Origin of the sequence: Chitinivorax tropicus (assembly GCF_014202905.1) — a bacterium.
Classification (GTDB): Bacteria; Pseudomonadota; Gammaproteobacteria; order Burkholderiales; family SCOH01; genus Chitinivorax; species Chitinivorax tropicus.
Window position 1 is genome coordinate 1 of record NZ_JACHHY010000006.1, and the last position, 57,671, is coordinate 57,671.

Annotated in this window: 47 protein-coding genes and 1 pseudogene (1 of these 48 running past the window's edge); 20 read left to right on the top strand and 28 right to left on the bottom strand. The window is 56.4% G+C overall.

The window, feature by feature from the left end; all coding sequences use genetic code 11:
• From HNQ59_RS05870 to HNQ59_RS05880, 3 genes and pseudogenes are all read right to left on the bottom strand, one after another.
• A pseudogene (locus tag HNQ59_RS05870) lies at positions 1-219 on the bottom strand (IS630 family transposase); the annotation flags it as partial.
• Positions 220-353: 134 nt separating this feature from the next.
• On the bottom strand, positions 354-2,171 hold the full coding sequence (locus HNQ59_RS05875; protein WP_184036456.1) for an aminopeptidase P family protein: 1,818 nt from the start codon (positions 2,169-2,171) through the stop codon (positions 354-356).
• A 120-nt stretch (positions 2,172-2,291) separates the two neighbouring features.
• On the bottom strand, positions 2,292-5,252 hold the full coding sequence (locus HNQ59_RS05880; RefSeq protein WP_184036457.1) for a sensor domain-containing protein: 2,961 nt from the start codon (positions 5,250-5,252) through the stop codon (positions 2,292-2,294).
• Positions 5,253-5,428: 176 nt separating this feature from the next.
• Between HNQ59_RS05880 and HNQ59_RS05885 the strand changes: the two genes are divergently transcribed.
• The 3 genes from HNQ59_RS05885 (at position 5,429) to HNQ59_RS05895 (ending at position 6,864) form a co-directional block, all read left to right on the top strand.
• Positions 5,429-5,743 carry a c-type cytochrome gene (locus HNQ59_RS05885; protein WP_184036458.1) on the top strand — a complete coding sequence of 105 codons (315 nt, stop codon included), beginning with the start codon at positions 5,429-5,431 and terminating at the stop codon, positions 5,741-5,743.
• Between the two features lie 219 nt (positions 5,744-5,962).
• Entirely contained in the window at positions 5,963-6,376 is a 414-nt protein-coding gene (gene dksA / locus HNQ59_RS05890) for an RNA polymerase-binding protein DksA (protein WP_184036459.1), read from the top strand.
• A gap of 47 nt (positions 6,377-6,423) precedes the next feature.
• On the top strand, positions 6,424-6,864 hold the full coding sequence (locus HNQ59_RS05895; protein ID WP_184036461.1) for a Fur family transcriptional regulator: 441 nt from the start codon (positions 6,424-6,426) through the stop codon (positions 6,862-6,864).
• Between the two features lie 51 nt (positions 6,865-6,915).
• On the opposite strand, the gene HNQ59_RS05900 is transcribed toward HNQ59_RS05895, so the two are convergent.
• The 3 genes from HNQ59_RS05900 to HNQ59_RS05910 form a co-directional block, all read right to left on the bottom strand.
• Positions 6,916-7,641 (bottom strand): DUF4241 domain-containing protein, encoded by a 726-nt coding sequence (locus HNQ59_RS05900; RefSeq protein ID WP_184036462.1) that lies wholly within the window; start codon positions 7,639-7,641, stop codon positions 6,916-6,918.
• A 211-nt stretch (positions 7,642-7,852) separates the two neighbouring features.
• On the bottom strand, positions 7,853-9,715 hold the full coding sequence (locus tag HNQ59_RS05905; RefSeq protein WP_184036464.1) for a 3'-5' exonuclease: 1,863 nt from the start codon (positions 9,713-9,715) through the stop codon (positions 7,853-7,855).
• A 129-nt stretch (positions 9,716-9,844) separates the two neighbouring features.
• On the bottom strand, positions 9,845-12,991 hold the full coding sequence (locus tag HNQ59_RS05910; RefSeq protein WP_184036466.1) for a S41 family peptidase: 3,147 nt from the start codon (positions 12,989-12,991) through the stop codon (positions 9,845-9,847).
• Positions 12,992-13,207: 216 nt separating this feature from the next.
• Here HNQ59_RS05910 and HNQ59_RS05915 point away from each other — a divergent pair, with 216 nt between their 5' ends.
• The 3 genes from HNQ59_RS05915 to HNQ59_RS05925 all read left to right on the top strand — a co-directional run bounded on the left by HNQ59_RS05915 (position 13,208) and on the right by HNQ59_RS05925 (position 16,107).
• Entirely contained in the window at positions 13,208-14,260 is a 1,053-nt protein-coding gene (locus tag HNQ59_RS05915) for an alpha/beta hydrolase-fold protein (RefSeq protein ID WP_184036468.1), read from the top strand.
• Complete coding sequence (locus HNQ59_RS05920) at positions 14,253-15,146, top strand: AraC family transcriptional regulator (RefSeq protein WP_184036469.1); 894 nt, start codon at positions 14,253-14,255, stop codon at positions 15,144-15,146. Before HNQ59_RS05915 ends, HNQ59_RS05920 begins: the two co-directional genes overlap by 8 nt.
• A gap of 160 nt (positions 15,147-15,306) precedes the next feature.
• Positions 15,307-16,107, top strand: a complete 801-nt coding sequence (locus HNQ59_RS05925) for a substrate-binding periplasmic protein (RefSeq protein WP_184036472.1) — start codon at positions 15,307-15,309, stop codon at positions 16,105-16,107.
• 239 nt (positions 16,108-16,346) lie between these two features.
• On the opposite strand, the gene HNQ59_RS05930 is transcribed toward HNQ59_RS05925, so the two are convergent.
• A complete protein-coding gene (locus tag HNQ59_RS05930) occupies positions 16,347-16,757 on the bottom strand; it encodes a nuclear transport factor 2 family protein (protein WP_184036474.1) in 411 nt (136 codons plus the stop codon).
• A gap of 112 nt (positions 16,758-16,869) precedes the next feature.
• Here HNQ59_RS05930 and HNQ59_RS05935 point away from each other — a divergent pair, with 112 nt between their 5' ends.
• From HNQ59_RS05935 to HNQ59_RS05950, 4 genes are all read left to right on the top strand, one after another.
• Positions 16,870-17,718: a LysR family transcriptional regulator gene (locus tag HNQ59_RS05935; protein WP_184036476.1), complete on the top strand. Its 849-nt coding sequence runs from the start codon at positions 16,870-16,872 to the stop codon at positions 17,716-17,718.
• Between the two features lie 108 nt (positions 17,719-17,826).
• The gene (locus HNQ59_RS05940; RefSeq protein ID WP_184036478.1) at positions 17,827-18,711 is read left to right on the top strand and encodes a DMT family transporter; all 885 of its coding nucleotides are present in this window, start codon (positions 17,827-17,829) and stop codon (positions 18,709-18,711) included.
• Positions 18,708-20,138: a DNA-3-methyladenine glycosylase 2 gene (gene alkA, locus HNQ59_RS05945; protein ID WP_184036479.1), complete on the top strand. Its 1,431-nt coding sequence runs from the start codon at positions 18,708-18,710 to the stop codon at positions 20,136-20,138. Before HNQ59_RS05940 ends, alkA begins: the two co-directional genes overlap by 4 nt.
• A gap of 45 nt (positions 20,139-20,183) precedes the next feature.
• Positions 20,184-20,666, top strand: coding sequence for a methylated-DNA--[protein]-cysteine S-methyltransferase (locus HNQ59_RS05950; RefSeq protein ID WP_184036481.1), 483 nt, complete (start codon positions 20,184-20,186; stop codon positions 20,664-20,666).
• Here the strand turns inward: HNQ59_RS05950 and HNQ59_RS05955 are convergent.
• The 8 genes from HNQ59_RS05955 to HNQ59_RS05990 all read right to left on the bottom strand — a co-directional run bounded on the left by HNQ59_RS05955 (position 20,656) and on the right by HNQ59_RS05990 (position 31,438).
• Positions 20,656-22,533, bottom strand: coding sequence for a methyl-accepting chemotaxis protein (locus tag HNQ59_RS05955; protein WP_184036484.1), 1,878 nt, complete (start codon positions 22,531-22,533; stop codon positions 20,656-20,658). The genes HNQ59_RS05950 and HNQ59_RS05955 overlap by 11 nt on opposite strands.
• A gap of 183 nt (positions 22,534-22,716) precedes the next feature.
• On the bottom strand, positions 22,717-23,943 hold the full coding sequence (locus HNQ59_RS05960) for an MFS transporter (protein WP_184036486.1): 1,227 nt from the start codon (positions 23,941-23,943) through the stop codon (positions 22,717-22,719).
• Complete coding sequence (locus HNQ59_RS05965; RefSeq protein WP_184036489.1) at positions 23,940-24,782, bottom strand: Rossmann-like domain-containing protein; 843 nt, start codon at positions 24,780-24,782, stop codon at positions 23,940-23,942. Before HNQ59_RS05965 ends, HNQ59_RS05960 begins: the two co-directional genes overlap by 4 nt.
• 27 nt (positions 24,783-24,809) lie before the next feature.
• Positions 24,810-26,081 (bottom strand): ATP-grasp domain-containing protein, encoded by a 1,272-nt coding sequence (locus HNQ59_RS05970; RefSeq protein ID WP_184036492.1) that lies wholly within the window; start codon positions 26,079-26,081, stop codon positions 24,810-24,812.
• Positions 26,082-26,097: 16 nt separating this feature from the next.
• Positions 26,098-27,114, bottom strand: coding sequence for a pyridoxal-phosphate dependent enzyme (locus tag HNQ59_RS05975; RefSeq protein WP_184036495.1), 1,017 nt, complete (start codon positions 27,112-27,114; stop codon positions 26,098-26,100).
• 2 nt (positions 27,115-27,116) lie between these two features.
• On the bottom strand, positions 27,117-27,974 hold the full coding sequence (locus tag HNQ59_RS05980; RefSeq protein WP_184036498.1) for a GHMP family kinase ATP-binding protein: 858 nt from the start codon (positions 27,972-27,974) through the stop codon (positions 27,117-27,119).
• A gap of 13 nt (positions 27,975-27,987) precedes the next feature.
• Entirely contained in the window at positions 27,988-29,220 is a 1,233-nt protein-coding gene (locus HNQ59_RS05985) for a DUF418 domain-containing protein (RefSeq protein WP_184036501.1), read from the bottom strand.
• Positions 29,221-29,242: 22 nt separating this feature from the next.
• Entirely contained in the window at positions 29,243-31,438 is a 2,196-nt protein-coding gene (locus tag HNQ59_RS05990) for a TonB-dependent receptor (RefSeq protein WP_246490872.1), read from the bottom strand.
• 561 nt (positions 31,439-31,999) lie between these two features.
• Here HNQ59_RS05990 and HNQ59_RS05995 point away from each other — a divergent pair.
• The 5 genes from HNQ59_RS05995 to parC all read left to right on the top strand — a co-directional run bounded on the left by HNQ59_RS05995 (position 32,000) and on the right by parC (position 38,465).
• Positions 32,000-32,404 carry a Fur family transcriptional regulator gene (locus tag HNQ59_RS05995; protein ID WP_184036504.1) on the top strand — a complete coding sequence of 135 codons (405 nt, stop codon included), beginning with the start codon at positions 32,000-32,002 and terminating at the stop codon, positions 32,402-32,404.
• Positions 32,405-32,659: 255 nt separating this feature from the next.
• A complete protein-coding gene (locus tag HNQ59_RS06000; RefSeq protein WP_184036507.1) occupies positions 32,660-34,291 on the top strand; it encodes a methyl-accepting chemotaxis protein in 1,632 nt (543 codons plus the stop codon).
• Positions 34,292-34,691: 400 nt separating this feature from the next.
• Entirely contained in the window at positions 34,692-35,552 is an 861-nt protein-coding gene (locus tag HNQ59_RS06005) for an AraC family transcriptional regulator (RefSeq protein ID WP_184036508.1), read from the top strand.
• Positions 35,553-35,893: 341 nt separating this feature from the next.
• Positions 35,894-36,073 (top strand): hypothetical protein, encoded by a 180-nt coding sequence (locus HNQ59_RS06010; RefSeq protein WP_184036510.1) that lies wholly within the window; start codon positions 35,894-35,896, stop codon positions 36,071-36,073.
• 55 nt (positions 36,074-36,128) lie between these two features.
• Positions 36,129-38,465, top strand: coding sequence for a DNA topoisomerase IV subunit A (gene parC, locus HNQ59_RS06015; RefSeq protein ID WP_184036795.1), 2,337 nt, complete (start codon positions 36,129-36,131; stop codon positions 38,463-38,465).
• 72 nt (positions 38,466-38,537) lie between these two features.
• Here the strand turns inward: parC and msrP are convergent, their stop codons facing one another.
• The 4 genes from msrP to hemA form a co-directional block, all read right to left on the bottom strand.
• On the bottom strand, positions 38,538-39,464 hold the full coding sequence (msrP, locus tag HNQ59_RS06020) for a protein-methionine-sulfoxide reductase catalytic subunit MsrP (protein ID WP_184036512.1): 927 nt from the start codon (positions 39,462-39,464) through the stop codon (positions 38,538-38,540).
• Between the two features lie 332 nt (positions 39,465-39,796).
• Complete coding sequence (locus tag HNQ59_RS06025) at positions 39,797-40,015, bottom strand: hypothetical protein (protein WP_184036515.1); 219 nt, start codon at positions 40,013-40,015, stop codon at positions 39,797-39,799.
• 112 nt (positions 40,016-40,127) lie between these two features.
• Positions 40,128-41,207, bottom strand: coding sequence for a peptide chain release factor 1 (prfA, locus tag HNQ59_RS06030; protein ID WP_184036518.1), 1,080 nt, complete (start codon positions 41,205-41,207; stop codon positions 40,128-40,130).
• Positions 41,208-41,536: 329 nt separating this feature from the next.
• On the bottom strand, positions 41,537-42,784 hold the full coding sequence (gene hemA, locus HNQ59_RS06035) for a glutamyl-tRNA reductase (RefSeq protein WP_184036520.1): 1,248 nt from the start codon (positions 42,782-42,784) through the stop codon (positions 41,537-41,539).
• Positions 42,785-43,111: 327 nt separating this feature from the next.
• Between hemA and HNQ59_RS06040 the strand changes: the two genes are divergently transcribed.
• Positions 43,112-43,768, top strand: coding sequence for a response regulator (locus HNQ59_RS06040; protein ID WP_184036522.1), 657 nt, complete (start codon positions 43,112-43,114; stop codon positions 43,766-43,768).
• A 94-nt stretch (positions 43,769-43,862) separates the two neighbouring features.
• On the opposite strand, the gene HNQ59_RS06045 is transcribed toward HNQ59_RS06040, so the two are convergent.
• From HNQ59_RS06045 to HNQ59_RS06075, 8 genes are all read right to left on the bottom strand, one after another.
• A complete protein-coding gene (locus HNQ59_RS06045; protein ID WP_184036524.1) occupies positions 43,863-45,725 on the bottom strand; it encodes a hybrid sensor histidine kinase/response regulator in 1,863 nt (620 codons plus the stop codon).
• Between the two features lie 321 nt (positions 45,726-46,046).
• Positions 46,047-46,193, bottom strand: coding sequence for a hypothetical protein (locus HNQ59_RS19490; RefSeq protein ID WP_221320191.1), 147 nt, complete (start codon positions 46,191-46,193; stop codon positions 46,047-46,049).
• 79 nt (positions 46,194-46,272) lie between these two features.
• Positions 46,273-47,364, bottom strand: a complete 1,092-nt coding sequence (locus tag HNQ59_RS06050; RefSeq protein WP_184036526.1) for a septal ring lytic transglycosylase RlpA family protein — start codon at positions 47,362-47,364, stop codon at positions 46,273-46,275.
• 282 nt (positions 47,365-47,646) lie between these two features.
• On the bottom strand, positions 47,647-48,768 hold the full coding sequence (gene rodA / locus HNQ59_RS06055; protein WP_184036528.1) for a rod shape-determining protein RodA: 1,122 nt from the start codon (positions 48,766-48,768) through the stop codon (positions 47,647-47,649).
• Between the two features lie 4 nt (positions 48,769-48,772).
• Positions 48,773-50,665 (bottom strand): penicillin-binding protein 2, encoded by a 1,893-nt coding sequence (gene mrdA, locus HNQ59_RS06060; protein WP_184036530.1) that lies wholly within the window; start codon positions 50,663-50,665, stop codon positions 48,773-48,775.
• Entirely contained in the window at positions 50,643-51,176 is a 534-nt protein-coding gene (gene mreD / locus HNQ59_RS06065; RefSeq protein ID WP_184036532.1) for a rod shape-determining protein MreD, read from the bottom strand. Before mreD ends, mrdA begins: the two co-directional genes overlap by 23 nt.
• Positions 51,177-52,079 (bottom strand): rod shape-determining protein MreC, encoded by a 903-nt coding sequence (gene mreC / locus HNQ59_RS06070; RefSeq protein ID WP_184036534.1) that lies wholly within the window; start codon positions 52,077-52,079, stop codon positions 51,177-51,179.
• Positions 52,080-52,178: 99 nt separating this feature from the next.
• On the bottom strand, positions 52,179-53,222 hold the full coding sequence (locus HNQ59_RS06075) for a rod shape-determining protein (protein WP_137936180.1): 1,044 nt from the start codon (positions 53,220-53,222) through the stop codon (positions 52,179-52,181).
• Between the two features lie 306 nt (positions 53,223-53,528).
• Here HNQ59_RS06075 and gatC point away from each other — a divergent pair, with 306 nt between their 5' ends.
• From gatC to gatB, 4 genes are all read left to right on the top strand, one after another.
• Positions 53,529-53,816 carry an Asp-tRNA(Asn)/Glu-tRNA(Gln) amidotransferase subunit GatC gene (gatC, locus tag HNQ59_RS06080; protein ID WP_184036536.1) on the top strand — a complete coding sequence of 96 codons (288 nt, stop codon included), beginning with the start codon at positions 53,529-53,531 and terminating at the stop codon, positions 53,814-53,816.
• A gap of 156 nt (positions 53,817-53,972) precedes the next feature.
• The gene (gatA, locus tag HNQ59_RS06085) at positions 53,973-55,424 is read left to right on the top strand and encodes an Asp-tRNA(Asn)/Glu-tRNA(Gln) amidotransferase subunit GatA (RefSeq protein ID WP_184036537.1); all 1,452 of its coding nucleotides are present in this window, start codon (positions 53,973-53,975) and stop codon (positions 55,422-55,424) included.
• 12 nt (positions 55,425-55,436) lie between these two features.
• Positions 55,437-56,060: a homoserine/homoserine lactone efflux protein gene (gene rhtB, locus HNQ59_RS06090; RefSeq protein WP_184036539.1), complete on the top strand. Its 624-nt coding sequence runs from the start codon at positions 55,437-55,439 to the stop codon at positions 56,058-56,060.
• A gap of 27 nt (positions 56,061-56,087) precedes the next feature.
• Positions 56,088-57,518 (top strand): Asp-tRNA(Asn)/Glu-tRNA(Gln) amidotransferase subunit GatB, encoded by a 1,431-nt coding sequence (gene gatB / locus HNQ59_RS06095; protein ID WP_425491362.1) that lies wholly within the window; start codon positions 56,088-56,090, stop codon positions 57,516-57,518.
• A 72-nt stretch (positions 57,519-57,590) separates the two neighbouring features.
• On the opposite strand, the gene HNQ59_RS06100 is transcribed toward gatB, so the two are convergent.
• A protein-coding gene (locus HNQ59_RS06100) for an Mpo1 family 2-hydroxy fatty acid dioxygenase (RefSeq protein ID WP_425491357.1) crosses the window boundary here: on the bottom strand, positions 57,591-57,671 show its 3' portion. It continues 405 nt past the right edge of the window; the window shows 81 of its 486 coding nt (coding positions 406-486); its start codon lies off the right edge, out of view — the gene reads right to left on this strand; the stop codon is at positions 57,591-57,593.

Sequence of the window (57,671 nt, forward strand, 5' to 3'; positions counted from 1 at the left end):
ATCCGCATTGTATGCCTCGTCAATAATCATCCAGCGCATCTTGCCCTGATGGGTGGCGGTGGCAATCATCGACAACTTTTGCCGCGTACCACCCACGGCATAGGCGACGGGTAGTTTGCCTGCGGGTGCGTCGTTGCGTCCGCGTACATCGGTATTGACCAGCGCTGTGTCCCCCCAGTGGATTTCCCCGCCTTCCGCCTTGGCTTGTGCCTCAATCGTCTGAGGGCTGAATCAATAGGCTTCACATGGGCAGCAGGTCTTTCACGGCCCATGCGGGAGTATGGCATGGCCCGTCGTTGAATGAAAAAAGCGCTTCCGTTGGGAAGCGCTTTTTCGTGGAGCAGCAGCCCGCGTCAGCGGATGACAGGCTCGGTGGATCGCTGCAACCAGCTCAGGGCATCACCTGACACCAGTGGCGACAGGCGGCGGCGGACTTCCGCATGATAGTCGTTCAACCACGCCAATTCATCATCCCGCAATATGCTCAGATCCAGGCAGCGGGTGTCGATCGGGCACAGCGTCAGGGTTTCAAAACGTAGGTATTCACCAAACTCACCTTGATCGCCGTCTACATTCAGCACCAGGTTTTCGATGCGGGCGCCCCACTTGCCAGGACGGTAGATACCCGGCTCGATCGAGGTGATCATGCCGGGCTCCATGGCGGTGTGTGGCTCTGGCATGCCATAGCAGGAAATCACCTGCGGGCCTTCATGGACATTCATGAAATAGCCCACGCCATGCCCAGTACCATGTCCGTAGTTGATACCAGCGGCCCAGATGGGTGCCCGGGCGATTGCATCGAGCATCGGTGACTTCAAGCCACGCGGGAACTGCACCTGTGACAGCGCCAGCGTGCCTTTCAGCACCAAGGTGAAGTCACGTTTTTGCTCTGCAGAGGGCTCGCCAATGGCCACCACGCGAGTGATGTCGGTGGTGCCGTTCAGGTATTGTCCACCCGAGTCGATCAGCAACAGACCCGATCCTTCGATGACCGCATGGCTGGCCTCGGTTGCGCGGTAATGGGGCATGGCGCCGTTGGCGTTGAACCCGGCAATGGTGCCGAAGCTCGGGCAGACAAAGCCTGGGCGGCGTGCTCGGGCGGCGGTGATCTGTTCATCGATGGTCACTTCGGTGATGCGCTCGTTGCCCAGGGCTTGTTCCAGCCAGCTGAAGAATTCACACAATGCCGCACCGTCCAGCTCCATGGCTTGGCGGACATGGGCGGCTTCTGCCGCCGATTTACGGGACTTGGCAAAGGTACTGGGGTTGACGGCCTCGATGACAGTGGTGGTGCTGGGCACGGCTTGCAACAACCCTAATGTGACACGGCGCGGGTCGATCAGGATGGTGGTACCAGCAGGTAATGCGGCCAGGGCAGAGGGCGCTTCGTCATAGGGCTTCACAAGCACGCCATCACGCGCCAGCGTCGATGCCAACTCTGCAGAGACCTTGCCAGCAGCAACGAACAGGCTGACATCATCTGGCCCGATCAGCGCATGGGCAACGAACACGGGGTTATAGCTGACATCGGCACCACGCAGATTCAACAGCCAGCCGATGTCATCCAGCGTCGAGATGAAATGCCATTGCGCCCCTTTTTCCTGCATGGCTTGACGGATCGTCGCCAGGCGCTCTGTGCGTGACACGGTGGCGTAGGGTGGCAAATGCTCATAGATCGGCGTGGCAGGAAGGCTTGGGCGACCTGGCCAGATGCTGTCGAGCAGATCGATCTGACTGTTGAGGCGCGCGCCTTTGGCCGTAAGCGCTTGCTCCAGCGTGCGTGCAGCAGCCAAACCCAACACCGCACCATCGACGCCGACACAGCCACTCGCCGGAACGTTGGCCGCAAGCCAGTCCACATGGTTGCTGGCAGCGGCAGATTGGATCTTCATCAGCCCAATACCAGTGCCCACCAGCTCTGCCTCTGCCTGTACCCAATAGCGACTGTCCACCCATAAACCGGCAAATGATTGGGTGACAATCAGGGTTGCAACCGAGCCAGTAAAGCCCGACAGCCACTGACGGCCTTGCCAGCGTTCAGGCAGGTACTCCGAAATGTGCGGGTCGGACGATGGCACGAGATAAGCATCCAGCTGGTGCTGTTGCATGGCGTGGCGTAATTTCGTGATTCGATCACGAATGTGGGTGGCGGTGGGCATTGCGGTGTCCATATTCAGGCATCCTGGCGATAATGACGACAAGCGAAGCCTAATTGCATTGCAAGTGGAGAGATAGGCACAGAACCCCACGAGCCTGACAATTCAGGACAAATCGTGTCAGCAGGACATAAATCAGCTTGTTGCTTCGCGTAGGTGCTGCCGCCACCAATGCTCAAATTCGTCGGCGGAAAGAGGCGGGCAGTAGTAATAACCTTGTGCGGCATCACAACCACACGCCAGCAGGAACTGCCACTGTTCGGCTGTTTCCACGCCCTCAGCGACGACGATCAGCTTCAGGCTTTTCCCAAGGTTGATCATGGCCTTGACCACTGCCTCTGCATCCGTGTTGGTGCCAATATCGTGGATCAGACTGATATCGACTTTCAACTTGTAGAAAGGTACCCGTTGTAGCATGCCCAGGTTGGAATAACCGGTGCCGAAGTCATCGATCACAATATCGCCACCGGTCTGACCCAAGGCGCCCAGCACGCCACCACGTCGCTCGCCATCGACCATGATGGTGTTTTCAGCCAGCTCGAATTGTAGCGAATGGGCACCAAGGCCCATTTCCTGCATGATCGCATTGATATTACGGATGAAGTCGAATCGGCGCAGCTGGCGTGGTGAAATGTTGATGGCGATGGGGGTGTTGGGGAGGCCACTTTTTTCCCAGATTTTTTGCTGCAGACAGGCTTGGCGCAACACCCAATCCCCCAGCTCACCCATGATGCCAATATCTTCGGCAACGGGCAGAAATTCCGCCGGATGCAGTAGCCCCCGGACAGGATGGCGCCAACGTAACAGCGCCTCCACACTGGAAACCTGACCGGTATGCATGGAGATCTGGGGTTGGTAGCACAGCTCGAACTGCGACTGATCCAGCGCGGCGCGTAACACTTGTTCGGTGGCCAATCGCTCTGCCGCGCGAATGCTCATCTCATAGGTAAAGAACTGGTAGTTGTTCCGCCCTTGCTCTTTGGCGAAATACAACGCTGCATCGGCAGTACGAGCCAGTGAGCTGCTGTCCATGGCGTCATCTGGGTACATGCTGATGCCAATGCTGGTCTGGACGGTGAGGGTATGGCTGTCCAACTGCATTGGCTCGGTCAAAGTCTTGATGATTTTTTCAGCCACATTGGCAATGTCAGATGGCCCACTGATGTTGGTCAGCAGGATTACAAACTCGTCACCGCCCTGGCGGCTGACGGTGTCGGATTCACGTACACAACTGATCAAACGGCTGGCAACCTGCTTGAGCAGCAGATCACCAATGGCATGCCCCAGTGTGTCATTGACGTGTTTGAAGTGGTCCAGATCAAGGTATAACAAGGCCAATTTATCACCACTACGGCTGGCATTGGCAATGGCCAGATCCAGCCGATCCCGCATGAGCATACGGTTTGGTAAGCCTGTCAGATAATCATGGTTGGCCTGATAGGACAATTCCCTCGCCATCAGCCGGGTTTTACTGACATCCCGGAAGGCCACCACCCAGCCTTCCAGCTCCTGATGAGTGTCGATGATCGGGCTGGTATTGTATTCAATTGGTATACGGAACCCATGACGGGAGGCCAGCTGCGGGCTTTCTCTTCGCCCCCAGTCACCTGCGGGGGGCGGGCAGGTGATAAGAGGCTCCCCGTTTTCTTCATCGATCACCGTGAATACCTGATCCAGATACAACCCGACGGCGTCTTTGCTATACCAGCCCGTCATCCGTTCCGCTTGTGGGTTGAGCGATATCACCTGCAGGTGTTGATCCACCGAGATCACACCGTCGGCAATGGATTTCAGGGTGGCCAATGCACTGTCCAACTGCTGCTGTGCCTGTTTGCGCTCAATGGCCAGTAATACCAAGGGTGCTTGGTGATCGACCAATGTCAGCGCCTCGGGCGAGGGGTGGCATGGTTCGCTGGTGTAGACCGCAAAGGTAGCCAACACCTTACCGTCCCGATTGATCACCGGCGTAGACCAGCAAGCATGCAGCCCGACACCCAACACGATTGTCCGTATCGGCTCCCAGCGCGGGTCTTCAGCGATATTGGGCGAGATGGTCCGTTGTTTCAGCCAGAAAGCCGCCCCACAGGCTCCAAGCTGCTCCTCAATGGGCGCACCGGTGGCCAAGCGGCGATACACCTCGGGTAGGCTGGGGCCGATGCAACTCTTGAAAGTCAGATTGAGCTCGTCAATCAACATCACCGAACAGAATTCACCAGGCCTGCGCTGTTCATATTGTCGGCAGATATGGCCCAGAATCTCCGGCAAGGGGCGATGCTGAACTAGCATCTCCAGTACCTCGCGCTCAGATGCCTCCAGTATCTCGCTCAGTTTACTGCGGGTGATGTCCTCGATCGATGCAACAAACCCATGCATGCGACTATCAACAATCATGGCCCGGCTGATCAACCGAACCCACACGATTTCATGTCCCGGCAAATACATACGGAATTGGCTGATACAGGGGAGCTGTTGCTTGACGGACATGCGCCATTCCAGCGCAACACGGGCCCGATCTTCCGGATGGACACTCTGCAACCAATTCTCACCGGTCAGTTCGTGACTCAAACGCCCCGCCAACACCTCAAAAGTTGGGTTTGCGTGTTGGAGCAGGCCGTGTTTGTCAGCCAGGAAAATACCCGTACTGGAGCTGTTGTAGATAGCTTCGATTTGAGCTGATTTTTCACGTAACGCCAATTCATTCAGCTTCCGCTCCGTGATATCGGCCATGGTCAGGAAGACATGGATATCCTGCTCAGGTGTGGCTAGTTTGGTAACGCACACCATCATCCATAATATCTCCCCTGATCGCTTATGCAGGCGGACATCCGAATGCGGAATATGTGCACTTCTGCCCGTGTCGAGCATGCTGAGGACAATCGGGAGATCAATCGGGGCAACCAAGGCTGGGAACGGTTGTCCAATCAGTTCTTCAGGGTCGAATTCCAGCAGCTTGGCCATCCTGGGATTGACATACCTGATGATGCCATCTTTGTTGATAGCCCACAGCCCGTTGTGCAAGTGTTCAGCCAGCGTATTGAGATCAATGGCCGGCGGGCCTGCCGAAATGGCAGCGGACATAATAGGCAACGAAGACATTGGGAAGATTTTCCCTGACGACATTTTCCTTCAGTATAGTCTGAAATCTCAGTGGTTTACCCCGAACAAGGCAGGACACCGCGCCAAATGGCGTAAAACTAGCATTTGCAATGTCGGAAAGCTTGGCTAAGATGATGCACGGAATAGCATCCCCACGCCCCGAAAAGGAGTACCCAATGAAAGCAGTAATCATGATTTTGGCTGCGGTGACAGGAGTGGCTGCCAGCCAAACCATGGCCGCTGATGCGAAATTGTTGGCGCAAAAGTACAACTGCTTGTCCTGTCATGCGCCTGATAAGAAAGTGGTCGGGCCATCCTACAAAGACGTTGCCGCCAAGTACAAAACGGACAAAACAGCGGAGGCCAAGCTGATTGCCAAAGTCAAGGCGGGCGGGAATGGCGTGTGGGGACAAGTTCCGATGCCTCCAAATCCAACCGTACCGGATGCGGATCTGAAAACTTTGGTGCAATGGATTTTGGCCACCAAGTGATGCATGCGTGGCCGTGTCGTGAAAAGCGGCCAAAGTATAGCAGGGCAGGTAAGCTGACTTTCAATTCATGACTGTATGTGAATTTACTGTTGCAAAAACTGTCATATACTTATTGCATCATGCTGGATTCATCGGCTAATCTTTGCGACCGCCGAACCCCGGCGGCGATACCGATATCAACCGGCGTCGCCACTGAGAAACTTACGGATGCGTATGACCATGGCTAAGATGCTGACAGAACAAGATGTACTCAGTGACACAAGCGGCGAGTACATGACGCCCGAGCACCTCGATTTCTTCAAGCGCAAGCTGTTGCAGATGAAGGAAGAGTTGATCAACAACGCTACCCAGACCAGCCAGCATTTGCAGGAACAGGAAGCCACGCCAGACCCGGCAGACCGCGCCACTCTGGAAGAGGAATACGCGTTGGAGCTGCGCACACGGGATCGTGAGCGCAAGCTGTTGCAGAAGATTGAGCAGGCAATCAATCGTATTGACAATGGTGAATATGGTTATTGCGAAGACACCGGTGAGCCGATCGGCCTGGGCCGTTTGATTGCCCGTCCCACAGCAACTTTGTCGATCGAGGCGCAAGAGCGCCGCGAGCGGCTGAAGAAGCAATACGCTGACTAACCCAATGGGTGGTGCCTGCGCCGATGGCACCATCGGCGCACCGTAGCATGTCCTCCAGTTACCGATTCTCAAGTGATCAGGATGCAAAAGCAGAGCTTCTGATCCGTAAAACCGGCCATCGTCTCACTGAATCCCGCAGACGTGTGCTGGGCTTACTCCTGCGCGGCGAACGCGCCTTGTCCCATACCGAGATCGAAGAAGCGCTGGCCAATGACGAGCCGATTGATCGCGTCACTTTATATCGCGTACTCGATTGGTTGGTTGAGCGGCAACTGGCTCACAAGATCGCTGGCGATGATCGGGTATGGCGTTTCCGTGTGGGGGCGGATGACGTGTCCCATCATCACGCCCATTTCAAGTGTGGCCGCTGCCATCGGGTCTTCTGCCTTGAAGACGTCTCACCTGCGGTCAAGGTACAGCTGCCGGATGGCTATTTGACCGAAGAGGTCGAAGTCACGGTCAAAGGTGTATGTGCAGACTGTAAATGAGGGTATCGAGATCGTTTCAACCGATCCCGATGTTCCTCTGCCCCTCTCCACTCAATCCCACTCTGGCATGGGCGCCAGTGGCAGCACGGCCAGATCGATATGTACACCGGTGAGCGTGCCATCCGCCGCATAGGTGCCAACCACGGCATAGCTGCCGTCTCCCCAGCCTGCATAACTGAGCATGACATTCTCACCATCTTGTGCATCCGGCAAGAGGACATTTGCCAAGCCCTCACGTAATTCACCTGGATCAGCCAGACGAGCTTGCCAGGCATCGTCCTCGCCGCTGTCGAACAGCTCGAATTCCCAGTCCACTTCTTTGGGCGATGGCATCAGTCGCTCAATTGCATCTGCATCAGTGAACGCAACCGTGTTTTCATCCACCGACACCCCAATGAATTCATGATCTCCCAAGGCAGGAGCTTCCATATCTGGCGGAAGGGGGGATAGGAAGCGCCAACCAATCGAAGGCAGATCAGACAAGACAACTGATAGATAAGCCTCACGCGGCTGCGACCCATCTAACGCCTCACTGGTGTCGGCAATGGTGGCAATGACAGGATAGCAGCCCGGCGCTACCCTCACCTGAGGGTTACCAGACATGGCCAAGGTGGCAAATGGATCACATATCACCAAACGGCCACTTTTCAGCCATAGCTGGCCACACTCAACGGTAAACAAGCGATATCGCAACACTTGCCCATCGGCGAACTGCCACTCAGCCACCTCATTACTCAAGGCTTTCCAACGATCATCGTGGATGGGGAGATACTGCATGGGTTGATTCCTTCACTGTCATGGCACGGTTGGCGCCATCGTATCCCACGCTGCTTCCTGCTGGCTACCTATTCGTCGTAGCCCTGAAACCGTCTCCGCAGCACCTGTTGGGCAAGGCGTACCCAACCTAGGCAGATGGCGCCCGCCAGGGACGATGCGAGGAGTCAGATGGTGGTCGGCTGATGCATTGGGGAAGCAGTAGCCTGGGCGGTCAAGTGGAAGATGTTACAGGGACTGGCTCTGCTGCCGATGGCGACCCATGTAACAATGCCTCCAGCCGCTTGGTAAAGCTGGATTCCTGCGTGTAGGTCATTGCCAATTCATCAGTGGATCGGGTCATGGCAACGTACAGCAATTGTGCTTCATCCTGCTCGGTGCATTCACTGGGCTTTTGGTAGCCCAGGCCGGGCATGAATACCAGGGGGAATTCCAGCCCTTTGGCACTGTGGTAGGTCAGCAGTGACACGCCCTCGTGCTGCGGTTCTCCCTTGTTTTTGTCGATAACTGGTATGCCTGCTTGATCCAGGGCCGTTTTGAATGTGGCAAGCTGGTTGTTGTATCTGGCCAGAATGGCAATATGGCTGGGCTTGTTGCCCTTACTCAGCGCATCGGTGACACGTTGCACCAGATAGTCCGTTTCGCGCACCCAGGCCGGGAAGCGGATCAGCGTTGGACGCATGCCACTACGCCCGGCAGAAAGTGGTGAGAGCCGTGGGATACCGTCATCATCGGCTTCATTTGGTGTCAGGATATCCTGTGCAAAGCGTTTGGCCAGATCAAGCACCTCATTGGTGTTGCGATAATTCATCCGCAAAATCGTTGTGCGCCCTTGTGCCTGAATACCGATACTTTTCCACGAAAAACGTTTGCTGGCGCGATGATAGATAGATTGCGCGTCATCATAGAGCAGCAACAGATTGTCATCGTTCTTATCCAGCATTTGAACAATCAATTTGAACCACGCCGGCTCAAAATCATGTCCCTCATCGATCAGAATCGCGCTGTATTGCTCACGCGGGATCTGGTTCTGATCGACCGCCTGGATGATGGTTTCCACCAGCGAGTCAAAATACTGTTTCTGCCCGACATCAGGTGAATCGACATGGTAGGTTCGTAATTGCTCGGCACACCAGGCATGAAAATTCTGGACAGTGACACGATCGGTAATTTGGCGTTGTCGCACAAATTGCCGCAGCCGATGAGCAAGCGGTTTGTTGAAGCACAACAGCAGAACTGGCTTGGCCAAGCCCATCTTGGCGAGGTGCTCGGCACGATAGCTCAAGATCATGGTTTTACCTGACCCCGCCACACCATGAATGATCCGATGCCCACTGCCCAGGCTCCGCGCCAACTGCTCTTGTTGGATGTCCATTACCTTCATCAGGTCTGGCAATGCGGTCTGACCTGATACGGACTTGTCCTCGAACAGGTCTTGTTGAATCGGGATGCGGATTTCCGGAAACAGATGCCAACGGATGCGATCGACCTGTGGCAGTGTCAATGGTGTAGCGCTGAAATGGCTGAACATCGCCCACAATTTGGCCTGAAAGCCTTCCGAATCAAGCTCAGCGCCCAGATCATCGGCACACAGTACCCGATCAGGTGGCAATACCAATTCCACTTGTGGATCGGCATACAGCTGCGCACGGGTCATACGGGTGAAAATGGCGCCGTATCCCCAAGGGGTGACCAGCTTGCCTGCTTTGGCATGGCTGGCCGGATGCACGAGCTGCTGATCCTGCTGTAGCCGGTTGGCGATGGCGCAGGCGTAAACGCGAGCCTGCTCCAGTGGGTTGGAGTCTTTTACCGAACGACCATTGATTTCCAGCGTTACCTGATATTTATCAACTGATCTCAGCGTAGAGGGTTTCCAGTCTTTCACCTCCAAGACCAGCACACCACGCCGGGCATTGAGCACGATGAAATCAGGGTGGAAGCCGCGATCACCAACGGGTACGTCGTACCATAGCCAATAATCTGCTTCGAGTTTCGATTCCAGAATCTCCGCGACTTTTTTCTCGCCTGAGTTCATCCGTTTCGGGCAAACAGACAGTGCCGGGATCAATGTTGCCATTTACATCATTCAGCATGAAATATTTGCTTCATGTTACTGCTGCTGATTTAAATCGCCTACTTGAATGGTATTTAATTAATTGCGTATTTAATTGAATATCTTCTCTTGGATTTGTATATGAGGGTGCAATCAACGGCTGTTTCCAATCTGGGTGGGTTGCCCTAACAAGCTGGACATGGCTGCGTCCAATTGCAGATCTCTTGCGTCGTCACCTGGCAGGTTGATGGCAGGCATGTCGACAGGTCGCGGGCCAGTTTCCAGATCATCACCTGTGGCGGTCGAGAGCACCCGGCCAAACGGTAATCTGAGAATAGAGCCATCTACCAGTAATTTGAATGAGGTGAAAATGACCCACCCGGCGCCTGGCTCACCAATGACTTTACCGAGCTGTTGTTGGCGATAGCCCTCGGTGAATACCTCGCCGTCGGATAAGGTCCATTTGTTGGTGACCAGCGCTGTCGGTTTTTCCAACGTGTATTGGCCCACCGCTACCCGACCGCTCGCGGTTGGGAGCTGGCGGGCGGTGAAGCTGAAATGGCTGCGCCGTGACAGGGTATCCAGCATCCAGCTATCGACCATGCCGCCAAAATTGTTCCGCACGTCGATGATCACCCCTTGTTTGCCTTGTACGGCGCGATCAAGGTCGAGATGAAATTGGTCCAGCGACGTTTCGCGCATATCGATCACATGCACATAACCCAGCTTGCCCTTGCTGGCCAGATCAACATATGCGCGGCGACCCGCAACCCAGTCGCGATAACGGAGGGTTGCCTCCTCTGGGTAAGGAATGGGCTTGAGAAACACCTTGCGCGGCGTGCCCCCACCTGATTGCACTGTCAGTTGAGTCAGTTTGCCCAGTCTGCCATCCAGCTTGGCATCGAGGTTGTCCGCGCCGATGGGTTGACCATCCAGCTCAAGCAGGGTGTCGCCAGCCAGAAGCCCAGCCTGGGCGGCAGGGCTGTCGGGGATCACTCGGCGGATTTTGAGTACGCCTTCGGCTTCATAGTATTGCGTATCGAAATCAACCCCAAGCCGGCCCAGGGTGGTCTGTGTCTCGCTACGTGGGGCGCTCAGGCCGGTATGTGAGCTGTTCAGCTCGCCGATCATCAACAGCATGACCCGCCGCAGCTCGTCTTTGGTCTGGGCTTGATCCGCCCAGGGTTTGAAACGCTCGCGCAAGGCTGCCCAGTCTTGTTTGTGCATGGCCGGATCGTAGAAGAAGTCATTCAGCAATCGCCAAGCCTCAGTGAAGACGGCTTGCCGCTCCTGTGCGAAATCCGGCGCCATGTTGATCTGAACTGGAATCTGCTCGGGTGTGCCGCCAGACATCGCGATCCGATAGGGTTTGCCACCCTCAAGATAGTATGCCGTGGCACCATCGGAACTCAGTTGCAGCGAGTGCTTGGTAGCGGTGGTGCTGGTGAGCTGGGTTGCGGTTTCGCCCATCCGCCAACGCCAGATATTGGGCAGCCCAGCTGCCAGCCCAACCAAAGCAAAGGTTTTGCCATCTGCGGACAACGCGCCGTATTGGGTGTCCAGTGTGATGGGCAGCAACGACTGATGGGTGCGGGCGTGCTTGGCATCTGGCTGCCAGGGCCCAGTTTGTGGCTCACCGTCGCTTCCCAGTGGGGGCTTGGGTGCCAAGTCGATGGCGACCCAGCGCCCACCCTGTTCGGCATGCTGGAAAGCACGCCACCACAGGGTTCGCCCTTCGCCTTGCCAGATCAGGCTGGGCTGGCCATAGCCCTGATCCTCGGGCCGAAACCACAGCTTCTTGCCGACACCGGGGCTGGCGAGCTGGCTGACGACCATTGATTCGCCACCTTGGCGTGCGATCAGCTTCACTTGCGCATACAGTCGATCACCCAAATCCACCCAGGCCAACCAGCGGCCATCCGGCGACCATGCCAGTGGGGAATCAGCCCAGATGGGGGGCCGACCTGTCGTTACCTGGGTCAGTGGTTTGAGCTGGCTCGACGGCAGGTCGAGGCCGTACAGCATCTGGCCATTGCGGATGAAGGCCAATGTCTTGCCATCGGGCGAATACGCTGGAAAGGTATCGGATGTATCTGCCTGTGTCAGTTGTCGCTCACGATGCGTGGTGAGGTCATATTGCCAGATCTCACCTACCCCTCTCCGCATGGAGACATAGGCAAGGCGCTGCCCATCTGGCGACCATGCCAGCTGAGACTGCGAGGCGCCTGTTTGTGTCAAGCGGCGGGCTGCACCGCCGTGGGCGGGCGCAAGCCAGACTTCTCCGCGTGCAATCAAGGCCAGTTGTCGGCCATCTGGCGACAACCGAAGTTCCTCGATTTTATCTGCCAACTTGATCTGATCGGCAGGCGGGGGGGCTGGCTGAGTTGCCAACGTGAAAGACAGGGGCTGGCTTGTGCCAGAGGGCACATCCAGCAACCAGATCTGGAATTCGCGTTCGAAAGCGATCTTGCTGCCATTGGCGGAGGCTGATGGCCACAGAACACGGCCCGTCTGAAACTGTGTCAGCCGATGGGCGGGTTGATCCAGGCCATGATAGTAAAGATTCTCGATGCCTTGCTCCCGCCCTACATAGAACAACCCCTTGCTATCCGCCGACCACTGCGGCCAGGCGGCGTGCCCACCCGCGCTCGACAATGATCGAATGGCGCCGGGTGTGCTCAAGGGCGCCAGCCACAGCTCCTCTTGATCGATGTGCGCGCCGCCTCGCCGCCACCATTGATCAAAGCCCCGTGCATTAAAGGCCAGCCACCGACCATCTGGCGAGGGCACGCCACGTTTTTCTTCGACATAGCGACCTTGCATGACTGGCATCGGTTGCCCGCCTGTGGTCGCTATCCGGTAGATATCATTCATGCGCTGGATATCATGCGATGTGCTATGAAAATACAACCACTTGCTATCAGCAGACCAGCCGCTGGGTTGTTCCGGTCGATCATCATAGGTCAGCCTGGTAATGGCTTTGCTGGCCAGCTCGATCAGATAGACATCGCCGTTGCCAGTGCGGCTGGAGCTGAAGGCCACATACCGACCATCTGGTGAAAACACTGGATTGCTGTCAGTGGCGGCGTGGGTCACCAGCGGCGTTGCCACACCGCCGGTAGTGCGTGCCAGCCAAATGTCCCCGCCAGATACAAACGCCACTTGGCTGCCATCTGGCGATAGGGTGGGCTCATAGGCCAAGGGTTGCGACACCGCCAGCGCCGGTGCGGCCCAACCAGAAAGCACCATGGCGGTGATCATGCTCAAGTATTGGAACAAATTGGCACCAGGCGTCGACATAGAGGCAGATCCAGTGGAGTGAGGCAGCCGAGTGTATCAGCCACCTTGTGTATTCCTCAATGAGCCCAGGTGCCAGGAGCCACGTGGTGATGCACTTGGTCTGCCAGCGCTGCGAGTCTGTCGGTGGCTGTGTTGAAATCATGTCAGCCACGTCTATTAGCCGATAAAATGCTGCATAGACCCCTTTCGAACTGTGATCACTGAGTTGTATTGAACATGAATCCGAGCCTCATCGGCCTGCAATCCGTTCTCAAGACGCAGCTGGAGCTGGCGGGCGGCCTGCATGCAGTCACCTTTCAATTGCATGCACCGCAAGCCTGTGAAGTTTTGTTGATTGGCGAGATGACCGACTGGCAGGCGCATCCCATCCCCATGGTGCGTGATGCCTTGGGCAATTGGGCGACCACATTGAATTTGCGTGCAGGTCAATGGATATACAAATTCTGGGTGGATGGGCAATACCTGCATGACCCCAACAACCCACTGATGGCCAGCGACGGCTGGGGTGGGTTTCACTCATATCTGTTGTTGGGGGATGGAGATTGGGCTGATCATGATGTGCCCCATGGTGAGCTGATCAAACTTACCATGCAGTCGAATGTGCTGGGACAACAAGCAGAGGTCACCCTCTATCTGCCGCCCGCGTATCAGCCCAGCCAAGCCTACCCGCTGTTATATCTGATGCACGGCCACCGCACCCGGGGTAACCAATGGCCCAGTAACGGGCTGATCCAACATTTCATGGATAATCTGCTGGCGCAGCAAGTCATCTCCCCCTTTGTGATCGCCATGCCTACCGTTGACGGTGCCTTGCCGCTCGATACGCTGGAGTCCTTTCTGGTAGATGAGTTGTATGAACGGCTGACCCGTTGGTTTGCCATCCGGCCTGGGCCGTCCAACACGGCCATCGCAGGCATGACCCCCCACGCACTGGGGGCATTCAATCTGGCCTGGCATCGCCCTGATCGCTTTGGCTTCGTGGCACCGGTCAGTGCATTCTTTCTGGATGAGACGTTGGCCGCACTCGCAACGCATCCCTTTACCACAACCTTCGGCATCAAGCTGTATTGCGGCACAGAGGATTACGTCTACCCACTCAATGAGCGTTTTGCACAGATCCTGAAGCAAAACCAGATTTCATTCGATTACATGCGGGTGGCGGGCGGACACACCTGGCGATATTGGAACTCCATCACCCGGGATTTGTTACAGACCATCTCGGGCTTTTATCTGCAAAGCACATCACCCCTGACCGACCCACATGCGTAACAATGCCATCCCACTGACCCTTCAGCGCATCCAAGGTGTCATCGACTACATTGAAGACCACCTTCAGGCGGAATTTGGTATTCGCGACCTGGCCGATCTGGCGGGGATGTCACACTGGCATTTTCAGCGTGTATTCCGTGCGACAGTCGGGGAAACAGTCAAGAACTACATCCGGCGCCGACGCTTGAGCTGGGCCGCAGACAGGTTGCTCGCAGGTCAGGATAGCGTGCTGGACATTGCCTTGGATGCGGGTTTTGATTCAAACGAAGCATTCACTCGTGCCTTTCGGGCGCAGTTTGATGTCAGCCCACGAGCGTTCCGCAGCAATCGCCTGGCACCAGGCTTTCCTCAGATCAAACCGCAGATCACCCAAGCCTATCTGGAGCACCTGCACCGTAACGTCGGGCTGGAGCCGCATATCGAAGCCATGAAGGAAATCCGCTTGATTGGAATCAAAGCCGATCTGCGCGTGCCACATGAGGCTTTTGATCTGGCCGAATTGGGGCGGCCACTCTGGCAGGCTTTCCTGGCAAGGTTGCCAGAGATCGACCATCGCACTGACCAACGGGCGGCCTTGCTGTGTGACATCGTCAGCTCCAGCGAAACCGAAATTCGCGCATTCATCATGCCCTGTGTGGAAGTCAGCGGCTTCAGCCATGTTCCAGAGGGCATGGTGACACTGGTCAGACCCCCCTTGAAAACCGCGTCCTTCAGCCACGCTGGTCATGGCACTGCCTGGGAGTACACCATGCACTACATCTTTGGGGCGTGGCTGCCTTGCTCTGGCTATGTGCTCAATGATGCCCCTGCATTCTTCCGATTCCTGCCCGACCAATCGCCCTTCGATCAAGAAACCAATCTGGAATATTGCATCGCCATCAAATAGGTGCAGCCAGGTAGCGCCCCAAGCTCTCCTTGTGGAAAGGAGCGGGCTGATACCTTGAAACGGCGGTAGCAAACACTAGAATTCCAATTGACATACCTGTTGTAAGGCCGACTCCGCACGCATTGAGAGCAGCAGGGTATGCCGATCACCGGAGAAGGGTATGATTTTGCGTTCGAATCGAGAGTGTGCATTTCTACCCTGGCTCTGTAGTTTGACAATAGGCCTGTCAAGCACGCTCTACGCCCACACGCCACCCCCGCTGGTGCTTTGTTTTGAGGATATTCCACAAAAGCCCTGGACCCACCCCGATGGCTCGGGGCTGAATCTCGACTTGCTGCGGATGGTGCAACGGCGATTGAACGAACAACTCATCTTCGTCCCCAAGCCCTGGAAAAGATGCCTGCAAGAGTTGAAGGCTGGCAAGATCGATGGCGTCATCGGTGGGCAGGATGCGCCGGATCGCAGGACTTTCGCAGTCTTTCCGACCCTGCCAAAAGGGCAAATTGACAGTAAATACCGGCTGTTTGGGGATCGTTTCTACATCTATGTCGCCAGAGGTAGCCTAGTCGACTGGGATGGTGTTCAGGTATCCAATCTCAGCAAACCCGTTGCCATTCAATCTGCCTATGCCATCCACCACAAATTGGATAGATTGGGCGTTCACTATATCGAAGCCGGGAAAACGGCTGCGGATGGCTTCCGCTTGATGGAAGCAGGAGTAGTGGATGCCGTGATTGCACAAGGGGATGAAGGCACCGCGCTGCTGGAACGTGAACACCGCTTCAAAGATCAATTCATTCAATTACCCAACCCGTTTGATACCGTGGCTTTTTACCTCTTCTTCTCACAGGCCACCTATAACAAATCCCCGACTCGTATCCGATCGATCTGGCAGGAAATAGAAAAAGTGCGGGAATCGGGTGAGTATAAAAAAATGGAAGCAAAGGCATTTGAGAAGTGAGAATGCTTTCAGGCGAGAAAGTACATTGGGGTGGTCACTTTTCGACAAGGTGTCAAATGCCTTTCGGGCTGCGGCTGGCGACGGCAGGCGCCTGAATGTGTCGTCAATGGTTCAGGGTGTCAGCAACAGTCTGTTGCTTTGGGGGCTTGAATGGCTTGCTGCCTTTGCCAACCGAGCTTCGTCAAATGCCATCCATAAACCGTCACCTGCCGTGCTTGGGTGAATGCCCTCGCCTGGTTTCAGTGAGTGTCGTTCATCAATGCAGCCTCAAGTGCAGCGGTGTCTTCGTAAAAATGGTAGTAGGTCAGCAGTCCTTCATCGATGCGGGCGATCAGTGCCCAGTCGCTCTCGAAAGCCTTGTCAGTCTGAACGCTGATGTGTTTCAGATAGCCAGAAAAAGCAACATGGCGTCCGTCCGTGAACCGCGTGGTGATCACAAATTGCTCAGGTTTGAGCAGGGCGCCCAATAGTGTGAAGAGCTGTCGCATACCAGTAGGGCCGGTGAGTTTGCCATACAGGGGGATGGTGTCGCTGGGGGCGGGGCGGGAAGGGATGATCTGGGCATCTGGGTGAACCAGGGCCAGTGCGGCATCGCGTTCACCATTGAACGCCATGGAAAGAAACTGGTCGAGAAATTGAATGGGGGACATGGGCTGGTTTCCGACTATCAAAGGGGATGGCTGGTAGCTTAATTTGTGTATATCCACACGGATACGGGCAAATGTGCAGCTAGAATGTGCAGATTTGCACGGATTCGTTTTGATGACCTGGGATGATGTGCGGTACTTCCTGGCAGTGGCCAGGGCGGGCAGCCTGTCGGCAGCGGCAAGGGCGATGCAGGTGGAGCACACGACGGTGGCACGGCGTATCGAGTCACTGGAGCGGGCGCTCAACCTGCGCTTATTTGATCGGCTATCCAAGGGATGGCGCTTGACGGCGGTGGCCGAGGATTTGATGCCATTGGCGCTGCGCCTGGAAGAAGAGGCCATGGCCATGCAGCGTGCGGCCATGGGGGTATCACACCTGGCAGGCCGGGTGACTCTGAGTGCACCACCCATTCTGTTGGGTAGTGTGATTGCCCCGGGGTTGGCGGGCTTTCGTCGTCAATACCCGGCCATCCAACTCCAGCTGTCAGCGGATACGCAGATTGCTCCGCTTGCACAGGGCGTGGCCGATCTGGCGATCCGCGTGGGGCAACCCACGGAGCCGGGTCTGGTCAGCCGCCGGGTGGGGCGCATCGGTTATGGTATGTATGCGACCGGTGCCTATTTCACCAAGCCGATTCAAGAACAGCAGGTCATCGGGTGGGGGGAGTCATTCGCTCAGTCCATCTTGGTGCAATGGCTCGATGCCTGGCGTGGGGAACGTGGAATCGCCATGCAGTCGAATGACCTGTGGGTGATGGCGCAGGCAGCCCTGGCGGGTTGGGGGGCGGTTTTATTGCCACATTGCCTGGCTGAGACGATGCCCGCGTTGACGCGGTGCCCGGAGAGCCCAGCTGATTGGGTGAGAGATGTCTACCTGGTCATGCATCCTGACCTTAAAAGGGCACCCCGTGTCCGAGCCCTGGCAGATGCCTTGATCACGTTGTTCGCTGATGAAGCATCGTGAGCACTGCCGCGCCTGTTGATCAAATTTGATGTCCGAAAACGGCGAGATTGGCTTAGTCGACTGCGTTACTATGAAGCTTCTCCTTTCATATTGAATTCGGATGCCATCATGTCGCTTCGCAATCAATTCGAGCTACTCCTGCTGGCGGCAATCTGGGGCGCATCGTTCCTGTTCTTACGGGTTGTGGCACCGGTATTGAACCCGCTGGTGCTGATCGAGTTAAGAGTGGCCATCGCGTCGATGTTTCTATTGCCATTGCTGATCTGGCGAGGGCAGCTGTCCAGCCTGTTGACATGTTGGCGGCCCTTGGCGGTGGTCGGTTTACTCAATTCAGCGCTGCCGTTTGTGCTGTTTGCTTATGCTGCATCATCGTTGACAGCGGGGTTTGCCTCGGTGGTGAATGCCACAACACCGATGTTTGGCGCGTTGGTGGCATGGGTCTGGCTGCAGGACCGGCTGAGCGGCACAAGAGTATTGGGGCTGCTGATTGGTTTTACCGGCGTCATCCTGCTGGTCTGGAGCAAGATCTCGTTTCAGCTGGGGGGTACTGCCAGCGCTGTGTTGGCAGCGCTGGCGGCGACCAGCGCCTATGGTGTTGCGGTCAACTACACCAAGCGGTATCTGACTGGTGTGCCACCGTTGGTCATTGCGACGGGCAGTCAGCTGTGGGCCAGCATCCTGCTAATGCCCTTCGCCGTGTGGCTCTGGCCGTCCACAACGGTGCCTGATGCCATCTGGCTCAGCGTGTTGGCCCTGGGCGTCGTCTGTACTGGCGTGGCATACATCTTGTTCTTTAGGTTGATTGCGGCTATTGGGCCAGCCAGGGCGACTGCTGTGACGTTCCTGATCCCGGTGTTCGGCATTCTGTGGGGTGTTATTTGGCTGAATGAAACCGTGACCAGTGAGATGTTGCTGGGTGGCTTGGTGATTTTGCTGGGCACGGCTTTGACCACGGGTGTGCTGGCTTGGCCCCGAAAGGAGCAGCGCGCATGAAACTGGATGACGCCATCTGTTATGCGGCCATGCTGTCACACGACACACGTTTCGATGGGCGTTTCTTTGTGGGGGTGTTATCCACCGGTGTGTATTGCCGCCCAGTGTGCCGGGTGAAGACCCCAAAACAGGAAAATTGCACATTCCATCTGAGCGCCGCTGCAGCCGAGGCACAGGGTTTCCGCCCCTGCTTGCGCTGTAGGCCAGAACTTGCACCCGGCAATGCCATGATCGACGCGCAAAGCCGTCTGGCCCAAGCCGCTGCCGGGTTGATCGAGGACGGCCTGTTGCAGGACCTGACCTTGGCGGAGATGGCTGCCCGATTGGGGGTGACCAGCCGCCATCTACGCCGGGTATTTGTCACAGAATTTGGCGTGAGCCCTGTCGCCTATATGCAGACTCAGCGCCTACTGCTGGCCAAACGTCTGCTCACCGATACCCGATTGTCGGTTGCAGAGGTGGCCTTTGCCGCTGGTTTTGGCAGTGTCCGCCGACTGAACACCACATTCATCGAGCGATATCGCATGCAGCCCACTGCGCTACGTAAACCGCGTGCGGCATCCACATTGCCCACTACCCTGGAATTCCAATTGGCCTATCACCCGCCCTATGCTTGGTCTGCCATGCTGGCTTTCCTGGCCGGACGGGCAATCGAAGGGGTTGAACAGGTTGAAGCGGATCGGTACCACCGGGCGGTGAGGATATCGCACGGAGGAAAGGATCACCTGGGCTGGCTGACTGTTCAACAGGTGGTTGATCGTGATGCGTTACAGGTAACGCTTGCAGCCGAGTTGGCAGAGGTGGTGCCGTTGGTGCTGGGGCGGGTCAGGCGGTTGTTCGATCTGGGGGCGCATCCTGATGATATCGCCCGTCGCTTGGGGGGATTGGCGGAGAGCCAGCCTGGGTTGCGGGTTCCTGGTGCATTCGATGGCTTTGAGATGTCGGTTCGGGCGATCCTGGGCCAGCAGATCACCGTCAAAGCTGCCCGCACCCTGGCCGGCAGAATCGTGCAGCGATTCGGGCAGGCGGTCACCTCGCCATTTCCTGATATTCAACGCAGCTTCCCAGAGCCCGCTACCCTGGCTTACTGCTCGCCCGAGCAGCTGGCCGAGCTGGGCATCATCCGTTCGCGTGTGCGAGCGATCCAGGCACTGGCCCAAGCGTTGATCGAACAGCGGCTGGTGCTGGCACCAGGGGCGGATGTCGAGCCGCAACTGGCCGTCTTGCGTGCTCTGCCAGGAATCGGGGAATGGACAACTCAATACCTGGCCATGCGGGCGTTGTCCTGGCCTGATGCCTTTCCCCACACCGACTATGGTGTGCGCAAAGCCCTCAATGAAACCGATGATCGCAAAGTTCTCGCCTTGGCCGAAGCCTGGCGGCCTTGGCGGGCTTATGCGGTGATGCACCTGTGGCGCCAGCTGTAGATGCTGCCTTGCCTGCCGCAACGGGGAACAAGAAAGGAGCACACGATGCACTACGCCTTTATATCCAGCCCATTGGGCGACATGTTGGCTACGGCCAATGCACAAGGGCTGACAGGGCTTTATTTTGTTGACCAGCGCTATTACCCAGGGGTTCAGGCGACCTGGCTATCTCAGCCTGACCACCTACTGTTTCAGGCATTGGCGGCGCAGCTGGTTGATTATTTTGCCGGCGTAACGGCACCATTCGATCTGCCCCTGGCGCCCATCGGCACACCGTTTCAGCAACAGGTCTGGCGACAGCTCCTGGCGATTCCGGCTGGGCATACCTGGCGATATGGCGAAATCGCCTGTCAATTGGGATGCCCGCAGGGCGCCAGAGCGGTGGGGGCGGCGGTGGGGCGCAACCCGATTTCGATTGTGATCCCCTGCCATCGTGTGATCGGCAGCAATGGCAGCCTCACCGGCTATGCGGGTGGGCTGCCACGGAAACAGCATCTGCTGTTGCTGGAGGGTGCGCTTACAGCTTGAAGCCACCCATCATGGTTTTCAGCTGACGTGCCAGATCATTCAAATCACTCAGTGTACCCCGGGCATGTTGCAGCGCTGCATCCGAATCATGAATGCGGGTAGTCATCCGCTCGGCACTTTGGGCCATGATATTGGTGGCTTGCTTCTGCTCATTGGTCGAGAGGGCAATCTCGCTCATCCGCTCGACCACATTCGCCATGTTGTTTTGGATATCCAAGATGATGACACTGGCTTTTTCGCACATGCCCACCCCGAGATTGACGGATTCAACCGTGCCGGACATCCGCTTGGTAGCGTGATTGCTCTCATCTCGCATGGCATTGATCATGGTGCCGATTTCCACCGTGGCATTCGCGGTCCGTTCCGCCAGCTTGCGGACTTCGTCGGCCACGACGGAAAACCCCCGTCCTTGCTCGCCCGCCCGGGCGGCCTCGATGGCTGCATTCAGGGCCAGCAGATTGGTCTGATCCGCGATGTCTTTGATCACACTCACAATACCCGCGATCTGTTGCGACCGTTGCTCCAGCGCGCCTAGCACCTGCGCAAGCTGTTCCACCTCTTGTGCCGAGTGTCTGACTTCAGTGGCCACCCGTTGCATGGTGTCGCCACTTTGCTTGGACAGCTGGCCGGTTGTGCGCACCAGCTCCTCGACACTGGTGGCATTGTCGGCAATGTGGGAGATGCTGATGGTGATCTCCTCGATCGTGGCGGCATTGGCGCTGGAGATATCCGAGAGATGCTGAGAATCAGTGGCGACCTGGCGAACCGTGCTGTTGAGATCAGTTACACCACTGGTCAGATTGTCCGCTTCGTTACGAACTTGTCGAAACATGATGCGAAGCTGTTCCAGAAAGCGATTGAAGGCATCGGCGGTCTGGGCGATTTCGTCCTGACCACGCATCAGAATGCTGCGGGTCAGGTCACCGCCCCCAGAGGCGATGTCGCGCATGGCATCGCGCACGCGGAACAGATCGGCCAGCATGCTTTTCAACATCATGGCGGCGATTGGCATGACGATGGCGATGAGCAGCATCGCCCCACCGATGCTGGTCATCAACAATTGCTTGAGCGGGGACAGCGCTTCTGTGCGGTCAATCGTCAGGCCAAGGTACCAATCCGTTCCCTGGATTGGTGTCAGCCGCAGGAAGTCCTGACGATCGCTGATGGTCAGCTCCGCCAGCTCTTTATTGTTGGCTATGCGGGCCAGGGTGTCGGGTGTCATGCCAGTGATGATGTCGGTAATCGGCTTGAGTACACGCGCTTTGTCAGGGTGAATGATCAGCTTGCCATCCTTGCCGACCAGAAAGGCATAGCTTCCCGCTCGCGGTTTGATGGACAGTACCCCTGCGATGATCTGGTCGAGTGTCACATCAGTGGCGACGACTGCACTGACCTCTGCACCAGTTTTGACGGGCTTGGCGAATGAGATCAGCAGCTTGCCTGTGCTGGCCGACGTGTAAGGGTCGGTGATGATGCTGTCGCCAACCGCCGAGGCTTTCTTGTACCAGGGTCGCACGGTGGGGTCGTAGTCGGGTTTGCGTGGGCGGTCTTCAGAAAAAACAGCGTGTTTGTCGGCATAGCCGATATACACCAAATCGAAGTCACCCGCAGCATCCAGCAATTTGAGATAGGGCAACGGATCTGCTTCGCTGGCGATGGCAGTGAGTGAGGCCGTGGCCTGCACTTTTTCTCTGACCCAGTTGCCCAGCGCTGAGCCATAGCCCCCCATGGCGGTGTCCATCTCTTGCGAGATGCCAGCCAGCACCTCCTTTTTCATTTGATTGTAGGTTGACAGTGTCAATAGGAAGGTTGTCAGTATGATCAGGAAGGCGACCAATAAGGTTAGCCTGGTGCGAAGCGAGCGCATGAGCATCTCCACAGAGTAAATCGGCACGGCAAATACACAAACCGACACGTTGTGCTGGGGTCGGTTTGCGGATAGGGCCGGCGATTATATGGATTTTGCGTAGTCAGCGCAGGTTGATCAGCTGGGCGGTGCATGATCAGTTTGAACGATTCACGGGCAAACCGATGCCGCAACGGCTAAGAATCAGGGGTTGGCAACCTGCTCACCCACATGGCGGGCTGCCGGTTGTGTCCGCAGCAGCAGGAACAGGCCATAAGTGCTCAACAGCCCCACGCAGCAATAAATCAGCCACGGTAGGTGAGGCAGTTGTCGTGCACTGGCGAAGTCGATCAACCAGCCCCCGGTGACGTTGCCAATGGCCCCGCCTATGGCAAGGCTCAATGAGCTGACGCCCAGAAAGGTACCGAGCGCTTGCGGGTTGGCCATGCTGGCAATCAGGCTTTGCATGGTGGGGCGGGCCAATATGGCACCGATGGCAACCATGGCTACGCACAGCAGGAACGATACAAAGCCCTGAGCCAGGGCAATGGCCCCGGTACCCAGCGCCATGACAGTCATGCCGAGCATCAGGATCTGCGGTGTGCTCAGCCAGCGCTCGAACAACCTGACCAGTGGGTACTGCAAAGTGACCGTCAAGCCAGCGCTGACAGCAAACATCACCCCAACGCCATCAGCCGAGCCTGCAAGGTGCTCTGCCATCAGTGGAAAGCTGATATTCATTTGCACAGCGGTGAACCAATAGCCCATCATCAAACCAGTCAGCATCATGAATGGCAGGTCATGTCTGACCAGGCTCAGGCCGTGACTGAGGGGTCTAGGCTTGGATTCCGTAGTGATGGTTGGCAGCAGCAGTGCGATCAAGAAATTCAGGGCAAAGCAGGCCGCCGCCGCCAGGCAGACCCATTGGAAATCGAATCGCAGCAACGCCACCCCTACCAATGGCCCAATAGTGGTGGCCACACCGCTGACCCAGTTGCTGATCGCATAGTAACGGGATCGGGTTTCCTCGGTCGTCAATGCCGCAATCGATGCCTGGTAAGGTGCTTCGAACAGGGCACCACCCAAGGCTGACAGCACCATGGCAACAAACAGGAGGGGCACATTGTCGGCAAAAGCCAAGCTGACAAACCCGAGGGCCCGCAGCAATACCCCCAGGCAGATCATGGGCCGTGCCCCGAATCGGTCTGATAGTACCCCGCCGACGATGGCAAGCCCCTGTTGTGTCAATTGGCGAATGGCCAGCGCGGTGCCGACCAGCGCAGCGGCCATGCCCACATCGCTGACGAAATGCACGGCCACCAAGGGCATCAACATGGCAAAGCCGATCACCATGAAAAAGGTGTAGACCAGCAATGCATATAGCCCACGACGACGTATCTGATCTGAAAGCGATGTGCGTTCTTCACTCATATGGATGACTCATGCCCCTGTGAGCGGTACAGATAAATGGGTGTCGGATCGGCGCTGAATTGTGAAAAGGGGAAGGGTTCTGCGGAAATGGCGGTGACGCCATGCCCCAGAAAGCGTGGCACGATGCCGCTGCCTGTCTGCGCGTAGACGATCAAGGGGATGGCGCGGCGGCGTGCGGCAGCCAGAATCTGATCGAATGAGCCATTGGAGAGTGTCATGCCAGTGACGATGAGCACGTCCGCTTGTTCAAGTATGGGCTGCATGTCTTGGTTGACGATCAGCCCATCTTGCGTGTGTGCCATGTTGAAGTCGCACGGCAGGCAGATGGCTCCCTGTTGCTGGATGGCTTTCACCAGGGGGTTGACCACGCCGATCAAGCCAACACGCTGCGCTGTCTGCAACTTCAACAGGCCGACGATGGCCTCGTCGCGGGCCACGGCACGCACTGGTGGGGTTCCGCTTGGCAGCATCATCGGCGTGGCGCGGGCATCGTCACGATGCGGCAGCACCGCATTCAGGTAGGCATCCAAGGCGGCAATGCGTACTGCCAGACGCTCGTCTTTCAGCAAGGTTGAGACAGGCTGGCCGGACAGCTCCTCGGCTACAGCCGAATCCAGCTGGTCGCGCTCGACGCAGCAGGCGCCAAATGCAGCGCCAACACGTAACAGCAGATAGTAGTTACGATATTTCTGCTGTGTCCCTGGGAACTGGGTGCTCTGGCGAATCCAGAATGCACCGACGACGGACAGGGTTTCTGGATCGGGGCCATACAAGCCTCGTTGGACATCATGGATGAGGGTTGCGACAGAAGTAGGCTGGGCGTGGTCAGATAGCGGCATGATGGGTATCTTGGATGGAAGGAAAAATCACACCATCTGGTGTGCGCTGTCAAAACGCAGGTGGATGCGTCGGAGTGCCTGTTCGGCATGGTGGCGTGCATGCTGGCCCGTGTGGTCGATGGTCACCACATGGCCCAGGTAGCAGCCGTTATCAACCGGGACGGCCACTTGGCTGCCGACTACGGGGTTCAATGTCCACCGCACCACATGGGCATCTGCATCCAAGGTCTCCACACCCTCAATGGCGGTCACATGGCCACTTTGCTCAGGCACCAGGAACTTGATGGCTGCGCTGCGTACACCCGTTTCCTTGCGGGTCAGGTCGGGGCGTTGCCCTAGTGCCAAGTCGATCTGCGCTTGCAGAAAATCGATACCGGTTACGTGCTGGATCAGCTCGGCAATATAGTTGCCGCCAGGGCGAGGGTTGATCTCGACGATGCGCGGGCCCTTGGGGGTCAGCTTCACTTCGGTGTGGCTGATGCCATGATCGTGCCCCACGGCCTCCAACGCATGTCGTACCAGGTTCTCGATCGCCTTGGCTTCGCTGGGCTCCAGGCAGGCGGGAAACATATGGCCGTCTTCGATGAAATAAGGAAAACCAGTCACGCTTTTGTCCGTAATGCCGATGATGGTGGTTTCGCCGCGATAGGTGCAGGCTTCGACGCTGACCTCCTCACCAGGCATATATTCCTCCAGTAGCCATAGCGGCTCACGTACCTGTTCACGGAAGTTGTTCGGGAAGTCCTCCAGCGCCTGGAACGCCGCTTGCAGCTCCGCCTCGTCATGTACCAAGCGGACAAAGGCACTGGAGGCCAGATCGGATGGTTTCAAGATCAGTGGATAGCCGATCTGCTTGGCTGCGTCACGGGTGGCGGGCCAGCTGGTGGTGACTTTGAACAATGGATTGGGCAGGCCAGCCTGCTCTATCGCTTCGCGCACCCGATGTTTACGGCGTTCCATGGCCACATTGGCAGAGAACGCCTGTGGCAGCCCCAAGGCCTGTGCAACCTGTGCGACTGTGTCGATGTAGTAGTCGCAGATCGTCACGACGCCATCGAACCGCAGGATCTCATGCTGGCGGCGTAAGAAGTCGATCAAGCTGGCTAAATCGTTGGTTTCGGCAGTCAGCACATGGTCGGCATGCTCGAATACCGGATGCATCTGCCGGGTATTGGCATCCAGATAATGCCCCCGGTTACGGGTCACAAAAGTGTAACGATGCCCCAGCCGGGTGATCGCAGGCGGAAACAGGCGCCCTGTGCCGCCGACCCAGCTTTCAATCATCAATAGATGTGCCATGTTTCAACGCTCCTTGTCAGTCATCAGTCAGTTGAATCGTTTGGGGTGGTCGCCGGCACCAGGCCATGGCGGACCAGGGCAGAGCCAGTTCGTCAGTACGGGTGATGCGTTTGGGGGCCAGCGTCCGCATGTCACGGGCATCGCGATGGTGGGCGTACACCCCATCGACATAGCGGTGGCCGGTATCCGGCGCAATGAACAGTACCGTCTGCTCAGGGCGACGTAGGGCTTCATGCCATGCCACCAGGTGACAGCAGCCGCTGGACAAGCCGGCAAAGATCGCGTGATTGCGCAGCAGCGCCACCGAGCCTGCCAAGCCATGATCAAACGAAACCCAGTGAATCTGGTCGTATAAGGCGTGCCGCACATTACGAAATGGAATCGAGGTGCCGATACCAGCAATGATGATGCCGGGGTCCTCGATGTGTTCGCAGTGAAAAGTCATGCTGCCAAAAGGTTGCACGCCGATCAACTCAACATCGTCGTTTGTCCGCCGCAGGGCCTGGATCAAGCCGCCAGTCGAGCAGCCGGAGCCCACGCCGCCGACCACGCTCAACCGCTTGGTACCGAGCGATGCCTGGATCAGCTCGGCAACCGGCTCATAACCAGCATAGTGGATGTCGTCGTGGTATTGCCGCATCCAGTGGATCTCAGGGTTGCTGGCCAACAAGGTCTTGATTCTGGCCACCCGTTGGCTTTGATCCAGCTTCAGCGTGGCTGAGGGGGGCACTTGCTCCACAGTCGCACCTAGAATCTGCAATTGGGTCATCAATGTCTTTTCGACAGTCTTGGAGGCGATGATGTGGCACCGCATGCCAAATTTATGGCAGGCCAAGGCCAGCGCATAGGCATAGATGCCGCTGGAGCTGTCGAGCAGCGTATCGCCCGGCTTCACCACCCCTGTCTGCATCAGGCGCTCCACGGCCACCAGGGTCGAATATACCTTCATGGTCTCGAACCGGGCGACATATAGGTTGTCCCCCAGGCGGATCAGTGCGGGCGTTTTGATGGCATCGGCTATATGATCAAACATGTCTAGAACCCCGTCTGTGCAAAACGGCATTGGTAACCGAGGCTGCGGAAGAAAGCGGCCAGCTCACCCATTTCCCGACAGCCAGGTCTGCGGATGAACAAGTAACCCAGCAGGCTGCCGGTGTGGGCCACCACAATGCCATCCGCCCTGAAGTGAGCTTGCATGTCCAGTAAAGTGTCCAGATGGCGCTTGGGGATCACGCCTTGCGACAGCAAAGCGCTCGTTGTTGCGCAACGGGCAATGGCAGGCAGATCCTGTTGCAGAAAAGCCTGGATCATGTGATCGAGGTTCCTGGCATAAGCGGGCCACTCGCGTGCGTAATAAGCCAGTAGCGGCTTGCCAGCCTGTTCGGTATCAACGATATCGCCCTCGTCGATATAGCAGGCGTGGAAGACCGGTTCGTTGCCAAAGCCATTGATCACTTGCTGCTGATCGCTGAGATACAACGCATAGTGGTCAAGGAACACGCTATCGGAGCGTTCGACCTCACGCAGAATCGATGAGATCGTTTCTGCTGACGAGGAAATGGCAAACAGGCTGTCCAGGCAGCGTATGGTGGCCACCATGTCCGCAGTCGAGCTGGCCATGCCTTTGCCCTGAATCAGCTCCGAATCATGGCTCCATCTGCCTTGTGGCAGGTTGAGCTGATGCCGTGCCAGATAGATATCGACAGCGCGCTGGCATTTTTCCTTCTCCGGTAGGTCGGTGCCGATGTCCCCATTAATGCCCAGTTCAAAATGCATACTGCTGTATTTCTTGATCGGCAACGAAATCACGCCGATATGCAGCTTGTCATTTTGGATATATGGGCCCTGAAAAAGCTCGCCAAGGGTGCCGTGGCAGATTCCGCTGTGGATCATGGGAATAGTGCTTTCATGGTTGAGCAAACAAGGGTCTGGGATAGGAAAAGGCACGCCACAACCGCTCCAACGGGCCTTGCGGCTGATGGCGCAGCCATTGGTGGCTCGCTGTGCGCTGCAGCAGGATGATCGCCACCATCAGCGGAATCAGCGCCACAAAGGGGAGCCGACCCATCCACGCCAATCCATAGCCATAGAACACCCACAGTGCAATACAGCTTTGTCCGATGTAGTTCGTCAATGGCACTCGGCCCAATGGCTGCAGCCATTGCAGTCGGCTTTGCCAGGCGGTCGAACGGCTTCCGCGCTCGATCAAGATCAGGTAGTACAGTGCGAGTGTCGTGCAGCCAAGGTGATACACCAGCGACTGGGCCAAACCCACCAGCCCGGTGGATTGAGGTAGCCCGGTCTGCGCCTTGATCAAGGCATAGATTGCACTGCAGCTCAGGCCAATGATGGCAGTAGGCCATGCCAGCTTATTCAGAGTCGGGTGGAGGTCGGGCAAGCGCGGCAGTATCTCGCGGGCAAGCCAGTAACCCAGCAGGAACTGCCCCAATACTTGAAAAGGCCGACCAGACTGCAGATACGCCATCGGGCGGGTGACGGCATTCAGCACGTTGGAGGCCAGGATATCGACGACATGATTCGAGCTGCGCATGTCGAACAGTGTCCATCCCATATAGCCCCATTGGGCCTGCAAACGGGTCTTGACCACGGCGAGCGATTGCCAGAACGGGTGATCTGTCGTCTGGAACCACACCAGCTGGATCAACAGCGGCATCAGCAGCAGTATGCCGACCCAGCGCAGCAACCATGCCGATGAGGTGTTGCGAAAGGCCAGTAGCATCAGCCCCATCAGGCTGTATAAGGTCAGTATGTCGCCATACCAGATCACAAACATATGGATCAGACCAAACATGCACAGCACCGCCATGCGTCGCAGCCAGAACACGGCAAACGATCTTGGATGGTGGGCAGCCCGAGCGGACTGCAGCCCAAAGCCGATGCCAAACAACAGCGAGAACAAGGTGTAGAACTTGCCCTCGATGAAGCAATCGATCAGGAACAAGGCGATACGATCAGCGACAGGCCAGGGCAGAGCCAGGATCTGATCCGCTGTCATCACATATAAGCCGGCGAAACTGACCAGATTCGCCAGACAAATGCCGGCCAGCGAGAACCCACGCACGCAATCCAACAAGGCGATGCGCTGCTCGGTGGCGATCGGTTTGAATGGCTTGTCCATGGCGGGCGTGGGTGTTATAGGCTCAGAAGTGGAATTTCACGCTGAGATCGACACTGCGTGGCGAGCCCAGTATGACCTGATTGGTAGCGCTGGCGCCGCTCCAGGTGGCATACAGCTTGTCACCCAGGTTCCGCCCACGCAGGGTGATCAACGCATGAGGCAGGCGGTAGCTGACATAGGCATCAGCCAAGGTGTAGCCATTGATGCGCACCGTATTGGCATTGTCGGTATACATGGCACCGACATGGCTCAGGCCGCCGCCAACTGACCAAGGTGTCTCTGCAAAGCGGTAATCCATCCATAGATTCGCCGTGCGTTTGGGCACATGGACGGGGACATTGCCTATACGCGATACGCCGCCTGCTTCGGTCAGGGTGTCGAACTGCGCATCCAATATGGCCAGATTGCCCAGCAAGGTCAGATCCCGCGATGCCCGCCAAGCGGCAGCCAGCTCGACACCCTTTGATGAAACCTGACCGTTGTTGACGGTCAGTGATGGCTTGGCCGCATCGCGGGACAGCACATTGCTTTGCACGATGCGATAAATGGCAGCAGTCCAGTCAAGCCTTGCCTCTGGCAGCGTCTGTTTGATGCCCGCCTCGATCTGCCTGCCGCGCGTGAGTGGGAAATTGGCATTGGCGGCAGATAACAACAGTAGGTTGGAGGTTCCAACCGGTGCTGCCGCGTCGGCAAGCTGGGCATAGAGCGTCGTTGCTTTGGAGAGATCATAGACCGCACCCAGCCGGAACGAATTGGCGTTGTAAGACTTGCTGAAAGCGACTTGGCTGCCGGTATTGAGATCAGCAATCGTCCGATCCAGGCGGATATGGTCATGGCGAAAGCCAGCCACCAGCGTCAATGATGGCATCAGCTTGAGTGCATTTTCTGCAAAAAGCGAGGCGACCGGTGCTTTTGTCGTCAGATCGGTGCGGTTACCCGCCCCGACAGTCAACGCCGGATTGTCGTCGTAAGTACCCACGACTGGGTTCAAAGGATCAACCGGGGCCGCCACCAGGCCATTGGAAAAACGACGTTGGGTCGAGAAATCGGTATGGGCGTATTCCAAACCAGCGATGAAGCGGTTGCCAAGCTCGCCCAGCTTCCCTTCATGGCTGAGGTCGAGTCGGTTGGCCCAGACCTGATGATCATGTGCGACATCGACTTGATCTCGATCCAGCAGACTGGTCGTCTTGTTGAAAACAGCCTGCTCGGCATTGCGCCAGCGTCGGTCTGCCTGGTAATGACTCAGCTCGTTACGCAGCTTCCAGGTATCGGACAGCTGCCAATTCAACCGCGCACGTGCCGACAGGCTGTTGGCGTCCATCCGGCCATCAGACACATTGTAGTTCTTGCCCACCATGCGTGAATCGATCACCCGGCCATCGGTGGCCCGCACCACGCTGGTCGCATTGCCTTCTGCGAAAGCGCTTGGCACCAGCGGCGTACCGTTATAGGCCTTGCCGTCATCTTGCAGATAGTCGAGAGATAGATTGAGCTTGACGCGAGGAGCCAGATCAACAGCAATCCCTGTGGTCAGGTGATCGAGCTTCTGTTTGCCGCGCTCGGCATATCCGTCCGACTGCTGATGGCTGAAGTCGATCCGATAGGCAGCATGCTCGCCCAATGCGCCACCGGTACCGGCCCCCATGCGGGAAGTGTTGAAGCTGCCATAAGACAACAGCGCTTCGAAGCCAGGGTTATTGGCGTCTGGTTGTTTGGTGACAAAATTGACCGCCCCGCCGATGCCGCCTTCGCCATACAGCACCGAGGCTGGCCCTTTCAACACCTCGATCCGTTCGTAATTCCAGCTGTCCTGTGGTCGATTGGACATGGTCGGTGTCGAAACCCGCATGCCGTCGTACAGATAAGTCAGAAAGCCACCAGAGAAACCACGGGTGGATGCAATGCCGGGTGAGGTCGGGTTGCCGCCGACGCTGATGCCAACTGCACCCCGCAACGCCTCTTCCAATGTCCTGGCACCTCGCTGCTCTATCAATTCCTGGCCGATGACTTCGACCGAGGCGGGTGTTTCCCGCACACTCAGTCCAAGCCGTGATGCCGCTGCTGCAGACTCATCCAGTGGCAAGCTGCGCTTGGCGCTGGCCTTGACTACGATGGGCTCGAACACAGTTTGGACTGGAGGTGGATCTGTATTGGCCAGCACAAACGTGGAAGGAAGCAGGCAGGCCATGGCAACGGCTTGTGCCAGTATCTGCATGCGAAGGGGAACAACAAGATTGATTCGGCAATTCATAACGTGTCAGTCGATTCAAGAGTCACAAAAAACGGAACAGCCCAATAACAGACGCATTCCCCTCACATGTGCTTTGCATCCAATGCACGGAACAGCGACAACACAGGCTGTTTCAAACAGCGTGCTAGGCATCCGTCATGGAAGCTACTAATGATAATGATCTATCATTATCAAATCAAGTGTGAGCGTTTCAGTACCACCCGCCAAGGCTCACCCCATCTCAATGCCGCCATATCAATCGGTGCCGGCAAAACATGGTGGAGGGTGGTTGGAAATGCCGCATATCGCTCTGAAGCAGACCATACGGAGAACACACCTTGGCCCGGCGACCACATGCTGCGTAATGCAGGCCGTCATATATATGAGAGGGCAGGTGACCGATATAAGTGGAGGGAAGCGATGTGATGTTGGCCAGGGTGGCCCAACCTTGATATTTGAAGCGTTCGGACGCGACATAACCCCTGACACCCCAGTATCATTACATCTGTTTTCTGTCTGTAATATTGATGAAGCAGGTATCACGCCATGGAACGATCCACCCGACAACGCACGGCTATTGCGTCCGTCATTGACAACGCACACCGGCCTCTGTCCCCGCAGGAGATTCTGGAAAGCGCCAAGGAAGCGGGCGCAGCCATTGGTATTGCCACTATCTATCGGAACCTGAAGCTATTGGTCGATGAAGGCTCTGTCCAGGTCGTTGTGTTGCCTGGTGACAGCCCGCGATATGAATCCACTGGTCACGCCCATCACCACCATTTTCAGTGTGTCGCTTGCAAGCGGGTATTTGATGTCGCTGGGTGCCCAGGCAATATGAATAACCTGGCACCCAAAGGATTCACGGTCGAGCGGCATGAGCTGACGTTGTACGGTCAATGTGCCGATTGCAAATCCAACCCTTCTGACGAAATCAGATCGAACAACGCGTAATGACATGGGCTCATGTGCCATGTAAGCGGCAGCAAGCTGGTCTGCTCGTCACGGCGGGCTCATCATTGGCACGAGCTAATCACACCAGCAGACCTGGGCTCCATTGACATACGCCATGGGGCAGGATACTTGAATTCACCCCTATAGCACCTAGACTGGGAAGAGTGACAGGCTCTGCCCTGCTGTCAGTAGATCTTGTAGAGCGAATTCCAATGCGCTTCTTCATGTGAGGCGCCACCCGTTGTGGAGTCCTCGATGCGCCATCTCAGTATTGCTCAGAAGCTGTTTTTTGGATTTGCCGGCATCCTGGCTGTTGTGGCCGTGCTGGTTCTCATCACCTTGACCAATCTACAGTTGATGAACAAGGCTATTGATCGCAACGAGCACACCTTGGAGGTGATTGCATCAGTCGAGCAGATGCAATTGGGACTGCTCGATGCTGAATCAGCTGTCCGTGGCTTTGCCTTGACTGGGCTGAATACTGTCAAAGAGCCGGTTGACAAAGGGATGGCAACCGTTCAACAACATGCAGACAAACTCAAGCAGCTACTGGCGGAGCAGCCCGAGCAATTGAGCCGGCTGGACGCAATGAATGGCTTGATCAAACAGTGGCAAAGCGAGTCAGTCAAGCCATTCATCGAGCTACGTGAAAAAGTCACCACCGGTGCTGCAGCCATGGATGAGCTGGTGTCCAACATCAGCACCGGCAACAGCAAACCACAAATGGACGCGATTCGTGCCAAGCTGGCTGAAATTGCCGATGCCGAACGCCGCATTCTGGAGGAAAACAAAGCCGCAGCGGATCGTGTCAGCGGTCGCACAACATCGATGCTCGCGATTGGTAGTGTCGTGGCGCTGCTACTGGGCTTAGCGATCGGCATCACCCTATCAAGGGGCATTGCTAAGCGCCTGGGGCACGCCGCACGGATTGCGCGGCAGACGGCAGATGGTAATCTCGTGGCAGACATCCGGGCAGATCGGGACGACGAGATAGGCCAGGTTTTCCAAGCCATGCATGACATGCAACAGGGGCTGCGAACCATCATTTCACAGATCCAGCAGACAGGCCGGCAGCTGACCGATGCATCGCGAGACATCGCGGGGGCATCCCATGATCTGGCACATGCAACCCACGACCAGTCCGGTGCGGCCTCCGCCATGGCGGCCTCTATGGAGGAGCTGACGGTCAGTATCAATTATGTCTCGGATAACTCATTGCAAGCCCGTGACATCTCGACCCAATCCGGACAGCTTTGCACGGATGGGGATGTGGTGATCAAACGCACTGTCGAGGGCATCCAGCAACTGGCCGGTACAGTAAGGGAGACTGCCGCCGCTGTGAATGAATTGGGTAGCCATGCACAGCAGATTTCTTCCATCATCGGTGTCATCAAGGAAATTGCCGATCAGACCAATCTGCTGGCACTGAATGCATCGATAGAAGCGGCCCGTGCAGGCGAGCAAGGGCGCGGGTTTGCGGTGGTCGCAGATGAAGTGCGTAAATTGGCTGAGCGTACTTCGCAGTCTACCCAGGAGATCACCACCACCATTGAGAAAATCCAGTCAGGCATGCGTGTGGCGGTGGCGGCCATGGATACCAGCATGGGACGGGTCGATGAAGGGGTACAGCTGGCGAACCAGGCAGGGGCAGCCATGCAGCAGATTCAATCGGGCTCGAATCGCGTGTTGACCGTGGTACAAGATATTTCCAATGCGCTGCAGGAGCAGGGAGCCGCCAGCGGCGATGTTGCCCGCTCGGTCGAGCGGATTGCGCTGATGACAGAATCAAACAACGGATCGGTTCGGCAAACAGCTGATGCGGCAAAACAACTGGAAGCACTGGCCATGGATCTCGAAGGTGCTGTATCGCGCTTCAGACTCCGGTGAGCACACATACCTGAGACAGCTCACTCTGCGGGCTCTTGTGTTTCCTGATCCATCATGTCGCTCAATACCATCCCTTGCCTGGAACCCAACACCACGCAAGTCATGAAGTCCAGCCAGCCGAGTCTGAAAGCCGTGAAATGGCATATCTGCTTTTGCGAGAATAAATTCCTATATGGCAATATTCCTATGATCGAATGATCATGCCACTTACCCGCAGACCAAACCTGTTATATGTCAAGGATTTGATGAGTGGCTGATCATGGCACAGCCCAACCTGAATTTGATTGACCAATGTGATTGACATGACGGACAAACCCGGCTGAAATTGCTGCTCGATATTCTTATGTCATGTATGTTCAGGTGGTGGAAGCCCCCTGATCTGTTCGGAGGATTAACGGTAATGAGCCGCCTGCCCGGCCCGCATGGTCAATACGAATTCCGCCTGAATCAAGTCCTCAACTATGTCGATGCCCACCTTGCAGAGGATCTGAGCCTCGAACGATTGGCTGAACAAGCCTATTTTTCACGGTTCCATTTTCTGAGATTGTTTCATGACTGGTTTGGCGAATCACCGTATGCCTACGTCCGCCGCCGTAGACTGGAGGCAGGCGCATCACGGCTGAAGTATTCGGCAGACCATATCGGCGTGATTGCCAACGACTGTGGGTTCGAGTCCGCTGATGGCTTCTCTCGTGCATTCCGCCAATATTTTGGGGTGGCACCCACACGCTGGCGAAAAAAAAATAATGTCATGACAGAGGCCGCAGCCATTGATGAAGAAACCCGCTGGCCAGTCAAGATCGTCCACCTGCCCACCAAACGAGTCGCCTACACCCGCCATATCGGCACCTATGGCGAGCCTGTAATGGCGCAATGGCAGCAGCTCGAAAGCTGGATCGAAACCAATGGGCTGTCCGGTATGACCCGCTATGGCATGTGGCTGGACGATCCCACTTTCACACCACCAGCAAAGTGCCGCTACGATGTATGCGTCGAACTGCCAGATGACTTCTGTCCCCCGCCCCGCACACCACTGAAGACCATTGCCGATGGCACCTATGCCATCCTGCGCTATCAGGGGCCGCCCGGCGATAGCAATCGGGCTTGGCTATGGCTATTGCACTATGGGTTGCCTGACGGTCGTTATAAAGTGGCCCCCAAGCCAGGATTTGAGCGATATGGCGCAGATCTGCCCGCGCCCGATATCGTCGCCCAGGATTGCGAGCTGTGTTTGCCGCTGCTGCTGCAGACCACTTCGTAGGCAGGGTCGAGGGGCGGCGTGGCCACAGGGCCTGTCAGGGAAAATCGGAGGTTGGTGCTTTTTGCAGCTCACTGGCTTATGGCGGCCTTGCTCTCCCCGCCACAATGGCAGGTAATTTATCAGAACGAGCGAATGCACCGCTTTACCTGGATGAAGCGCCTTACTCGAACACCGCGCCATTTCAACGCGGATTTTCGCCTTATCTGGTATACAGGGCAGCGCATGGGTTTCCATGTTGCCGCTGATTGGCCATATCCTCTCGCCCAGGATTTCTCCTGGGATTCGATGATTGGCTCGGCACAGGGGGTATAATGGCAGCCATCTCAACCGGTGGTCTGATCATGTCACGACTCTTGATCCGTAAAGCCAGCCCCGAGGGGCGAGTCAAGTCTGGGCGATCCGCCGGAGCGGCGTCGGCACCTGCCACGCCTTTACCGCCATCACCCCAGAACGACTTGGCCAAACCCACCGACACCAACCCGCCGCAGCAAGACAATGAACGAAAACGACGAACTGACTGAAGACCTGTTTGATACCCCTGTTCTGGACGAGGCCGAGGAGCCCATCTCTGAAGAAATGCCACTGGATGGTGACCAAGGTGGCAACCATGACGGCCCGCCCCCCGCGCTGACAGACTTCACTGAGGATGCAGTGCCGCTGGGGCTGTATGCCGAACGCGCTTATCTGGAATATGCGGTGTCGGTGGTCAAAGGTCGTGCGCTGCCAGATGTATGTGATGGTCAGAAGCCCGTGCAACGGCGCATTCTGTATGCGATGCATGAAATGGGCCTGTCGCCCGCTGCCAAGCCAGTAAAATCGGCCCGCGTGGTCGGTGAGGTGTTGGGTAAATATCACCCACATAGTGATGTATCCGCCTATGACGCCATGGTGCGTCTGGCGCAGGATTTCTCACTGCGCTACCCCTTGATCGACGGCCAGGGTAATTTTGGCTCGCGTGATGGCGACGGCGCAGCCGCCATGCGCTATACCGAGGCGCGACTGACCAAGCTGGCTGAGTTGCTGCTTTCGGAAATCGACCGTGGAACCGTTGATTTCATCCCTAACTATGATGGTGCGTTCGAAGAGCCCAAGCTACTGCCTGCACGGCTGCCGATGGTGTTGCTGAATGGCGCTTCTGGTATTGCGGTGGGGATGGCTACCGAGATTCCATCCCACAACCTGCGCGAGGTGGCAGACGCCGCTGTCGCACTGATCAAGAAGCCGGATCTGGCCACGGCTGACCTGCTGCAATACGTGCAAGGGCCGGATTTCCCGGGTGGTGGCCAGATCATTTCTGCTGCCAAGGATATTCAGGCCGCCTATGAAAATGGCCGGGGCTCACTGACTGTGCGGGCCCGCTGGAAGGTGGAGGACCTGGCGCGCGGGCAATGGCAGGTGGTGGTCACTGAATTGCCGCCCAACACCTCGTCGCAAAAGGTGCTGGAGGAAATTGAAGATTTGACCAACCCCAAGGTCAAAAAGGGCAAAAAGGCGCTGACACAAGATCAGATGCAGACCAAGCAGCTGCTATTGTCGCAGCTGGATACCGTGCGTGATGAATCAGGCAAGGATCAGGCCGTGCGGTTGGTGTTCGAGCCCAAGTCATCGCGGCAGAATCCAGACGAATTCATGAATCTGCTGTTGACGCACACCAGCCTGGAGGGCAATTGCTCGATCAACATGGTGATGATCGGCATCGATGGGCGCCCGCAACAGAAATCACTGAAACAGGTGCTGAGCGAGTGGGTGGATTTCCGCTTCCAGACGGTCACCCGTCGCACGCAACATCGCCTGGGCGAGGTCGATAGCCGTATCCACATTCTGGAAGGCCGACTGATCGTCTACCTCAATATTGATGAGGTCATCCGCATCATCCGTAATGCGGACGACCCCAAAGCCGATCTGGTGGCCGCCTTCGGCCTGTCTGACCGGCAGGCTGAGGATATTCTGGAGATCCGCCTACGCCAGTTGGCCCGCCTTGAAGGCATCAAGATCGAGCAGGAGCTGGAAAAACTGCGTGGTGAAAAGGCTGAGCTGGAGCACCTGCTGGCAGACAGTGGTGCCATGCAGAAGCTCATCATCAGCGAAATCAAGGCCGATGCCAAAGCCTTTGGCGACGACCGCCGCACGCTGATTGAAACCACCGGACGAGCCACCTTGGTGCAACAAGTGGTCGATGAGCCTTTGACCATCATTCTCTCGAAAAAGGGTTGGATACGCTCACGGACGGGCCACGGCCACGATCCGCAGAATTTCGGCTTCAAGGAAGGCGACGGCCTGTTTGCTGCGCTGGAATGTCGCTCGGTCGAGCAAGTCATTCTGTTCGGCAGCAATGGCCGGGTCTTTTCATTGCTGGCCGGACAGATTCCTGGCGGTCGGGGCGATGGGGTGCCGATTGCGACGTTGATCGATCTGCCCCCTGGTGTCAAAGTGGTGCAGACCATTGCCGGTAAGGGCGAGCAGCGCTACCTGTTGGCCGCCAGCAATGGCTATGGCTTTACCACCAAGCTGGAAAGCCTCATCAGCCGGGTCAAGGCAGGCAAACAATACATCACCTTGGATGCGGGCGACACGTTGCTCCCACCTTTCCCATTCGATGATGATACGCCACCCTTCATCGCGGCTCTCTCCAAGACAGGTCGGCTGTTGCTGTTCACCCGTGACGAGATGAAAGAACTGGCGGGTGGCGGCAAGGGCGTCCAGATCATGAGCCTGGATGACCAGGACTGCCTACTCGATCTGGCCTTCACCACTGGTCATGCGTTGAGTATCATCGGCAAAACCCCGCGCGGCAAGGACACCACTGAGAAATTCGACGCGCTGGAGCTGGCGCAATGCCAAAGCAAGCGAGGTCGTAAGGGCAAGGTATTGAGTCTGAGCTTTACTGCTGACGGGTTTGCTGGCGAGGGCTAGATTGGCCAGGTCACAACGGCAGATACAGGTGTGTCAACGGGCCGATCAGGCCCGTTTTTTTTGGATCGGCGCTTAAAAGAACTTCCTCAAATCCATCCCGGTATACATTGATGCAACCTGGTCTGCATAACCATTGAACATCAATGTCTTGCGCTTGAAGAAGTCGCCAATACGGCGCTCGGTGGCTTGGCTCCAGCGTGGGTGGTCAACTTGTGGGTTGACGTTGGAGTAAAAGCCATACTCGCTGGGAATGGCGGCCATCCAGCTACTGGTGGGTTGTTTCTCCACCAGCCGGATGCGGACGATGGATTTTGCGCTTTTGAAGCCATATTTCCAGGGCACGGCAATGCGCACAGGGGCGCCGTTCTGATTGGGCAGCAGCTCACCGTACAGACCCAGTGTGAGCAAGGTCAGCGGATGCATGGCTTCGTCGATCCGCAGTCCTTCGGTATAGGGCCAGTCCAACGTGGCGCTGCGCTGCCCCGGCATCTGCTCTGGGCGTTTCAGCGTGGTGAATTCAACGTATTTGCCCTTGCTGGTGGGCTCGACCCGCTTCAGGATCTCTGAAAGTGAGTAGCCGACCCAAGGAATGACCATCGACCAGCCTTCCACGCAACGTAACCGATAGATGCGTTCTTCGAGCGGGGCGAGTTTCATCAGCTCGTCCAGATCGAAGGTCTTGGGCTTCATGACCTCCCCCTCGACCCGGATCGTCCAGGGCCTGGTGACCAGCTTGCCTGCGTGGATGGCTGGGTCGCCTTTATCAGTGCCGAATTCATAAAAATTGTTGTAGCTGGTGATGTCTTGCCTGCTGTTGGGCTTGTCGGATATCGACAGTTTGCTGGGGGCCGTCACCAACTTGGCGTGAGCCTGTTCGGCCAAGCCTGCCAACGCAAGCCCAGACACCCCCGCTACGGTCATGAATTGGCGTCGTGACAGGTATAGCGCTTTGTCGGTGATCTCACTGGGCAGGATGTCAGTCGTGCGCCGGATCAACATGTTGGGTTCTCCTTGAGATCGGGTGTCATGTGGGTATTGAAGCTCGGAATGGCAGTTAGTCGGCCTGCCATGCCAATCCTTACAATATCCGATCATGACTGTGCCCAATATGGCCTTTGACCAGTTGAACGCATCAAAAATCCTGAACACCCATGGGCTGGGTTGTAAAGGCCGGTGCCGAAAGCTTGAAAGGTCAATTCAGTTTAGTGGCAAAGATGATACGTCGCTTGGGGGGAGGGTGGGTATTGGTCATGACGTCATAACCACGGCACTGGATATGCGATCGCGAGCTGACAAGCGCTTTACAGTGCATGGGATAGGCACCACGTCGCTCAAAAGTGGGGGAGTGAAATGGCCCGACCACAGATGGCCAATGTGGGACTGGGGCAGGTCAGATTGTGGCAGGTGGACAATACAGCGAACAGTGATGTCTCGCGGAAAGGGGGAGTGGCTGGCTGACTGGGTGGCGCTACGATGCTGCCTTGTCTGTCGGCATAGGCCACTGCTTCAATCAACTTTGGGTGAGTCAGACAGGTTTGCGTGATCTGCATTTCACCTAGGCCAGCCAGCAGACAATCCAGCCCGCATCAATGTTGTGCGGATGGCCCAGCAACGCGATGGATGCTGGCGGGTGAGCATCCGGTCATTGCTAGGGCAGCGTGATTAATCTTCACCCATTGCGGCGAGCTGTTCGGCCTGATGCTCGCTGAGCAGTGCCTGGGTCAGCTCGAACAGGTCGCCATCCATGATCGAGTCCAGCTTATAGAGTGTCAGATTGATGCGGTGATCGGTCATGCGGCCTTGCGGGAAGTTGTAAGTGCGGATTCGTTCCGAGCGATCACCGGACCCCACCAGACTCTTGCGTGTCGCGGCCTCTTTGGCCTGGCGTTCACGTAGCTCCTTGTCTTTGATGCGGGCCGCCAGCACGGACAATGCACGTGCTTTGTTTTTATGCTGCGAGCGGTCGTCCTGGCATTCCACCACGATGCCGGTTGGCAAGTGGGTGATGCGCACGGCGGAATCTGTCTTGTTGATGTGCTGACCACCTGCGCCACTGGCGCGGAAAGTATCCACCCGGATGTCTTCGCTGCGGATTTCCACCTCGGCCATTTCATCCGCCTCCGGCATGACCGCTACGGTGCAGGCTGAGGTGTGGATGCGGCCTTGTGTCTCGGTGGCAGGCACCCGCTGCACACGATGCCCGCCGCTTTCGAATTTCAGTTTGGAATAGGCACCAAAACCCACGACGCGGGCGATGACTTCCTTGTACCCGCCCAGATCGGATTCGCTCGCGGAGATGATCTCGACCTGCCAGCGATTTCGTTCGGCAAAGCGGGTATACATGCGGAACAGGTCTGCCGAGAACAAAGCGGATTCATCGCCACCGGTTCCAGCGCGGATTTCCAGAAAGATGTTGCGTTCATCGTTCGGGTCGCGCGGCAAGAGCAGCATTTGCAATTCACGATCCAGCTGCGCCAGCTTGGTTTGATTGTCTTCAATCTCCGCTTCTGCAAACGCCTTCATGTCCGGGTCATCAAGCAACTCTTTGGCTGTCTCGATATCGGCCTGGCATTGCTGGAAGGCGTGATACAGCTCGACCACGGGCGTGATCTCGGCATGCTCACGATTCAGCTTGCGATATTGATCCATATCGCGAGTGGCTTCTTCACTGGCAAGCAGCAGATTGACCTCATCCAGGCGGTCGGCTAATTGGGCTAATTTGGCAGCAATACTGGGTTTCATGGGTGTTCTTGAAGCTCTGGCAAGGGCGCGATTATGCACCGATTTTCCGCAGGGCGAAATCATCTAGTCACCAGGCTCGCCCGCAAGCGCAGTGCACGAGGGATTGCAATGAAGCGGGGCTTGTGTCAACTAAGGTTGGCTGAACCTGGTATGCGATGGGCCCTGCTGCGGTGTGGATCGGTTGACGACGTATTGTGATCCAAGTGTGTCATGCTGACCTGTGAATGGGTGTGGGAGGCGCTGTGCGGCTATGGATCACAGGGGGCTATCAGACCTGCACAGTCAGGTGTGGCAAGTTGGGTGTGCCTTGCAGGCAAGGTGTGTTTGACTCAATCGTGCACGCCGTAGATTCGGGTGATGAGCGCCAAAGTATCTTCACGCTCATTGGCTGCGGCCTTGCTGAGCGCTTGGGTGGGGGGATGGATCAATTTGTTGGTGAGCCCTTGGGACAAGGACTCCAAGACCATACAGGGATCTTCCCCTTTCTCCAGCAGCTTCAGTGCGCGTTCAACCTCCAGCCTGCGCAAGCGCTCAGCTTTATCGCGTAACGCACGGATCACCGGCACCACCTCACGGGTATTCAGCCAGGTCATGAATTCCCCGACCTTGCTCTCGATGATGGTTTCTGCCTCGCTGACCGCCAACTGCCGTCGTTCGCGCCCCTCCTGTACTACACCCGCCAGATCGTCCACGGTGTACAGATACACGTCATTCATGTCACCGACTTCCGGCTCGACATCGCGTGGCACCGCCAGATCGACCATGAAAATCGGTTTGTGCTTACGCTGCTTGATGGCCCGCTCAACCATGCCCTTGCCTAGAATCGGCAATGTCGAGGCCGTTGAGGTGACCACGATATCGTGGCCGGGCAACACCGCTGGCAACTCAGACAACAAAACAGCTTTGGCACCGATACGGCTGGCCAGCGCTTCGCCACGCTCCAGTGTCCGGTTGGCAACAGTCATCGACTTGGGATGCTGTGCTGCAAAATAGGTCGCACACAGCTCGATCATTTCGCCCGCCCCAATGAACAGGACATTGGTCTGGGATACGCTTGGGAACAGACGTTCAGCCAGCCGCACACTGGCGGCAGCCATGGAGACGGAATTGGCGCCGATTTCGGTACGGGTGCGTACCTCTTTGGCAACCGAGAATGTGCGCTGGAAGAGGGTATTCAGCAGTTGGCCCATGGTGCCCGCCTGCTCGGCAACACGGACGGCGTCTTTCATCTGCCCGAGAATCTGAGCCTCGCCCAGTACCATTGAATCCAGGCCGGAGGCCACGCGGAACGCATGTCTGACCGCTTCGCTTTCAGGCAGTCGATACAAATAAGGCTCGACCTTGCCGATCGGCAAGGCATGGTAGCCCGCCAGCCAATCCACCACGACACCCGGATCCTGAGTGTTGCAGTAGATCTCCGTGCGATTACAGGTGGACACGATGGCCGCCTCAGATACGCGTGGGCGGGCGATCAGATCTCGCAGTGCGAGGGCCACGCCCTCTGCAGGGAAAGCAACGCGCTCCCGCACAGACAAAGGCGCGGTCTGATGATTGAGGCCAAAAGCGAACAAATGCATGGGACGGCATCGGACAAGTCGATCATGTATTTTACCTGATGCTGTCACGATGCGCGGTGTGTTTTGCCAATTGATCATATTGACAACGCCACAGATAGACACGACGGAAACAGAGTCACCGATACAATGGGCTGGGTATGCCTTTATGATTCAATATGGCTATATATAAAAATGACTACGTTGCCGACCATGGATCAGGCAAAGGTCGGAACATGATCAAAGGCCGTTCCGACTTATGTCGGAGCCAAATCATCCATATGGTGGACTACCAGAATATCGAATTAAGCGTTACCCTTAACACTAACGTAATAGCCACTGGAAGCTACCATGAAAATCCTGGTGATTGATGACCATCACCTTTTCCGGGAAGGCTTGCGCTACATGCTGCAGAGTCTCGACCAACAGGTGAGTGTGACACAGTGCGGAAGTGTTGAGGAAGCCGAGCAACTGGCGAGTGAGCGGCAGGATATCGACGTTATCTTGCTGGATATGCGGTTGCCCGGTAAATGCGAGATCGACGCCGTTGACGCAGTGCATATGGCTTATCCCGATGCACGACTGGTTGTCCTCTCAGGCGAAACCTCCCCTGATTTGGTGAACATGGCCATTGGCGCGGGTGCGATGGGGTACATCCCGAAAACGACCAGCCCGGATGTGATGTTGAGTGCGTTACGCTTGATCTTGGCGAACGGTATCTATCTGCCCGCAGACATTCTGCTTGCCGCCCGCGTCAGCCAGCCTGTTGCTGAAGTCATCGAGCATGAAGTAGATGAAAACTGCTCGTTGGATGAGTTATCCGACCGGCAACGTGAGGTGCTGCGCTTGTTGATCCATGGTGCGCCCAACAAACGCATTGCCACGGAACTGGATATCGGAGAAGCAACGGTCAAATCCCACCTGACTGCTGTATTCAAGGCGCTGGGTGCCCGGAATCGTACCGAAGCAGTCTATGCGGCAGCCCGAGCAGGTATCCGCTTCGAGTAGGCGACCCCTGTAGTTGCAAGGCAGTGGTACTTGCAAGCAAACCCTTCACCATGCCCCATTCGTGGGGCATTGTCATTTGTATCGCCTGCCTTGATCAGCGGACACTGGCCAGCCAGTTGGCCAATACATCGGCTGAAACGGGCTTCTGGAAGACTGGTACCTCTGGTAAGGCGCTGGTGGGCGTCCAGTTCGCCTCACTCTCCCCGGTGATGATGGAGGCCGGTAAGTCGGTAAAGAGCTGGCGTAGGGAGATGATGGCGTCAAAGCCATTCAGGCCGTCTGCCAAGCGGAAATCGGTTATCAAGACATCGGGGCTCATTTCTTCTGCCTGAAGGGCGGATACGGCCTCTGCCGCAGATTCATACACCAGTGGTATACAGCCCCAGGCGTCGAGCAGGCTCTTCATGGCTATCCGGCCACGAGAGTCGTCTTCAATCACGACCACTGCCATACCACGTAAGCTTTCGGTGGATTCAGCCATGGTTGGCGCATCACTGATTGTCGGTTGTGCAAGGCGTCCCATTGGCATACTGACGGCGATGGTAGTGCCAAGGCCTGGCTTGGAATCCAGAATCAGGCGGTGATCCAGCAGATCACACAGCCTGCGGACAATGGATAACCCGAGCCCCGCGCCTTTTTCGGAGTCACGGGAGGGGTTGTGCAATTGATAGAATTCATCAAATACAAAGGGTTGGTCTTGCTCACGGATGCCAATGCCGGTGTCGGTAATGGCAACACGCACCTCATGGTCTTTGCGTTTGGCACTGACTGTCACGCTGCCTGCGGCTGTGTACTTGATGGCGTTGTCCACTAAATTCCGCAGGACGCGTTCGATCAGGAAAGGGTCAGTTACGGCCACGGCATCATCGACATCCAGCAAGAGTGCCAATTGTTTGGCCGCGGCTTTGGGCTGATACTCGCTGACGATATTTTCAACCAGGGGTTTGACCCGAGTGGCTACCCAATTGGCTTGAACGGCACCGGCATCCAGCCGGGACAGATCCAGTAATCCACCGAATAGCCGATTCAGCGAGTCGGCAGAGTGTCGAATGTGTTGCACAAAGATCTGTCGCTGTTCTGCCGAGGCGGTATCCAATAAGCCTGAGAACAGTACCAATGCATGTAGCGGTTGTCGCAAATCGTGGCTGGCGGCGGCGAGAAAGCGGGTTTTCATCAGGTTGGCCTGCTCTGCCTGGCGTAATGCGGCCTCCGCATTCTGTTTTTCCTGCTCCAGCCGCTTGGCAGATGCTGCATGCTGTTTTTCAACGGCAAGCTCAGCTTGCAGGCATTGGTTTTCATAGCGCGCGCTGACCGCCGCATCAAAGGCTTGCTTGATCTGTCGTGACAAGCGCAGCAGTAGCACCAGTAACCCCACTAGGGCGAAACCGATGGGAGCCCCATTCCAGCCAGTGTGGAACCAATAAGTGGCGGCAGACATCAAGTTGATACTGGTGCTGACTGCAGAGGTCGGGAAATGGCTGGAGGCGTTGACCAGTGCTGTGACGGCATACATGCTCTGCAACAGGGTGACCAGGAAGAGGATTTTTTCATCCGGTAAGCCCAGCCCCAACCACCAAACACCACTGCCGACTATAAGTGCGTTGCAGATCGCCAAGATCAGCAAACTGCGCTGCGCCAATACGATTTCATGTTCGTTCCCTTGCTCGATGCGTGTCAGCAATTTTTTGCAAGCCACTGGGGCAAAGAACCAAACAATCGCCAGTGGTACCATCCAGGCGCAAACCTGCCACCACGGCGCCATGATCGAGAAAGTAGCCACGATGATTGTTGCCAGAATCAGCACGACAGGTCGCATCGACATGATCTGTCGTAGTCGAAGCCGCGCAGACTCTCTGGCCGATTCCACCGCCAGCCGACCACGTTCAGCCAGTCGTTTTGCCCAGTAGGCAGATCTGATCAAGGCACCGAAGTTTGACCGCTGGATCTGACTGTCCATGTGCTAGACCACACATCTACGCGATTGCTTGATCACGGTGTCAATCCCAACTTGTTCAGCTGGCTCCATACCCCAATCAACATCCATCATGTCGCCTTTCCTGATAAGGCCCCTTTCGGGCCCGGCAGTCTTGCTCGATCTGTTGACACCACTTGGCAGCGGATGGGCTGACCGATCCGCTGCTTGATTTGTCCACATTGTTGTATGGTGATGTGATGGCCTGTTGCTTTGAATGGGAAACAGGTGATCAGTCACCGTGTGTTTGCTTTGTCACAAGTACAAACAGGCATTGTATTGCGATGTGGGAAATGTAGGTAGTGATTATGGATAGGCAAAATTAAGGCTGTTGCGGCTTACCAGGGGATTGAGCGGCAACGGGATCGGGGTGAGGTGCCGCCCGATCCGGCCCAGGATATGGTGATGAGGAAGTGCAATACGCCAGCTCAAAGCCAGCGTATTGCGGCCCATGGGGAGTCGATCCAATGATCTGCCCACCGCGTCTGGCGGGGAGCAATGATTCGGTATGGGGCGAACCCCACCCATGGTTTCAACGGACGACCAAGCCACCCAGGGCAAGTTGATCCTTCAGCCGTTCACCTGCCTCCTTTGCCAATTGCTCATTAGCATAGGGGCCGATCTGCAGGCGGAACACACCCTCTTTGGAGACGATGTTCACCTTGTCATCCGTGGCTTCTTGCCAACCTGTCAACAGCTTGGTCCGTAGGGATTCAGCGTTGACTTTGTTTTTGAATGCGCCAACCTGTAGAAAGACATTGGCTGCGGTCGCCATGTCGTCAGGTTGCGCACCAGCTGGGCCGCTGGCAGGGGGCAATGGCCCCGACTCCAAGGGCGGCGGATCATTCAATGCTGCCACTGTCGTCTGCACGGCACTGTCCGCAGGTGCTTTTGCACCGGGGCCTTGGGGCAATTCCCCCCGGCTGGCCAGTTCAGCGATCTGCTCGGTGGTGATCGCCTCGACTTCTACCGTGGCACGGCCCTTGCCCGCATAACCCAGCCGATGGGCCGCAGCGTACGAGAGATCCATCAGCCGCCCTTTGTGGAAAGGGCCACGGTCATTGATCCGGACAATGATGGATCTACCGTTTTCAAGGTTGGTGACCCTGGCATAGCTCGGAATCGGCAGTGTTGGGTGGGCCGCACTCAGTCCCAGCATATCGTAAAGCTCGCCCGAGCTGGTTCGCTTGCCATGGAACTTGCGCCCATACCAGGATGCTGTCCCTTGTGCCTTGTACGGTTTGCGTTCCAGATCCGGCACATAGTTTTCGCCAAAGCGGTTATACGGGCGATTGGCGAATTTATGCAGTGGCTCATCCTTGGGCTTGGGCTCTGGAATCCGATCCAGATCCACCGCGATGGTGTCCGGTGGACCATCATCCTTGTAGTATGCCCCACCATTCTTACCTGGCTTGATTGGTTGTGTAGCCGTCACCGTGGGGGGCTTGGCATTGTTGTCATTGGGTGTCACCGCGATGGGCGGTGTTTTGCCTTGATGCTGCACTGGGCCACTCAGGCTTGTACAGGCTTGGATCAAGGCTGCAGCCAAACAGATCAAGATATAACTTAACCAATGTTCAGCTGGTGTGCGTTTCAACTTGGCAAAAAAAGTCCGAGCAATCACGCGAATCCTCCGTTCGTCAAAATACAGCTGGTTGGCGAATTAGTTGGACGGTGGTGTCCGGGTCAACGAGGGTGCAAACAGTGATGCACCGTGACCGAAGTACCGGGATTTCCAGCACAAACAGGCTGGGTAGCCCATACAAAGCGATGTTTCAGCCTAACTGAAAAACCGTAAGAGAATCATAGGGATTAATAACGGACAGGATTGTTTCACAAACGCGCAAATACGGCAAGTGTTTGATTTTATGTGAATGTCTAAATGGCGTTGGAGGCCTGATCCTACCTAGCTTTGCAACATTTTTCGGTGGGAATGGATACTCATCAGAATGCCAAAACCCAGGCTCAGCGTGACCAATGCGGTTCCACCATAGCTGACCATGGGTAAGGGTACGCCCACGACTGGGAGGATGCCGGAGACCATTCCCATATTTACAAAGGCGTATGTAAAGAAGCTGAGGGCGATTGATCCTGCCAGTAATCGACCGAATAGATTGGCTGCACGGGCTGAAATGTACAGCCCTCGGCCAATGATAGCCAGATACAAGATCAACAATAGGCAATTGCCGACCAGTCCGAATTCCTCTGCAAAAACGGCGAAGATGAAGTCGGTGGTTCGCTCGGGGATGAAATCCAGGTGCGTCTGGGTGCCGGCAAGCCAGCCTTTGCCAAATATGCCGCCAGAGCCGATTGCAATGGTGCCTTGGATCGTGTGGTAGCCATCTCCCAGTGGATCGGCCATGGGATCGATCATGGTGGCCACCCGACGACATTGGTAGTCATGGAACAGTTGGATGCAGAGATCCCAATGGGTGACGAAATAGATGCCGCTTACCCCGGCCAGTACCAACCCCAGCACGACATACCAGGACAGACCAGCCAAGAACAGGATATAGAAACTGGCCGCCCCGACCAGGATGGCGGTTCCCAAGTCAGGCTGTTTCAGAATCAATGCCACCGGGAGCAACATGATGATCGTTGCAATTAGGAAGTCCTTGATTTTCAAGGAGGCTTCTCGTCGATCGAAATACCAGGCCAGCATCATCGGCATGGCAATTTTCATGATTTCGGATGGTTGGATGCGGGTCACTCCGATGTGTAGCCAGCGGCGGGCGCCGTTGACCACATCTCCAGCCACGGCAACGCCAATCAGCAATATGAAGCCTAACAAATACAGGGGGGGGGCGAACAGCATCATCCGTTGTGGTGAGATATTGGCCGCCACCCACATGACGGTCACCGCAACCGACATATTGGTCAGCTGCGCGATGATTTTGTCTGTGCTTTGATTGGATGCAGAGTACAAGGCGACCAGATTGACTGAAATCAGAATGGTGCCCAGGATCAGCAGCGGGCCATCCAGATGCATGACCAGGCGTCTCCAGATCTGTTTCAAGTCGATCTTCATCGGTTCAATCACTTTCTACAGCAGCTTCTGCTGCTGGCTCTGTCGATTTCTTGCCTGCCAGATAGTAATCGAGCACCTGGCGTGCAATCGGGGCGGCGGCTTGCGCACCAAACCCGCCATTCTCGACCAGTACCACCAGGGCGATCTTCGGTTTGTCGAGTGGTGCAAAGACCATGTACCAGGCGTGATCTCGCAGATGCTCTTTGGTGGCGGAGGCAATATATTTCGCACCCTTCAGGTTGAATACCTGAGCTGTTCCGGTCTTGCCGGCTGCGATGTATGGTGCGCCACGGAATACAGTAGCGCCGGTTCCGTCTGTGTTGACGCCGGCCAGGGCACGTTTCACCACATCCAGATTGGCACGTTTCAGTGGAATCGTGGCCATCGGCTTGGGTTCGACCGCGACTTTCTGTTGGCTGACGCTGTTTTCAACAAAGCGGACGATATGGGGTTTGAAGGTGACGCCGTTGTTGGCCAGTATCGCAGTGGCTTGCGCCAGCTGCATGGGGGTGTAGTTGTTGTAGCCTTGGCCAATCGAGACGCTCACGGTATCGCCCAGCAGCCATTTCTGTTGCTCGCGTTTTTTGAAGCGTTTGGCTTTCCATTCGCGTGAGGGTAGGACGCCTGTTTTCTCGCCCTCGATGTCGATACCGGTCTTTTGGCCAAAGCTGAACTGTTTCATGAATTGAGCAATGTTATCGATGCCCAGGTCATTGGCCAGCATGTAGTAATAGGTGTCACACGACACGACGATGGAGCGGTACAAGTCCACGTAGCCGTGCCCCCCCGCTTTGTCATCCCGGAAGCGGTGCGTGCCCAGGACAAAAAAGCCGGGGTCGAAGAATGCTTGATGCGGTGTCCGCTTGTTGTATTCCAGCGCGGCGAGCGCCATAAAGGGCTTGAAGGTTGAGCCTGGCGGGTAGGTGCCCTGCAAGGCCCGGTTGTTGAGTGGCCGGTCTGGTGATTCGTTCAGCTCTTTCCACGACTGTGGGTCAATGCCGTCCACAAACAGATTGGGGTCATACCCAGGCTGTGACACCAAGGCCAGTACGCCCCCTGTTTCTGGCTCGATGGCCACCAAGGCTCCACGGCGACTTCCAAAGGCTTTCTCGGCGACTTTTTGCAGCTCGATGTCAACAGACAAGACAAGGTTGTTGCCTGCAACCGGGGCTTTGGTGCGTAAGGTGCGCACTGCACGGTTCGATGCGTCGGTTTCGACCTCGGCATAACCTGTCACGCCATGCAGCTCGCGCTCGTAACTCTGCTCGACGCCTGCTTTGCCGATATGATCCGTGCCCTTGTAATCACGCTCTTCATCCCGTGCTTTGATCCGCTCCAGGTCTTGGGTGTTGATCCGCCCGATGTAGCCAAGAAAGTGTGAGCCGACTTCGCCTTGTGGGTATTGTCGGAATAGGCGAGCGTTGATTTCCACGCCAGGAAACCGCCAGCGGTTGGCAGCAAATTTGGCGACCTCTTCGTCAGTCAGGCGGACTTTGATCGGCAGGCTGGCAAAATGCTTGTTCTCGTCCTTGAGCTTGTTGAAGCGTTTTCGATCCTTGGGGGTGATCTCAACCAGGGTGGATAGTCCGTCGATGGTCTCATCCAGATTGCTGACCTTGCTGGGCGTGATTTCGAGTGTGTAAGCCGAGTAATTGTTGGCCAGCACTACACCGTTCCGGTCAAAGATCAGGCCGCGTGTCGGGGGCACTGGCAGGATGCTGATACGGTTCGATTCCGCCAAGGTCTGATAGTGTTCATGTTGCAGTATCTGCAGCCAGACGAATCGGGCGACCAGGCCACCAAATGCGACCAATACCACCACCACCGCCACCAACAGGCGAAGCTGGAACCGGTTGCGCTCGCCCGCGCGGTCCTTAAGTACTGCTGGACGATTCATACCGATCTTTGACAGCACGCCGTTGGGGTAACTGCAGTGCGCTGACGCACAATGGCCATAGCAGCGCCCCTGCCAGGCTGGACACGAAATACCCGAGGCCGATGAAGCTGGCGCCACCGACCATACGCAGCAATACCATCATCACCTGAGCAAGCAACAGCAAAATGAAGACATGAGCGGCCTGCTGCCAGACGTTTTGCATGGACAGGCGCCGTGAGAACTGGATGGACAGGAAGCTCACCACGACATACGCCAGCGCATGTTGACCGAATACATTGGCATCTGCGATGTCCATCACCAAACCGAACAGAAATGCAAAACTGAGGCCGATCTTGCGTGGCTGGTGTGAACACCAGTAGATCAACAACAGCAGAATGAAGTCGGGGTGGATGGTCAGTGCCTTGTTATTCCATGGGATGAAATTCAAGGTAAACGCGATGATGAATGTCAGACTGATCCACCCGTTGCTGACCGGTCTGAGTATCTGGCGCGGTGTCATGGAAATCGGCATTCAATGGCCTCCTCGACGTGGCTTTTTCTTGCCTTCCTGAGGCTCCTCGGGCTCAGGTGGTGGCGGAATATCCCGCTTTTCCTTCAATATCAATAGATAACGATGCTTTTCGACATTGCCGGCTGGGCGGCATACGATACGGGCAAAATTGGATGCGCCACTCTTATCGACAGTTTGCACGATTGCAACTGGCAAACCTGGCGGGTAGGTGCCATCGATACCGGAAGTCACCAATATGTCACCCACTTGTATATCGGCATTCAATGGCAGGAACCGTACCTCCAGCTCAGTGGCCTGACCGGTGCCGAACACCACCGCCCGCAAGCCGTTACGCTGAATCTGCACAGGAACGGGCTGCCCTTTTTCTGTCAGCAGTGTGACTTCGCTCACCAACTCGTGGACGCGCGTGACCTGCCCAAGTACACCTGCGTCGTCGATCACCGGCTGGCCGGTCACGACAGCATCATGGGTGCCTCGGTTGACAATCACCTTCCGTGTGAAAGGGTCTCGTCCTGTGTAAAGGATTTCAGCAAACATGGTTTGACCAGGCAGCAGATTAGCTGAGCCCAGCAGCCCGCGCAGCCGATCATTCTCCGCTTGCAACTCGCGCATTCTCAACAGCTGAGCATTGGCCTCCAGCTGCTGATTGTGTAAACGCTCGTTCTCAGAGCGAAGCCGTGCTTGGTCGGAAAGGAAATCGGAGAGTCGATGTGCGGCAGTGATCGGCGTGGTCGCCACGACCTGTAATGGATATAGCAGTACCGATACTTTCTCCCGGACTACGTCCAATACACGATATCGGCTGTCGATGATCAACAGGGCCAACGACAACAGACCATAGATGATCAGTTTGGTCTTGGGGCTGATGCCCCGAATGAAGAACGGTGGTGCCTGATGCTCCATATCCGCCCGCTTGCGCCCCTACGTATCGAATGCTGCCTAAAGACAAGGCCCGCGCAGGCAGAGCTGGGCGGGCTGATATGATGATAAGACGTGGAACGGTCAGTCGTTGGTGAAAATACTGCCGACTGTATCCATTTTCTCCAGCGCCTTACCTGACCCACGCACCACACATGTCAGTGGATCGTCTGCGACGATGACCGGCAGGCCGGTTTCTTCCATCAACAGGCGGTCCAGATCACGTAACAGCGCCCCACCACCGGTCAGGACCATGCCTTTCTCGGCAATGTCTGCACCCAACTCCGGAGGCGTTTGTTCCAGGGCCTGTTTGACTGCGGAAACGATCTGATTGAGCGGTTCAGTCAAGGCTTCCAGGATCTCATTGGATGAGATGGTGAAGGAACGGGGAATCCCTTCGGCCAGGTTACGACCTTTCACTTCCATTTCCCGCACTTCCGCACCTGGGAAGGCTGAGCCAATGCGCTTCTTGATCTCTTCGGCAGTGGTTTCACCGATCAGCATGCCGTAATTGCGGCGGATATAGTTGATGATGGATTCATCGAACTTATCGCCACCCACCCGCACCGAGCTGGCGTAAACGATACCGCCCAGCGAGATCACGCCGACCTCGGTGGTGCCGCCACCGATATCGACCACCATAGAACCCGTGGGCTCTTCAACCGGCAGACCGGCCCCCATCGCGGCGGCCATTGGCTCCTCGATCAATGCAACTTTACGGGCACCTGCACCCAACGCCGACTCCTTGATGGCACGGCGCTCCACCTGGGTCGAGCCGCAAGGCACGCAGATCACGATACGAGGGCTGGGAGAAAACAACTTGGAAGGACTGACTTTACGGATGAACTGCTTGAGCATCTGCTCGGTGATGGTGAAATCGGCAATCACACCATCTTTCATTGGGCGGATTGCGGAGATCGAGCCAGGGGTACGCCCCAGCATCTTTTTTGCCTCCAGACCGACTGCCAGGATATGTTTCTTGGCATTGGGGCCGCCTTCCTGCAGGATCGACACCACGGATGGCTCATCCAGCACTATGCCTTTGCCCAGCACATAGATCAGAGTGTTGGCCGTACCGAGGTCAATCGCCAAATCATTCGAGAAGTAACCGCTAAAAGAACGCAACATGACAAAATTCCGAGATTAACTGGTCGCAATCAAAGCCTGCGGGCGTTGCTATGACGCCATCAGGCGACATTCGGTTCAACGGCCGAGAGAATTCCTGTTTTCTGTAACTTGAGGCCAACCACCCCATGAATGCACCATTATAGGTGTTGAAGCGAGCGAGCGGCTCGCGGGGTGGCGGCACTTGAGTATCGGGCGCTATCGGCAGGCCTTACAGCCACACCAACAGAGCCTAGGCACTTGGGGCCTGCAAGCGGTGTATGATACCTTAGCACCGGTGAACAATTAAAGCTGTATTGAGAGGAATTTATGTCGCTTTCGCTCGACGATGTGAAGCGCATCGCCAATTTGTCGCGACTTGATGTAAGCGATGCCGAGGCAGAACAAGTCCTGGCCAAGCTCAACGGCATTTTTGGCTTGATTGAGGAAATGCGCGCCGTGGACACCACAGGCGTGGCGCCAATGAGTCACGCGCAAGACGTTTACCTGCGTCTGCGGGAGGATGTCGTGACGGAGACAGATCGTCGGGATGCATTCCAGGCGGTCGCGCCACAAACCGAGGCGGGCTTGTATCTGGTGCCCAAGGTCATCGAATAACCGTAGTGTTGACTTTCTGCCAGGCTTTTCTGTCTCCCTGGCAAGGCGGTGCATGGCTCTGAGTGCCTATCACCCACACCAAGACAACGTATTTGTCAGCCGCGCTGCTTGTGCCATGTGATTGCCAGGCTGCGCGCTATTGATAAAGAACACAGCATGATTGAATCCAGTCTCAAACAACTCTCGACGGCCTTGCAGGCCAAACAGCTCTCCAGTGTCGAACTGACCAGGCTGTACTTGGATCGCATTTCCAGCCTGAACCCGACATTGAATGCCTTCATTACGGTTGATCCTGACAAATCACTGGCCATGGCCGCCGCTGCCGATGCACGTATTGCCGCAGGTCAGGCAGGCCCGTTGACTGGGGTGCCCATTGCACACAAGGACATTTTCTGTACGGAAGGCTGGCTGACCTCGGCGGGCTCCAAGATCCTGTCCAACTTTGTCTCACCCTACAATGCCCACGTGATCGAGCAATTCAATGCTGCAGGCAGCGTGATTCTGGGCAAATTGAACATGGACGAGTTCGCCATGGGCTCCTCCAATGAGAACAGCTATTACGGCCCGGTGAAAAATCCGTGGGATCTGCAGGCTGTGCCGGGTGGCAGCTCGGGTGGCTCAGCTGCGGCGGTGGCGGCGCGTCTTGCCCCTGCGGTCACCGCAACCGATACCGGCGGCTCGATTCGCCAGCCGGCGGGTTTTTGCGGTGTGACTGGCATCAAACCTACGTATGGCAATGTGTCGCGTTACGGCATGATTGCCTTTGCATCCAGCTTGGATCAAGGCGGGCCGATCGCCAAGACAGCCGAAGACTGCGCTTTGTTGTTGAATGTCATGGCAGGCTTTGATGCACGCGATGCGACTAGCCTGGATCGTCCTAAGGAGGACTACACCCGTGACCTGGCGCAGCCGTTGACTGGTTTGAGGATAGGCTTGCCGAAAGAGTATTTTGGCGATGGGCTGTCAAATGATGTGGCTGCTGCAATCGACACAGCGATCGGTGAATTCAAGAAGTTGGGTGCCGAAGTGGTGGAGGTCAGCCTGCCACGCAGCCGTTTGGCGATTGCTGCGTATTATGTGATTGCCCCTGCCGAGGCATCCAGCAACCTGTCGCGTTTCGATGGCGTGCGTTATGGGCGCCGTGCGGCTGAGTATACCGACCTGAACGACATGTATAAGAAGTCGCGTGCCGAAGGCTTTGGCACAGAGGTCAAGCGCCGCATCCTGACTGGTACTTACGTGCTGTCGCATGGTTATTACGATGCGTATTACATCAAGGCGCAACAGCTGCGTCGCCTGATTGCCAACGATTTTCAGGATGCCCTGAAGCAATGTGATGTGATCATGGGGCCAGTCGCCCCCACCGTGGCGTGGAATCTGGGTGAGAAAGCTGACGACCCGGTAGCCATGTATCTGGCGGATATCTACACGCTGGCGATCAATCTGGCGGGCCTGCCTGGCATGAGCATTCCTGTGGGTTTCGGTGCGAAGCACCGCCCGGTGGGTCTGCAGATCATCGGCAATTATTTTGCTGAAGCCAAGATGCTGAACATCGCTCATCAGTACCAGCAGGCGACCGACTGGCATCTGCAAGCACCAGCGCTGTAATCGGGAGCCGCCATGACGCTACAGACCTGGCTTGCTTTCTTTGTCGCCTGCTGGTTGATCAGCCTGTCGCCTGGCGCGGGGGCGATCAAGGCGATGAGCACCGGTATGCGTTATGGCTACCGCAAGGGGTTGTATAACATTTTGGGCTTGCAACTGGGCGTGTTGTTCCTGATTGCGATTGTGGCAATCGGGTTGGGCGCCTTGCTGGCAGCCAGCACACTTGCCTTCAATGTTATCAAGTGGTTTGGCGTGGTGTACCTGATCTGGCTAGGCATTCAGCAATGGCGGGCTGAAGCCACCCCGATGGTGTTCGAGTCAGATCATGGCGCTTCGCCTCGGCAGTTGATATTGGAAGGGTTTCTGGTCAATGCCAGCAACCCGAAGGGCATCATCTTCATGCTGGCGGTGCTGCCCCAGTTCATCAACCCCCATGCCCCACAGTTACCGCAATATCTGATTTGCGCTGCCAGCCTGACTTTTACGGATCTGGTCGTGATGAGCGGCTACACCTTGCTGGCATCGAAAGTATTGAGCGCATTGCGTGAAGCGCACCATGTGAAATGGTTGAACCGCACCTTTGGCGCCCTGTTCATTGGCGCTGGAGCTTTGCTGGCAGCCTTCAAACGCAGTGCATGAACCCATTGAACCGACATTGAGAACACAATCATGAAGTGGGAAGTCGTTATCGGTCTGGAAGTCCATACCCAGCTCTCGACCCAATCCAAAATCTTTTCCGGTAGTTCGACCGCTTTTGGTGCCGAGCCTAACCGCCAAGCCAGTGCGGTGGATATCGCACTGCCAGGCGTGCTACCCGTTTTGAATCGTGGCGCGGTGGAGCGTGCCATCCAGTTCGGGCTGGCGATTGGCGCCAAGATCAATCAAAAATCGATCTTCGCCCGTAAGAATTACTTCTACCCTGACTTGCCAAAAGGCTACCAGATCAGCCAGTTTGAGCTGCCGGTGGTTGAAGGGGGCTCGTTGACCATTCAGGTTGGCGATCAGGAAAAAACCATCAACCTGACCCGTGCGCATCTGGAAGAGGATGCAGGGAAGAGCCTGCACGAAGACTTCCATGGTATGTCCGGCATTGACCTGAACCGTGCCGGTACGCCGTTGCTGGAGATTGTCTCCGAACCGGAAATGCGGTCCGCCGCTGAAGCCGTGGCCTATGCCAAACAGCTGCACAGCCTGGTGACCTGGTTGGGTATTTGCGATGGCAATATGCAGGAAGGTAGCTTCCGAGTGGATGCCAACGTGTCGGTTCGCCCTGAAGGCCAACAGGAATTCGGCACCCGCCGTGAGATCAAAAACCTGAACAGTTTCAAGTTTTTGCAACAGGCCATCGAATACGAAGTGGACTGGCAGATCAACGAAATCGAAGATGGCAGGAAGATCGTGCAGGCCACCGTGCTGTTTGACCCAGCCACGGGTAAGACACGCATGATGCGTACCAAAGAGGACGCGCACGATTATCGTTATTTCCCTGATCCCGATCTGCTGCCCTTGTATATCGATGATGCCTGGATCGAGCGCACCAAGGCCGGCATGCCCGAGTTGCCTGCCGCCATGAAGCAACGTTTCATGTCGCAATACGGCCTGCCTGCCTACGATGCGACCACGTTGACCGCCACCAAAGCCATGGCTGCCTTCTTTGAGGCGACCGTGGCTGCAGGCGCTGATGCCAAGTTGGCTGCCAACTGGCTGATGGGTGAAGTCTCTGCCAACCTCAATCGTGAAGAGAAGGAATTGGCTGATTGCCCGCTGACACCAGCGATGTTGGCTGGCTTGATCAAGCGTATCAGCGACGGCACCATCTCCAACAAGATTGCGAAGGATGTGTTTGGCGCCATGTGGGCGGGCGAGGGTGAGGCTGATGCCATCATCGATGCCAAGGGCTTGAAACAGGTGACTGACACCGGGGCCATCGAAGCCATCATTGATGAAGTCCTGGCTGCCAATGCGAATATGGTTGCCGAGTTCAAATCAGGTAAAGAGAAGGCATTCAACGCGCTGGTCGGGCAAGTGATGAAGGCCAGTAAGGGCAAAGCCAACCCGGCACAGGTCAATGAGCTGATGAAGAAAAAGCTCAGTTGATGAAGCCGCAGTTGAAGCAAAAAACGCCGGTCAACGGCGTTTTTTGTTATGTGGCGGACACCACCACATGCATCAGAAGCGGATATGCAGGGCGCGATAGAGTGGCGCCAGTGTCCAGGCGGGCGCAATGAGCAGGAACTGCAGATCCTGCAA

Bases quoted from the DNA above. Each gene is read 5' to 3' on its own strand.
- HNQ59_RS05875 (WP_184036456.1), bottom strand. From the start codon at position 2,171: ATGGACACCGCAATGCCCACCGCCACCCACATTCGTGATCGAATCACG.
- HNQ59_RS05880 (WP_184036457.1), bottom strand. From the start codon at position 5,252: ATGTCTTCGTTGCCTATTATGTCCGCTGCCATTTCGGCAGGCCCGCCG.
- HNQ59_RS05885 (WP_184036458.1), top strand. From the start codon at position 5,429: ATGAAAGCAGTAATCATGATTTTGGCTGCGGTGACAGGAGTGGCTGCC.
- dksA (WP_184036459.1), top strand. From the start codon at position 5,963: ATGGCTAAGATGCTGACAGAACAAGATGTACTCAGTGACACAAGCGGC.
- HNQ59_RS05895 (WP_184036461.1), top strand. From the start codon at position 6,424: ATGTCCTCCAGTTACCGATTCTCAAGTGATCAGGATGCAAAAGCAGAG.
- HNQ59_RS05900 (WP_184036462.1), bottom strand. From the start codon at position 7,641: ATGCAGTATCTCCCCATCCACGATGATCGTTGGAAAGCCTTGAGTAAT.
- HNQ59_RS05905 (WP_184036464.1), bottom strand. From the start codon at position 9,715: ATGGCAACATTGATCCCGGCACTGTCTGTTTGCCCGAAACGGATGAAC.
- HNQ59_RS05910 (WP_184036466.1), bottom strand. From the start codon at position 12,991: ATGTCGACGCCTGGTGCCAATTTGTTCCAATACTTGAGCATGATCACC.
- HNQ59_RS05915 (WP_184036468.1), top strand. From the start codon at position 13,208: ATGAATCCGAGCCTCATCGGCCTGCAATCCGTTCTCAAGACGCAGCTG.
- HNQ59_RS05920 (WP_184036469.1), top strand. From the start codon at position 14,253: ATGCGTAACAATGCCATCCCACTGACCCTTCAGCGCATCCAAGGTGTC.
- HNQ59_RS05925 (WP_184036472.1), top strand. From the start codon at position 15,307: ATGATTTTGCGTTCGAATCGAGAGTGTGCATTTCTACCCTGGCTCTGT.
- HNQ59_RS05930 (WP_184036474.1), bottom strand. From the start codon at position 16,757: ATGTCCCCCATTCAATTTCTCGACCAGTTTCTTTCCATGGCGTTCAAT.
- HNQ59_RS05935 (WP_184036476.1), top strand. From the start codon at position 16,870: ATGACCTGGGATGATGTGCGGTACTTCCTGGCAGTGGCCAGGGCGGGC.
- HNQ59_RS05940 (WP_184036478.1), top strand. From the start codon at position 17,827: ATGTCGCTTCGCAATCAATTCGAGCTACTCCTGCTGGCGGCAATCTGG.
- alkA (WP_184036479.1), top strand. From the start codon at position 18,708: ATGAAACTGGATGACGCCATCTGTTATGCGGCCATGCTGTCACACGAC.
- HNQ59_RS05950 (WP_184036481.1), top strand. From the start codon at position 20,184: ATGCACTACGCCTTTATATCCAGCCCATTGGGCGACATGTTGGCTACG.
- HNQ59_RS05955 (WP_184036484.1), bottom strand. From the start codon at position 22,533: ATGCGCTCGCTTCGCACCAGGCTAACCTTATTGGTCGCCTTCCTGATC.
- HNQ59_RS05960 (WP_184036486.1), bottom strand. From the start codon at position 23,943: ATGAGTGAAGAACGCACATCGCTTTCAGATCAGATACGTCGTCGTGGG.
- HNQ59_RS05965 (WP_184036489.1), bottom strand. From the start codon at position 24,782: ATGCCGCTATCTGACCACGCCCAGCCTACTTCTGTCGCAACCCTCATC.
- HNQ59_RS05970 (WP_184036492.1), bottom strand. From the start codon at position 26,081: ATGGCACATCTATTGATGATTGAAAGCTGGGTCGGCGGCACAGGGCGC.
- HNQ59_RS05975 (WP_184036495.1), bottom strand. From the start codon at position 27,114: ATGTTTGATCATATAGCCGATGCCATCAAAACGCCCGCACTGATCCGC.
- HNQ59_RS05980 (WP_184036498.1), bottom strand. From the start codon at position 27,974: ATGATCCACAGCGGAATCTGCCACGGCACCCTTGGCGAGCTTTTTCAG.
- HNQ59_RS05985 (WP_184036501.1), bottom strand. From the start codon at position 29,220: ATGGACAAGCCATTCAAACCGATCGCCACCGAGCAGCGCATCGCCTTG.
- HNQ59_RS05990 (WP_246490872.1), bottom strand. From the start codon at position 31,438: ATGCAGATACTGGCACAAGCCGTTGCCATGGCCTGCCTGCTTCCTTCC.
- HNQ59_RS05995 (WP_184036504.1), top strand. From the start codon at position 32,000: ATGGAACGATCCACCCGACAACGCACGGCTATTGCGTCCGTCATTGAC.
- HNQ59_RS06000 (WP_184036507.1), top strand. From the start codon at position 32,660: ATGCGCCATCTCAGTATTGCTCAGAAGCTGTTTTTTGGATTTGCCGGC.
- HNQ59_RS06005 (WP_184036508.1), top strand. From the start codon at position 34,692: ATGAGCCGCCTGCCCGGCCCGCATGGTCAATACGAATTCCGCCTGAAT.
- HNQ59_RS06010 (WP_184036510.1), top strand. From the start codon at position 35,894: ATGTCACGACTCTTGATCCGTAAAGCCAGCCCCGAGGGGCGAGTCAAG.
- parC (WP_184036795.1), top strand. From the start codon at position 36,129: ATGCCACTGGATGGTGACCAAGGTGGCAACCATGACGGCCCGCCCCCC.
- msrP (WP_184036512.1), bottom strand. From the start codon at position 39,464: ATGTTGATCCGGCGCACGACTGACATCCTGCCCAGTGAGATCACCGAC.
- HNQ59_RS06025 (WP_184036515.1), bottom strand. From the start codon at position 40,015: ATGCAGATCACGCAAACCTGTCTGACTCACCCAAAGTTGATTGAAGCA.
- prfA (WP_184036518.1), bottom strand. From the start codon at position 41,207: ATGAAACCCAGTATTGCTGCCAAATTAGCCCAATTAGCCGACCGCCTG.
- hemA (WP_184036520.1), bottom strand. From the start codon at position 42,784: ATGCATTTGTTCGCTTTTGGCCTCAATCATCAGACCGCGCCTTTGTCT.
- HNQ59_RS06040 (WP_184036522.1), top strand. From the start codon at position 43,112: ATGAAAATCCTGGTGATTGATGACCATCACCTTTTCCGGGAAGGCTTG.
- HNQ59_RS06045 (WP_184036524.1), bottom strand. From the start codon at position 45,725: ATGGACAGTCAGATCCAGCGGTCAAACTTCGGTGCCTTGATCAGATCT.
- HNQ59_RS19490 (WP_221320191.1), bottom strand. From the start codon at position 46,193: ATGGGCCGCAATACGCTGGCTTTGAGCTGGCGTATTGCACTTCCTCAT.
- rodA (WP_184036528.1), bottom strand. From the start codon at position 48,768: ATGAAGATCGACTTGAAACAGATCTGGAGACGCCTGGTCATGCATCTG.
- mrdA (WP_184036530.1), bottom strand. From the start codon at position 50,665: ATGAATCGTCCAGCAGTACTTAAGGACCGCGCGGGCGAGCGCAACCGG.
- mreD (WP_184036532.1), bottom strand. From the start codon at position 51,176: ATGCCGATTTCCATGACACCGCGCCAGATACTCAGACCGGTCAGCAAC.
- mreC (WP_184036534.1), bottom strand. From the start codon at position 52,079: ATGGAGCATCAGGCACCACCGTTCTTCATTCGGGGCATCAGCCCCAAG.
- HNQ59_RS06075 (WP_137936180.1), bottom strand. From the start codon at position 53,222: ATGTTGCGTTCTTTTAGCGGTTACTTCTCGAATGATTTGGCGATTGAC.
- gatC (WP_184036536.1), top strand. From the start codon at position 53,529: ATGTCGCTTTCGCTCGACGATGTGAAGCGCATCGCCAATTTGTCGCGA.
- gatA (WP_184036537.1), top strand. From the start codon at position 53,973: ATGATTGAATCCAGTCTCAAACAACTCTCGACGGCCTTGCAGGCCAAA.
- rhtB (WP_184036539.1), top strand. From the start codon at position 55,437: ATGACGCTACAGACCTGGCTTGCTTTCTTTGTCGCCTGCTGGTTGATC.